Here is a 56,357-nt window from a genome sequence, read left to right on the forward strand (position 1 = left end):
CACCACGAGTCCCAACGGGCGCAAGGCCTCGCTTCCGAAGCCGAGGCGTGGGACGGGGACGCGCAGGAGAGTCCCCGCAGGACGAGCGCGCAACCTGGGCCAGGCATTCGTAGCGGGGGCTCAGTGCGCGAGCCGAGGAGACGCTCCGGAGCGTCCCCGGCCCACATCCAACGCCCAACCCAGCCCCGCCGGCGATTGAGGCGCGGGGCCTGGGGCAGAGCCCCAGCAACGCCGCCGCACCCGGCAAGCACGGCGCAGCCGAGGCCGCACCCACGCACGGCAGGGCCGAGGGCAACGGCCTCGCAGGGGTTAGGTCGGGGTCGCGGTGGCTTTCAGGGCGAGCCAGAGTTCCATGCGGACGTCCGGGTCGTCGAGGGAGCGGCCCAGGATCTCCTCGACCCGCTTCATCCGGTAGCGCAGCGTATGGCGGTGCACGCCGAGGTCGGCCGCGGCCGCGTCCCACTGGCCGTGGCGGGAGAGCCACGCCTGCAAGGAGGCCACCAGGTCGCCGCGCCCCACCGCGTCGTGCTCGCGCAGCGCCCGAAGCGTGCCGTCCGCGAAGGCGCGTACGGCCTCGTCGGCCAGCAGCGGCAGGACCGAGCCCGCCGCCATCTCCTCGTGCTCGACCAGCGGGCGGCCCCGGCGGCGGGCCACGGCGAGGGCCTGGTCGGCCTGTTTCATGGCCGACGCCACACCCCCGGGCCCCGCCGGGGCGGACAGGCCGACCACCAGCTCGTCCGGCTCCGGCCCGGTGGCCTCGCGCCCGCGCCGGGACTCCAGGGCCTCCGCGTGGTCCGCGCAGGCGTGCACGGCCGAGCCCCCGTCGGCGGCCAGCACCACGAGCCGGCCGGGCTCCGGCACCACCAGCAGCGCCTCGCCGGTGCGGGCGGCCGCCGACTCCACCGCGTCGGCCAGCAGCGCCAGCCCCTCGGGCTGGGCCGTGCCGGGCAGTGCCGGTTCGGCCACGATCAGCCGGAACGGCGCCTCCAGCAGGGCCCCGTACAGGTCCCCGGCCACGGCCCGCGCATGGTCGGCCTCCCCGGCCAGGAGCATCCGCAGCACGGCCGCCCCCAGCCGGGACTCGGCGTCGTGCAGGGAGCGCGAGCGTTCGGTGGTGAGGGTGAGCAGCGCCACCGCGGAGTGGACGGCGTACCGCTCGGCCGTGCCCAGCGGGGCCCCCGTACCCACGGCGAGCGCGCCCCGGGCCCGGCGGCCGGTGCCCAGGGACTGGAGCTCGACCCGGTCCTCGGAGCCGCCGACCACCGCGCTGGCGGGCGCGGGCCGCTCCCGCAGCCGCTCCACGTCGGGGGTGAGCCGGGCGGCCCGCCGGGCGGCCCAGTCGGGGGCGGCCGCGACGACCGCGCCGGAGGTGTCGTACAGCGCGGCCCAGCCGTGCACGTGCGCGGCCAGCTTCGCCAGCAGGTCGGCGGGCCCGTCGGCGGACAGCGCGGCCCGGGTCAGTTCCCGCTGCGCCTCGAAACCGGCGGTCACGGCCCGGTACTGGTCCGCGGCGAGGGCCGCGGAGACGGCCTTGCTGATCGCGAGGAAGGGGGTGCGGCGCGGCACCTCCAGCAGGGGCAGGTCCTCGGTCCGCGCGGCCTCGACCAGCGCCTCGGGGATCGCCTCGTAGTTGACGCCGATCGCGAAGCCGATGCCGACGACCCCGGCCGCGGCGAGGCGGCGGACGTAGCGGCGCATCTCCTCGGGGTCCTCGGCGTCCAGCTTCATGGCGGTGATCAGCAGGAGTTCCCCGCCCTCCATGTAGGGGACGGGGTCGGCGAGCTCGCTGACGTGTGCCCAGCGCACGGGGGTGTCCAGGCGGCTCTCCCCCGCCCGGACGCTGAGCTTGAGGGCCGAGTGCTGGACGAGCGAGGCGAGGGTGAGCGGCATCGGTTACCAGGAGCCTTAGCGGGAGGGGACGGCGGAAGTGGTCCGGCCGAAGCGCATCAGAGGGGCCGTACCCGATTTCGCCGTGTCGTATGAACGGCTCCCCTCGATTCTGCCACCCCGTACGGGTCGGGGCCGTGCGGGTCCGGCCCCCGCCGCTTCAGGCCGTCCCGGTGAGCCTGACCAGCAGCGGGGCGGCCCGCTCCCCGCGGACGGAGGTCAGCGAGAGCACGGCGTGCCCGGGCGGTACGGAGTGCGCCAGGTCGGAGGCGGACCAGCGCTCCCGCTCCACCTGCCGCACGGTCACCGCGTCCGTGGTGACCGCCTTGCCCGTGACGAGCTTGCGGAAGGCGTGGATGGCCCGGGTCAGCGGCTGGTCTGCGAAGACGGTCCGGTGGGTGACGTCCCGCGTCTCCACCCATTCGGTGCCCCAGGCCTCCGCGAAGCGCTTGCCGTCCCAGGTGGTGACCCCCGAGAAGGCCATCCGGCAGCCGACCGCCCCGAGGAGCGGCGTCCGCAGCGCCTCCGGTACGTCGTCCAGCGTGCGCAGCGTCAGCAGGACGCCCGCGTTGGCCGAGCGCAGCCGCTGCACGCCCCGCACGGTCTCCGGGGTGAGGGTGTGCGAGGCGTCGTCGATGGCGAGGAAGGCGAAGAGGGAGCGGTCGGTGCGGGCCGCGGCGGCGGCGTTGAACTGGGCGAGCAGCAGCCGGGCCAGCATGCGGGAGGCGTCGGCGTGCCCGCGCTCGGGCAGGTCGACGCGGACCCGGATCGGGTGTTCCAGGGCGCGCAGCGAGAAGGGCCGGCCCTGGCCGGCCTCGAAGTCGTCCCCGTCGCAGGCCCCGACGTTGAAGAAGGCCGCGAAGGCGGGCCGGTCGAGCAGGGCCACCCGGTCGGCGAGGGCCGGTCCCGGGTCGGCGGGGGCCCCGTGCTGCCGCTCCCGCGCGTCGAGCTCGCGCAGCATGGTGAGCTGCCCGGCCTCGTCGAGCCTGCGCCGCAGGCCGGCGAGGGCGGACGGGACCTGGTCGAGGAGCTCGCGCAGCTCGGGTACGGCGGGGAAGCGGCCGTACGCGGCGCGGAACGGCCCGAGCAGCTGGGCGAGGGCCGTCGCGGCGCGGCGTACGTCGATGCCCGGGACGTCTCCGACGAAGGCCTCGGCGAGGAGGGTGGCGGCCTCGTCGGGGTCGGTGGTGCCGCCGTACAGGTCGAGGTCGTAGACGGAGGCGGGGTCGCCGACGCGGACCACGACGTCGTAGGCGGAGTCCGGGCCGAGCCGGGTCCCGGCCGCGCCGACGGCGACGACGGCGGCCTGGCCGGCGAGCGCCTGGAGTGCGAGGGACTCCACGACGGGCCGCACCAGCCGGGCGGTCTTGCCGGTGCCGGAGGGGCCGACGGCCAGCAGGGAGGTGCCGAGGACGTCGGGGTCGAGGGCGAGGCCGGTGCCGCGGCGGGCGTAGGGGTTCTGCGCCCCGTCCACGGCCGCGCCCAGCAGCACTTGTCGGGCCAGCAGGTCGTGCCGGGCGGCCCGCGCGGGCAGGTCCCGGGCGCCGGAGGGGTGGACGCAGGCCCCGGCGCCCTTGTCCCGTACGGCGTCGGCGAAGGCCCGCAGCCGGGAGGGGTCGACGCGTACGGAGTCCCAGGCGCGGCGGATGCGCGCGTAGTCCACGTCGTTCATCCGCCCGGCGGCGATCTCCCCGCCGAGCCGCTCGGCCGCCTCCGCCAGCCCGGCGGCCCGCACCTGCGGCCATCCGGCGGGGTCGTCCGGCTTCCCCGCTTCGACGCGGGCCGGAGGGGCGGGCTGTGCGGCCCGTGCGGCGTCGCCTCCGACCAGTCTGAGACCCAGCTCGGGCCAGCGGCCGAGGCGGCCGAAGCCGAAGATCAGGGCCCCCGCGACGACGGCGTACCAGATGTACGAGGCCACCACGGCGGCGTTGGTGTTGGCCCAGGAGTCGGGCGTGAACATGTAGAGGGGCCAGAGCCAGAATCCGCCGAGGTAGCCGTTCCACAGCAGGGACCACAGGAGCAGCCCGGCCAGCAGGGCGATGAGGGCTCCGCTGATCAGCTGGCGGGTCGGGGTCCTCTCGGGCTCCTCGGCGGGGCGCGGCACGTGCCCGTAGGTCCAGACGCCCGGCCCGTCGGAGGCGCGCGGGACGCGCAGCCAGTCGCCGAGCGACGGCCCCGCCGCCGGTGCGTGGGAGGGCCTGGGCGGAAGGCCGGGGGTGGGCGGGTCGGCCGGGCGGGGGATCCGCCCGGTACCTGGCGGGCGCGTCTCGTGCGTGCCGTCGGTGTCCATGAAACCCCTGCCCCCTACCCGTTCCTGCGCTGCGCCGCTCAATGTAGTGGCCCGGCGCGGGTCGTGGGCCGTACCGCGCGTGGTTTCGCCGGACCCTCCGGGGGAGAGTCCTCGTGTCCTTCCTATGGCCGTCACGGACAAGGACACGCGGGCATCACTCCCGAACGGAGCATGCCGTACCCCCTTCCCCGGGCCTAGCCTGCGGACAAAGACACAAGTGCGTCCGAAAACACCCCCCCAGGAGCCCTCTATGACCGCTGTCCCGCAGGAGCGCCGCATCGTCACCGCGATCCCCGGCCCCAAGTCGCAGGAGCTGCAGGCCCGCCGCCTCGAGACGGTGGCCGGCGGCGTGGGCTCCGTGCTCCCCGTCTTCACGGCCCGCGCGGGCGGCGGCATCATCGAGGACGTCGACGGCAACCGCCTGATCGACTTCGGTTCCGGCATCGCCGTGACCTCGGTCGGCGCCTCCGCCGAGGCCGTCGTGCGCCGCGCCTCCGCGCAGCTCGCGGACTTCACGCACACCTGCTTCATGGTCACGCCGTACGAGGGCTACGTCGAGGTCTGCGAGGCCCTCGCCGAGCTGACCCCGGGCGACCACGCCAAGAAGTCGGCGCTGTTCAACTCCGGCGCCGAGGCCGTCGAGAACGCCGTCAAGATCGCCCGTTCGTACACCAAGCGCCAGGCGGTCGTCGTCTTCGACCACGGCTACCACGGCCGTACCAACCTGACGATGGCGCTGACCTCGAAGAACATGCCGTACAAGCAGGGCTTCGGGCCGTTCGCCCCCGAGGTCTACCGCGTCCCGGTCGCCTACGGCTACCGCTGGCCCACCGGCGCCGAGAACTGCGGCCCCGAGGCCGCCGCCCAGGCGATCGACCAGATCACCAAGCAGATCGGCGCCGACAACGTCGCCGCGATCATCATCGAGCCGGTCCTCGGCGAGGGCGGCTTCATCGAGCCGGCCAAGGGCTTCCTGCCGGCCATCGTGAAGTTCGCCAACGACAACGGCATCGTCTTCGTCGCCGACGAGATCCAGTCCGGCTTCTGCCGTACCGGCCAGTGGTTCGCGTGTGAGGACGAGGGCATCGTCCCCGACCTGATCACCACGGCCAAGGGCATCGCGGGCGGTCTGCCGCTCGCCGCCGTGACCGGCCGCGCCGAGATCATGGACTCCGCCCACGCGGGTGGCCTGGGCGGCACCTACGGCGGCAACCCGGTGGCGTGCGCCGGTGCGCTCGGCTCCATCGAGACCATGAAGGAGCTCGACCTCAACGCCGCGGCGAAGAAGATCGAGTCCCTCATGAAGGCCCGCCTGACGGCCATGCAGGAGAAGTACGACATCATCGGCGACATCCGCGGCCGCGGCGCCATGATCGCGATCGAGCTCGTCAAGGACCCGGTCTCCAAGACCCCGTTCCCGGAGGCGGCCGGCGCGCTCGCCAAGGCCTGCCACGCCGAGGGCCTGCTCGTCCTCACCTGCGGCACCTACGGCAACGTGCTCCGCTTCCTGCCGCCGATCGTCATCGGCGAGGACCTGCTGAACGAGGGCCTGGATATCATCGAGGCCGCGTTCGCGGGCATCTGATCGAACGGCTAGAACGCCCGAACGCAACGCCCGCCCGGTACCGCCGGTAACCGTCGGGCGCTGTGAAGAAGGTGTGGGGGGCCGATGGCGGGAGCGCGATCCCGCTGTCGGTCCCCCTTTCGCTGCCGTACGGTTTCTGCAGATGAGTGAGACACCCCGCTCCCGGGAGACCGGGGGCGACACCAGTACCGGGCTTCCCCAGCGCCGCACTGGGCATGCGTTCGCGCACACTCCTCACCGATCGGACAGTCGTACGCCCCAAACCCCCCGGGGCGCACGGCAACCCGGTCCGGGCGGCCGTCCCGGAACCATCCCCCCTGTTCCGGGACGGCCGGCCACTCTCCGGCGCGCCACTCTCCGACAGGCCGCCCCGCCGGCCGCGTTCTCCCTGCTGGCGCTCTGCCTGATCACCTGGCAGGTTCTCGTCGCGGGCCCCCTGTCGGCCGCCGACGAACGCCTCGGCCGCGCCCTGGTGCGCGCCGCGCCCGACGCGGTCACCGAACGCCTCGCCGACCTCGGCAACATCCCCGTCGCCGTACCCGTCCTCGCCTTGGCCATGGCGTACGCCGCCTGGCGCGGGGACCGGCGCGGCGCCCTGGCGGCGGGGCTGGCCATGGCCCTGGTACCGGTCCTGGTCGTGCCGCTCAAGGAATGGACCGCCCGGCCGGGCCCGCTGGAGCCCTGGGCGGCCGGCTACTACCCCTCGGGCCACACGGCCACCGCGGCCGTCGCCTACCTCGGCGCGGCCCTGCTGGTCTCCCCGTACACCCGCCGGAACTGGCCGGTGGCCGTCGCCCTCGTGCTGGTGGGGGCGACGGCCACCGGGCTGGTGCTGCGCGGCTTCCACTGGCCGCTGGACGTCCTGGCCAGCTGCTTCCTGTGCGTGCCGCTGCTGCTGGCGGTGAGCGGGTTCAGCCGGTCCGGCGGGTTCAGCCGCCGAAGTAGCCGTCGAAGTTCCGGCTGAACTCCCAGCCGCCGAAGCGGTCCCAGTTGATCGACCAGGTCATCAGCCCGCGCAGGGCGGGCCAGGTGCCGTGCGTCTGGTAGCTGCCGCAGGTCGTACCCGACTTCTTCGTCAGGCAGTCCAGGGCCTTGTTCACCTCGGCGGGCGGGGTGTGGCCGTTGCCCGCGTTCGTGGTGGCCGGGAGGCCGATGGCGACCTGCTCGGGGCGCAGCGGCGGGAAGACCCGGTCGGCGTTGCCCGCGACCGGGAAGCCGGTGAGCAGCATGTCGGTCATGGCGATGTGGAAGTCGGCGCCGCCCATGGAGTGGTACTGGTTGTCGAGGCCCATGATCGGGCCCGAGTTGTAGTCCTGGACGTGGAGCAGGGTGAGGTCGTCGCGCAGGGCGTGGATGACCGGGAGGTACGCGCCCGCGCGCGGGTCCTGGCCGCCCCAGGGGCCGGAGCCGTAGAACTGGTAGCCGAGCTGGACGAAGAAGGTCTCCGGGGCCATGGTCAGGACGAAGTCCGGTCCGTACTTGGCCTTCAGGGTCTTCACGGCCGAGATCAGGTTGACGATCACCGGGGTGGTGGGGGCGCGGAAGTCGGTGTCCCCGGTGGCCAGGGAGAGGGAGTGGCCCTCGAAGTCGATGTCCAGGCCGTCGAGCCCGTACTCGTCGATGATCTTGCTGACGGAGGAGACGAAGGTGTCGCGGGCGGCCGTGGTCGCGAGCTGGACCTGGCCGTTCTGGCCGCCGATCGAGATCAGCACCTTCTTGCCCGCCGCCTGCTTGGCCTTGACGGCGGCCTTGAACTCCGCCGGGGACTCGACGTTCGGGCATTCGGCGACCGGGCACAGCTGGAACCGGATGTCGCCCGAGGTCACGGAAGTGGGTTCGCCGAAGGCGAGGTTGATGACGTCCCAGGAGGCGGGCACGTCGGCCATCCGGACGTAGCCCGAGCCGTTGGCGAAGCTCGCGTGCAGGTAGCCGACGAGGGCGTGCGCCGGCAGGCCGCTGCCGGGATCGCCGGGATCGACCGGACCGCTGGCCGTGGTCGCGGAGACGGCCGGGCCCTTCGGGGACTCGCCCGCCGCGTTCACCGCGCTGACCTGGAAGGCGTACGTGGTGGCAGCGGCCAGGCCGGTCACCGTCGCCGAGGTGCCGGTGACGGCCAGGGGCGCGGCGCCGTCGCGGTGGACCTTGTACGAGGTGGCGCCCGGGGCCGCCGTCCAGGAGAGGTGCACGCTGCTCGCGGTGGCGCCGGACGCGGTCAGGCCGGTGGGGGCGGCCGGGGGCTGGGGCTGGCCGGGGCCGCCGGGGTCGGGGCCGACCAGGGTGAGGTCGTCCGTGAGGTGGGCGGGCTGGCCGTACCAGCCGTGGGTGTAGACGGTCACCGAGGTGGTGGCCGGGCCGGTGCGGAAGCTGGTCGTCAGCTGCTTCCACGCACCGGGGGTCTGCGTCCAGGTGGACACGTCGGTGGTGCCCGTCCCGGTCGCGCCGAGGTAGACGTAGGCGCCCTGGACCCAGGCGCCGAGGGTGTAGGCGGAGTCGGGTCTCACCGTGACGGTCTGGGAGCAGCGGGCGTTGTCCTGGCCGGCCGGGGTGGCCCGGAGGGCGGAAGCGCCGCCGTGGACCGGTGTGGTGACGAGGGTTCCGCTGCCTGCCGAGCAGCTCCAGCCGTCGAGGCCGGCCTCGAAGCCGCCGTTGCGTACGAGGTCGGCGTCGGCAGCCGCGGCGGGCGGTCCCGCGGCGAGGAATCCGGCCGCCGCCAGGGCGGCGGCCGTGAGGATGGACCAGGCTCTGCGCACAACTGCCTCCGGGGCATGGGGGGATGGAGGGGGTCAGCGGCGCCCAAGATGGTCCAGACCAATACCCTTGTCAAGACTTCCGGCCCTCCTCCGCCAGCACGCGCCCGGCCGCCTCGTGCATCGCGAGCTCCAGCACGGCCGGGTCGGTGAGCGTGCCCCAGCCGTCCGGGAGCACCATCCAGCGCACGCCGCCGGTCGCCCGGCCGGGATACGGGACCACGATCCAGGTCCCGCGCCCGGCTCCGCGCACACCCGTGCCGACCCAGCGGGACGCCGTGCCCGGGGGCACGAAGAAGCCCAGCCGGGAGTTGCCGAAATCGGCGAGCACCGGGCCGGGCCGGTCGAGGAGCAGGTACAGCACGTCGAGGGTGGCCCGCCCCAGCTCGCCGGGCAGGATCAGCACGTCCCAGCGCCGGCCGGCGGGCAGCAGGGCGACCCCGAGGGGGTTGCGCTCCCACTCCCACCGGCAGGCCTCGGGATCCGGCGCCGCCGATACCAGCCATTCCACTGCCGTCTTGGCCTCCGGGTCGGTCATCGCCCGGCCTCCGTTCGTCTCGTGCTCCGGTGAAGGGTTCTCACCGGGAGAGAGCGGGGCCGTCCGCGGCTATGACGCGGGTTCCGTTGCTCCGTGGTGGTGAATCGGGTCACGCGGTGACCGGCGGAGTGCGCCGGGCGTGCGGACCTCGATCAGCACATGAGCGGATCAGCTGGGTACCGGCGGCGGCTCAGCTGTCGAAGCCGAGGCCGAGGCGGTCCAGCGTCCTGAGCCACAGGTTGCGGTGACCGCCCTTGCGGTCGGCGCGGGCCAGCGACCACTTGGTGAGGGTGATCCCGGTCCAGGCGAAGGGCTCCGGCGGGAAGGGCATCGGCTTGGTGCGGACCATCTCCAGCCGGGTGCGTTCGGTGTCGAGGCCGTCGAGCAGGTCCAGCATCACGTCCGCGCCGAAGCGCGTGGCGCCGACGCCGAGCCCGGTGTAGCCGGCCGCGTAGGCGACCTTCCCGGAGTGCGCCGTGCCGAAGAAGGCCGAGAAGCGCGAGCAGGTGTCGATCGCCCCGCCCCAGGCGTGGCTGAACTTCAGCCCCTCCAGCTGCGGGAAGGCGGTGAAGAAGTGCTCCGCGAGCGTGAGGTAGGTCTCGGGGCGGTGGTCGTACTCGGAGTCGAGCTTCCCCCGGTAGGGGTAGATCGCGTCGTAGCCGCCCCACAGGATCCGGTGGTCCCGGGTGATCCGGAAGTAGTGGAACTGGTTGGCGCTGTCGCCCAGCCCCTGCCGGTTCTTCCAGCCGATCGAGGCCAGCTGGGCCTCGTCCAGCGGCTCGCTCATCAGCGCGTAGTCGTAGACCGGGACAGTGAACGGGCGGATCCGCTTGACCAGCGACGGGAAGATGTTGGTGCCCAGGGCGACCCGGCGCGCCAGGATCGTGCCGTAGGGGGTCTGGACGGTCATGCCGGCGCCGGCCGGGGCCATCTTCAGGCCGCGGGTGTTCTCGTAGATCCGCACCCCGAGGTCCAGGCACGCCTGCTTGAGGCCCCAGGCCAGCTTCGCCGGGTTGAGCATGGCGACGCCGTCCCGGTCCCAGAGGCCCGCGAGGAAGGTCGGGGAGTCGACCTCGGCGCGCAGGGCGTCGCGGTCCAGCCATTCGGAGCCGTCCGCGAGACCCAGGCGCTGTGCCTCCTCGTGCAGTTCGCGCAGCTCCTCGACCTGGTGCGGTTCGGTGGCCACGTCGATCTCGCCGGTCCGCTCGAAGTCGCAGTCGATGCCGTAGCGGGCGACCGCCTCCTCGATGGCGTCGAGGTTGCGCGCGCCCAGCTCCTCCAGCCTCTTCAGCTCGCCGGGCCAGCGGGCCAGCCCGTTGCCGAGGCCGTGGGTGAGGGAGGCGGCGCAGAAGCCGCCGTTGCGGCCGGAGGCGGCCCAGCCCGCCTCCTTGCTCTCGATCACCACGACGTCCCGCCCGGGGTCGCGCTCCTTGGCGAGGAGCGCGGTCCACAGCCCGCTGTAGCCGGCCCCGACGACCAGCAGGTCGCAGCGCTCGTCGGAGGTCAGCGCCGGCTGGGGGGCGGGCTTGCCGGGGTCGTCCAGCCAGTACGAGACCGGCTTCGCTTCCGAAAGGGATTTCGCAACACTACGCATGGCGACTGGGGCCATGGCTTCCAACTCCCTACAGGGTCTACTTCGGTTGTGCCTTCTTGCGGCGGTTGCCGACCATCTGGCCGGCGAGGACCACCAGCACCGCGATGACGAACATCGCCGTGCCGATGACGTTGATCTGCACGGGCGTACCGCGCTGGGCCGATCCCCACACGAACATGGGGAAGGTGACGGTGTTGCCCGAGTTGAAGTTGGTGATGATGAAGTCGTCGAAGGAGAGTGCGAAGGAGAGCAGCGCTCCCGCCGCGATACCGGGCGCCGCGATCGGCAGGGTGACGCGTACGAAGGTCTGCACCGGCCCCGCGTAGAGGTCGCGGGCGGCCTCCTCCAGCCGCGGGTCCATGGACAGGACGCGCGCCTTGACGGCGGCGACGACGAAGCTGAGGCAGAACATGATGTGGGCGATCAGGATCGTCCAGAAGCCCAGCTGGATGCCCATGTTGAGGAAGAGCGCCAGCAGCGAGGCGGCCATCACGATCTCGGGCATCGCCATGGGCAGGAAGATCAGCGAGTTGACCGCCCCGCGCGCCCGGAAGCGGTAGCGCACCAGCGCGAAGGCGATCGCGGTGCCCAGGGCGGTCGCGGCGAGCGTGGACCACAGGGCGATCTGGAGCGAGAGCGAGAGCGAGCCGCACAGGTCGGCGACCCCGCAGGGGTCCTTCCAGGCGTCGAGCGAGAACTCCTGCCAGGCGTAGTTGAACCGCCCGGAGGGGTTGTTGAAGGAGAAGACGGTCACGACGAGGTTCGGCAGGATCATGTACGCGAGCGTGCCGAGGCCCGCGATGACGACCAGATTGCGCCGGAGCCAGGCGAGTGGGTTGCGCATCAGACCAGGTCCTCCGTCCCCGCTCGGCGGATGTAGATGGTGACCATGATCAGCACGATGGCCATGAGGATGAAGGACAGCGCGGCCGCCGTCGGGTAGTCGAGGATCCGGAGGTACTGCGACTGGATGACGTTGCCGATCATCCGGGTGTCCGTGGAGCCGAGCAGCTCGGCGTTGACGTAGTCGCCGCTCGCCGGGATGAAGGTCAGCAGGGTCCCGGAGACCACGCCCGGCATGGACAGCGGGAAGGTCACCTTCCGGAAGACCGTGGCGGGGCGGGCGTACAGGTCCCCGGCGGCCTCGTGGAGGCGGGTGTCGATGCGCTCCAGCGAGGAGTACAGCGGCAGGATCATGAAGGGCAGGAAGTTGTACGTCAGACCGCAGACGACCGCGAGCGGCGTGGCCAGCACCCGGTCCCCCTGGGTCATGCCGAGCCAGCTCGTGACGTCGAGGAAGCCGATGCTGTTCAGCACGGCGACCACCGGGCCGCCGTCGGCCAGGATCGTCTTCCAGGCGAGGGTGCGGATCAGGAAGCTGGTGAAGAACGGGGCGATGACCAGCACCAGCAGCAGGTTGCGCCAGCGGCCCGCCTTGAAGGCGATCAGGTAGGCCAGCGGGTACCCGAGGAGCAGGCACAGTGCGGTGGCGGTGCCCGCGTAGAGCAGGGAGCGCAAGAACTGCGGGTAGTACTCGGTGAAGGCGTCCCAGTAGGTCTGGAAGTGCCAGGTGACCTGGAAGCCCTCTTCGAGGGAGCCGGTCTGCACCGAGGTGGAGGCCTGGTAGACCATCGGCAGCACGAAGAAGACCAGCAGCCACAGGATGCCGGGGAGCAGCAGCCAGTACGGGACCAGCCGCTTGCGTGCGGACGGCTTGTGCACCGGGGGTTCGGCGGGGGCGGGCGCCTGGGGCGGCGCCGCGACGGTGGTCATGCGTTCTCCTCCACCGTCTCGATGCCCGCGTCGATGGCCTGGGCGGCGTCGAGGCCGAAGGTGTGCTCCGGGTTCCAGTGCAGGATCACCTCGGCGCCCGGGACCAGGCGGGCGTCCCGCTCGATGTTCTGGGCGTAGACCTCCAGCTCGGGGCAGACCTGGCTGTCGATGACGTACTGGGTGGACACGCCGATGAAGGAGGAGGCGGCGATCCGGCCGGGGATCTTGTTGCGGCCCGCGGCGACGGTGTGCTCCTCGTCGGCGTGCACCAGGGAGATCTTCTCCGGGCGTACCCCGACCAGCAGTTTCCCGCCCGCGCGGGGGGTGGTCGCGCAGCGGGCCGCCGGGAGCCGGAGCTTCGTACCGGAGGCGGAGACGACCACCTCGGAGCCGGCGGACTCCACCCCGGCCTCGATGAGGTTCGAGGTGCCCAGGAAGTTGGCGACGAAGGTGGTGCCCGGGTTCTCGTACAGCTCGGCGGGCGCGCCGAGCTGCTCGACGCGGCCGCCGTTCATCACGGCGACGGTGTCGGCCATCGTCATGGCCTCTTCCTGGTCGTGCGTGACGTGCACGAAGGTGATGCCCACCTCGGTCTGGATGCGCTTGAGCTCCAGCTGCATCTGGCGGCGCAGCTTGAGGTCGAGGGCGCCGAGGGGCTCGTCGAGGAGGAGCACCTGGGGGTGGTTGATCAGGGCCCGGGCGACGGCTACGCGCTGCTGCTGGCCGCCGGAGAGCTGGTGCGGCTTCTTGCCGGCCTGCTCGCCGAGCTGGACCAGCTCCAGCATGTCGTCGACCTGCTTCTTGACGGACTTTATGCCGCGGCGGCGCAGCCCGAAGGCGACGTTCTCGTAGATGCTCAGGTGCGGGAAGAGGGCGTAGCTCTGGAAGACCGTGTTGACCGGCCGCTTGTACGGCGGCAGGTCGGTGACCTCCCGGTCTCCGAGGTGGACCGTGCCGGTGGACGGCTCCTCCAGGCCGGCGATCATGCGCAGGGTGGTGGTCTTCCCGCAGCCCGAGGCGCCGAGCAGGGCGAAGAAGGAGCCCTGGGGAATGGTCAGGTCCAGCGGGTGCACGGCGGTGAAGGTGCCGTAGTGCTTGCTGATCCCGGTGAGGCGGACATCGCCGCCCGCGGTCTTGTCAGTCATCGGTGGGTCCCGGGGTTGGGTGGGGGAAGGGTCAAGGACTCGGCGGAGCGGGCCGGGGCGCGCCACGCGGCAGGCGGTAGGCGACGCCGGCCGGAGGCGCAGGGCGCTGGGCTGAGCGCTAGGCGCTAGGCGCTAGGCGCTAGGCGCCGATGAGCTTGGCGAACTTCTCTTCGTACGCCGTCTCTTCCTCGCTGCTCAGCGAGCGGAAGGCGTGGGCCTTGGCGGCCATCGCCTTGTCCGGGACGATCAGCGGGTTGTCCGCGAGTGCGGGGTCGATCTTGGCCAGCTCCTCCTTGACGCCCTCGACCGGGCACACGTAGCTGATGAACGCGGCCAGCTGGGCGGCGATCGGCGGCTCGTAGTAGAAGTCGATGAGCTTCTCGGCGTTGGCCTTGTGCCGGGCCTTGACGGGGACCAGCAGGTTGTCGCTGGAGGTGATGTAGCCGGGCGCCGGGATCGCGTACTGGATGTCCGGGTTGCCGGCCTGGAGCTGGATGACGTCGCCCGCCCAGGCGAGGCACGCGGCGAGGTCGCCCTTGTCGAGGTCCGCCGTGTAGTCGTTGCCGGTGAAGCGGCGGATCTGCTTGGTGTCCACGCCCTTCTGGAGCCGGCCGATCGCCCCGTCGAAGTCGGCGGTGGTGAACTTCGCCGGGTCCTTGCCCTGGTCGAGCAGGGTCATGCCGACGCTGTCGCGCATCTCGGTGAGGAAGCCGACGCGGCCCTTGAGGGAGGGGTCGTCGAGCATCTGCGTGACGGAGTCGACCTTCTTCCCGCCGGTGGCCTTGGTGTTGTAGGCGATGACGGTGTCGATGCCGGTCCACGGGTAGCTGTAGGCGCGGCCCGGGTCCCAGTCCGGGGTGCGGAACTGCGGGATCAGGTTGGCGTAGGCGTGCGGCAGGTGGGAGGGGTCGAGCTTCTGCGCCCAGCCGAGGCGGATGATGCGGGCGGCGAGCCAGTCGGTGACGACGATCAGGTCGCGGCCGGTGTCCTGGCCGGCCGCGAGCTGCGGGCGGATCTTGCCGAAGAACTCGACGTTGTCGTTGATGTCCTCGGTGTACTTGACCTTGATGCCGGTCCGCTCGGTGAACTCGTCCAGCGTGGGGCGGGTCTTCTCGTCCTCGCTGGTGTCCATGTACTCGGTCCAGTTGGAGAAGTTGATCTGCTTCTCCTGCTCCGAGTGGTCGTCGGAGGCCACCGCGTCGCCCTCGCGCTTGGCGGGCGGGATGCCGCAGGCGGTGAGGGCGGACAGGCCTGCGACGGTGAGCGCTCCGACTCCGGAGGCGCGCAGCAGCGAGCGGCGGGTGAGTGCGCCGCGTCCACTGGTGAGGCTGCGCCGCATCGCGGCGAGTTGCGCCGCCGAGAGGCGGTCGGGCTCGAACTGCTCCATGCGCGTTGCCCTTTCGGGATGGGTGCTGGCCGCTGGTCCGGCGGCGGGTGGCTATCTGTCCCCGAAGACGGTGCGGTGCCAGTCCTTCGCGGCGACCGCTGTGTTGTCGTACATCACGTGCTTGACCTGCGTGTACTCCTCGAAGGAGTAGCTGCTCATGTCCTTTCCGAAACCGCTCGACTTGTAGCCGCCGTGGGGCATCTCGCTGATGATCGGAATGTGGTCGTTGACCCACACGCAGCCCGCCTTGATCTCGCGGGTGGCGCGGTTCGCCCGGTACAGGTCGCGGCTCCACGCGGAGGCGGCGAGTCCGTACGGGGTGTCGTTGGCCAGCGCGATGCCCTCGTCGTCGGTGTCGAAGGGCAGGACGACGAGGACCGGGCCGAAGATCTCGGACTGGACCACCTCGCTGTCCTGGGCGGCGCCGGCGATGAGGGTGGGCCGGTAGTACGCGCCTTCGGCGAGCTCGCCTCCCGGGATCTCGCCGCCGGTGACCACGGTGGCGTAGCCGCGGGCGCGTTCGACGAAGCCGGCGACGCGGTCCCGCTGGGCGTGGGAGACCAGCGGGCCGAGGTCCGTGGTGGGCGCGAAGGGGTCGCCCAGGCGCACGGTCTCCATCAGCTCGGCGACCCGGGCGACGAAGGCGTCGTGCAGCGGGCGCTGGACGTAGGCGCGGGTCGCCGCGGTGCAGTCCTGGCCGGTGTTGATGAGGGAGGCGGCCACGGCCCCGTGTGCGGCGGCCTCCAGGTCGGCGTCGTCGAAGACGAGGAAGGGGGCCTTGCCGCCGAGTTCGAGGTGGAGCCGCTTGACGGTGGCGGTGGCGATCTCGGCGACCCGCTTGCCGACGGCGGTCGAGCCGGTGAAGGAGGTCATGACCACGTCCGGGTGGCCGACCAGGTGCTCTCCGGCCTCCCGGCCCGCGCCGGTGACGATGTTGATCACCCCGTCGGGCAGGCCCGCGTCCTTGGCGGCCTGCGCGAACATCAGGGAGGTCAGCGGGGTGAGCTCGGCGGGCTTCAGGACGATGGTGTTGCCCGCGGCGATGGCCGGGAGGATCTTCCAGGCGGCCATCTGGAGGGGGTAGTTCCAGGGTGCGATGGACCCGATGACCCCGATGGCCTCGCGGCGTACGTAGGAGGTGTGGTCCCCGGAGTACTCGGCCGCGGCCTGCCCCTGGAGGTGGCGCGCGGCCCCGGCGAAGAAGGCGGTGTTGTCGATGGTCCCCGGCACGTCGAACTCCGTGGACAGCTTGATCGGCTTGCCGCACTGGAGGGACTCGGCGTACGCGAAGTCCGCCGCCTGCTCGGCCAGTACGGCGGCCAGCCGGTGCAGGGCGTCGGAGCGCTCGCCGGGGGTGGCGCCGGACCAGCCCGGGAAGGCCCTGACGGCGGCGGCGACGGCCTCGTCGACGTCCGCGGTGCTCGCGAGTTCGTAGGTGAGGACCTCCTCACCGGTGGCCGGGTCGACCACGGTGTGTGACTGTCCGGAGGTGCCGGACCTCAGTCGCCCGTCGATGTACTGCGCGCCGTCCGCGAAGCGGTCCTTGACCTGGAAGCGATTGCCCATCACGCTCTCACGCTCTCCGTAGCTACAGTTCGAGCTACAGCTCGAATTGAGTGCCGATCCTGGCAGAGGTGGACCCCTCGGCCAAGTGATTCCGTTGTTGCCTTTTGATTACGCGACGGAATCGGTCGACCATGTGTCGAGGCGCGCCCGAAATCCCGTACGAAGTGTCCGTGGCGACTGCCAGACTCGCGTGCATGGAAATGATCGACAAGCTGATCAAGCAGGTCAGCCGCGGTGAGCGGGTGAAGTTCCTGCCGTTCTGGGGCCACCGTCCGCGACCCGACGGGACGCTCGGACCGAGCTGTCTCAGCCAGTGGTGGCCGTCCGCTTTCACTGTGGGTGACGTCCGCTATGCCACGGCGGAGCACTGGATGATGGCCGGAAAGGCCCGCCTGTTCGGGGACCCGGAGGCCGAGCGGGCCGCACTGGAGGCCGGCAGCCCGGCGGCCGCGAAGAGGGCCGGGCGGCTGGTGCGCGGCTTCGACGACGCGATATGGGAGCGGGAGCGGTTCGCCCTGGTGGTGGAGGGCAGCGTGCACAAGTTCGGCTCCGACCCGGCACTGCGCTCCTACCTGCTGTCCACCGGGAACCGGGTACTGGTGGAGGCCAGCCCCATGGACCGGATCTGGGGCATCGGACTGGCGGCCGACGACGAGCGCGCCCTGGACCCGCGGCGCTGGCGCGGGCTGAACCTGCTGGGCTTCGCCCTGATGGAGGCCCGGGAGCGGCTGCGCGAGGAGCTGCGCGAGGGCGGCGCAGGAAAGTAAATGCGTGGCGGCACCCGGGCCCGGCGGCCTAACGTGATCCTTGTCCAGGTGCGCAGGTGAGACCTACTTCCACTCTTAATGGGGCGGTCGCGGGTTCGAGTCCCGCCGCCGGCTTCCGGGCCGGTGTAGCTCAGTTGGCAGAGCACCACGTGGTTTCGCCGACCTCGATCTCTGGACACCTACGTCACGCACCTCCCGGTGCGCGGGCTGCGGCTCCTTCTTCCACGAAACCAGGCCGCCGCCCACCTTGATCTCGGGAGGCACGCGTGGGGGATGCCCGGTGCGCAGGCAGCGGTTACTTCTTCCGGACCCGGAGGTCGTGGGTTCGAATCCCACCCGGCTCGTCACCCGCAAGGGAACGGGCCGGTGGAGCAGCGCGGTAGCTCGCCGGGCATAAAGTCCGCCGCCGACTCCGATCTCGGGCATCCCCCACGTCACGCCTCCCCCGCTTTCCTTGAATTCGGGGGGATTCACATGGCTCGTTTCAACCTGCGCCGCGCGCCCAAGGCGGCGCCCGCCGCGCCCACCTCGCCCGTCCGCTCCACCGGCCGCCGCGCCGCCAACCACCACGGCAGCCGCGGGTACCTCCGCGATCCGCGCTCCGAGCTGTTCCTGCTCGCTGTGGCCAACTTCGTGACGCAGCGCACCGCGTACGAGAGCGGCGAGGCCCGCGACGAGCGGTACGCGGCCCTCGTGCGCACCCTCGCCGTCGAGGACCCGGAGTGGACCGCGGGCCTGCTGGGCTGGCTGCGCGGGGAGGGCAACATGCGCACCGCCTCGCTCGTCGGCGCCGCCGAGTACGTGAAGGCGCGCCTGGACGCGGGTGCCACCGGCGGGCCTTCGAACCGCCAGGTCGTGGACTCCGTACTGCGGCGCGCGGACGAGCCCGGTGAGCTGCTGGCCTACTGGACGGCCAGCTACGGGCGCAACGTGCCCAAGCCCGTCAAGCGCGGCATCGCCGACGCCGTGCGCCGGCTCTACAACGGCAACTCGCTGCTGAAGTACGACACCGCCTCCGACCGGCGCGGTTACCGCTTCGGCGACGTCCTCAACCTCGTACACGCCGCCCCCGACCCGGCCAAGTCCTGGCAGGGCGAGCTGTTCCGGTACGCGCTGGACAGGCGGCACCACCCGCAGAGCGCCGAGCTCCCGGCCGGCAACCGCACCCTGGCGGCCCACCGGGCGCTGATGGAGCTGCCGGTGGAGGAGCGGCGCGCCGTGGTCACCTCCCCGGACGGCGCGGAGCGCTTCGCGGCGGCGGGCATGACCTGGGAGGCGCTGGCCGGATGGCTCCAGGGCCCGCTGGACGCGGCCGCCTGGGAGGCGGTCATCCCGTCGATGGGCCCGATGGCGCTGCTGCGCAACCTGCGCAACTTCGACCAGGCCGGGGTCTCGGACGCGGTCGCGGCGCGGGTCGCGGCGAAGATCTCCGACCCGGAGGTCGTCGCCCGGTCCCGGCAGTTCCCCTTCCGCTACCTGGCCGCCTATCAGCACGCACCCTCGCTGCGCTGGGCCTACCCGCTGGAGCAGGCGCTCGGGCACTCGCTGGGCAACGTCCCGGCGCTGCCGGGGCGGACACTGATCCTGGTCGACCGGTCGGGGTCGATGTGGCACCCGCTGTCGGACCGCTCGCAGCTCAACCGGGCGGACGCGGCCGCGGTCTTCGGCGCGGCGCTGGCGCAGCGGGCCGAGCACGCGGACCTCGTGCAGTTCGGTACGAGCAGCAAGAAGGTCGCGTACGAGCGCGGCGAGTCGGTGCTGAAGATGCTGGAGCGGTTCGAGGACCTCGGCGGCACCAACACCTCCGAGGCCGTCCGGCAGCACTTCAAGGGGCACGACCGGGTCCTGATCGTCACGGACGAGCAGGCCGACTACCGCTCCTACGGCGGTGACCCGACGTCCCTGGTGCCGGACACCGTCCCGGTCTACACCTGGAACCTGGCCGGCTACCGGGTGGGCCACGCGCCCTCGGGCTCGGACAACCGGCACACCTTCGGCGGGCTCACCGATGCGGCCTTCCGCATGGTGTCGCTGATCGAGGGCGGCCGGAACGCCGACTGGCCGTGGGCCGCGTAGGGCCGCGACCTGCCCGCGGGACGACGGGGGCCACGGGGCCTCGGGGCTACGGGGCCTCGGGGGCTGAGAGGCCCCGGGGCTGCGAAGCCTCGGGGCTTCGCCGTCGCGTGTCGTCAGACCCGCTCGTGGACCTGGGAGTTCGAGTAGGAGCTCCCGCCGTCGTGGTCCTCGTAGTCGTTGCCGCCGTCCCAGTCGTCGAACCAGAATCCGGCCAGCAGGGCGGTCGTGACCAGGGCGCCCAGGGCGAGGGCCACCGAGCCCGTGATGAGCCCGGCCAGCGCCATCCCGCCGTTGTCCGCCTCGCCTCGGCTCGCCCGGCCCCTGCCGAGCACGCCGTAGACGATCGCCCCGATGCCGAGCGGGACCGCCAGGAAGGCGGTGATGCACCCGAACACCGCGACCATGGCGAGGATGCCGAGGACGAGGGCGGTGATGCCGAAGCCGTTGCTCAGCTGACGGCCGCCGCTGTACGGGTAGCCGTCGTAGCCGGGGTACCCCGGCTGGCCCGGGTATCCCGGGTACCCGGGGTATCCCGCGTCGCCGGGGTATCCGTACCCCGGCTGGGCGGGCGGCGGTCCGGGGTAGCCGTAGCCGCCGGGGTCCGGCTGGGCCGGGTACCCGTAGGCCGCCGACGCGGGCGCGGGCGCGGGGCCCGGCTGCGCGGCAGGTCCGGCGGACGCCGCGGGATCCTCCCCGGGTATCCCGGCGAGCGTCGGCTGGTCGTGCACGGACGGCGGTCCCGGCACGCCCGGCACGCCCGGCGTGCCCTGCTGCTTGCCCAGGTCCGCCGCGGAACGCTCGGGCGGTGCCCACGGGTCTCGCTGCTCGGGACTGTTCTCGGTCATGCGGCCCCCTCTCGTCCAGCCATGCTAAGCGTTGGCGCCGACAGTGACGGGCCTGCCTACGATGAGTGCGGACCACCCGCACTGCGCCATCCCGGAGGCACCCCCCATGACCGACCTGCACCCCTTCATCGCGGGGCTGCCCAAGGCCGAACTGCACGTCCACCACGTCGGCTCCGCCTCCCCGCGCATCGTCGCCGAACTCGCCGCCCGGCACCCCGACTCGAAGGTGCCCACCGACCCCGAGGCGCTCGCCGACTACTTCACCTTCACAGACTTCGCCCACTTCATCGAGCTCTACCTCTCGGTGGTCGACCTGGTCCGCACCCCCGAGGACGTACGCCACCTCACCTTCGAGGTCGCGCGTGACATGGCCCGGCAGAACATCCGCTACGCCGAGCTGACCGTCACCCCCTACTCCTCCACCCGCCGCGGCATCGACGAGACGGCCTTCATGGAGGCCATCGAGGACGCCCGCAAGGCCGCCGAGAGCGAATTCGGCGTCATCCTGCGCTGGTGCTTCGACATCCCCGGCGAGGCCGGCCTGGAGGCTGCTGCCGAGACCGCCCGCCTCGCCGTCGACCTGCGCCCCGAGGGCCTGGTCTCCTTCGGCCTCGGCGGTCCCGAGATCGGCGTCCCCCGGCCGCAGTTCAAGCCGTACTTCGACCAGGCCCGCGCCGCCGGACTGCACAGCGTGCCGCACGCCGGCGAGACCACCGGCCCGGAGACGGTCTGGGACGCCATCCGCGAGCTGGGCGCCGAGCGCATCGGCCACGGCACCAGCTCCACCCGGGACCCGGAGCTGCTGGCCTACCTCGTCGAGCACCGCATCGCGCTGGAGGTCTGCCCGACCTCCAACATCGCCACCCGCGCGGTGACCGACCTCGACGAGCACCCGGTCAAGGAGATGTTCGAGGCGGGCGTGCTCGTCACCATCAACAGCGACGACCCGCCGATGTTCGGCTCCGACCTCAACAACGAGTACGCGGTGGCCGCCCGGCTCCTCGGCCTCGACGAGCGCGGTCTCGCCCAGCTCGCCAAGAACGCCGTCGAGGCCTCCTTCCTGGACGAGCCCGGCAAGGCGAAGCTCAGCGCGGAGATCGACGCGTACACCGAGCAATGGCTCGCGCGCTGACCTCCCGCTGACCCGCGGGCCGCGAGAATGGGGCCATGCGCACCCTGACTGCCGTCGGCCACCGCGGCGATCCCTACCGTGTCCGTGAGAACACCCTGTCCTCGATCCGCTCCGCGTTCGCCCGAGGGGCGGACGCGGTCGAGATCGACGTGCGGCTGACCCGCGACGGGGTACCGGTCCTGCTCCACGACGAGACGCTCCAGCGGCTCTGGGGCCATGACCTTCGGCTCGACGAGGTCACGGCCCCCCAGCTCAAGGAGCTGACGCAGGGCGGGGTCCCGGCCCTGCGCGAGGCCCTGATGGCCGCCGGCGCGGGCCGGGTGATGATCGACCTGCCCGGCGCGACGACCGAGGCGGTGCGGACCGTCGTCGGCCTGGTCCGCGAGTGCGGGGCGCGCGAGCGGACGTACTACTGCGCCGGACCGAACTCCATGCTGGCGGTGCGCGCCGCCGATCCGGGCGCGGAGATCGCACTGACCTGGACCACGCTCTCGCCGCCGCGCCGGGTGCTGCTCGACGCGGTGGCGCCGCGGTGGCTCAACTACCGCTTCGGGCTGGTGAGCCGGGAGCTGACGGACGCGCTCCACCGCGACGGCCTGCTGGTGTCGGCCTGGACGGCCGACACCCGGCGGACGATGCGCAGGCTCATCAGGGCCGGGGTCGACTCGGTCACGACCAACCGGGTGGACGCGCTGACCGCCGTACGGACCGAGCTCGGGCGGTGATACGGACCCCGGCCGCGCGGCTGGGCCGGTCCGCACGCCTGGGCCGGGCCGGGCCGTGGGCGGTGGACCTGGGCCTGACCCTGCTGGTGCAGCTGGCCGTCACGATGCCCTTCGTGCTGCCGCGGGAGGCGTCGCTGCCGCCCGCGACCTGGGGCTCGTACGCGATGACCACGCTGGCGGTGGTGCCGCTGGTGTGGCGGCGGCGCCGGCCGGTCACCGTGCTGGTGGCGATCCTGCTCGTCGGCGGGGTCTACCGGGTGGCGTTCGAAGGGCCGGGGCAGCCGCTGCCGTACGCCGGGCTGATCTCCTTCTACACGGTCGCCCTGATGTGCCCGGCCCGGGTGCGGGTGGCGGTCGGCGTGCTCTCGGTCCTGACGGTCTCGGCGTCCACGGGTCTGCGGACGGGGACGGCCAGGGAGCTGTCCTTCACCGTGTTCTGTGCGGGGGCCGCCTACGCGCTGGGCCGGCTCCAGTACACGCGGCAGGCCTACACCGCGGCCGTCGAGGACCGCGCGGCGCAGCTGGAGCGGGCCAACCGGATCGAGGCGGAGCAGGCCGTGACGCGCGAACGGGCCAGGATCGCACGGGAGATGCACGACATCCTCTCGCACGCCGTCAGCATCATGATCGTGCAGGCGGAGGCCGGTCCGGTGGCGGTGCGGCGGGCGCCGGAGCGGGCGGAGGCGGCCTTCGAGGCAATCTCGGAGACCGGCCGGGACGCGATGGTGCAGTTGCGGGCGATGCTCGGGCTGCTCCGGGAGGACGGTCCGGCGCCGCGCGAACCGCAGCCGGGGGTGGCCGCACTGCCCCGGCTGCTGGACCGGGTGCGGCAGGGCGGGCCGCGGATCGTGTACGAGGAGACGGGCGAGGTGCGGGCGCTGGCCCCGGCGGTGGACACGGCCGTGTACCGGATCGTGCAGGAGGCCCTGACGAACGTGGTCAAGCACGCCGCGGCGGGCCGGGTGTCGGTGCGGCTGCACCACACGGAACGGGACCTGACGGTCACGGTCGAGGACGACGGGCGGGGTCCCGCGCGGGCCGGCGGCAGTGGCGGGCACGGGCTGATCGGGATCCGGGAGCGGGCGGCCGCGCACGGCGGGACGGCCACGGCCGGTCCCGGCCCGGACGGGCGGGGCTTCCGCCTCAGTGCCGTCCTTGTAACCTCGCGCCAGGAGGTGGGGAGTTGACGATCCGTGTGGTGGTGGCCGACGACCAGGAGCTGGTGCGCAGCGGTTTCGCGATGATCCTCGACGTCCAGGAGGACATCGAGGTCGTGGCGGAGGTGGGGGACGGCGCGGCGGCGGTGGAGGCGGTGGCCCGGCTCGCCCCGGACGTGGCGCTGCTGGACATCCGGATGCCGGTGCTGGACGGGATCGAGGCCTGCCGGACGATCTCGGCGCGGAGCGCGTGCCGGACGGTGATGCTGACGACCTTCGACTCGGACGAGTACGTGTACGAGGCGCTGCACGCGGGGGCGAGCGGGTTCCTGCTCAAGGACGTGCGGCGGGACGACCTGGTGCACGCGGTACGGGTGGTGGCGGCGGGCGAGTCCCTGCTGGCGCCCTCGGTGGCGCGGCGGCTGATCGAGGAGTACACGGCGGCGACGGTGGCGCGGCCCGCTCTGGCGGCGGACCGGCTGGAGGTGCTGACGGCGCGGGAGCGGGAGACGCTGCTGCACCTGGGGCGGGGGCTGTCGAACGCGGAGATCGCGGCGGCGCTGGTGGTCAGCGAGCACACGGTGAAGTCGCACGTGGGGAACGTGCTGGCGAAGCTGGGGCTGCGGGACCGGATCCAGGCGGTGATCTGCGCGTACGAGACAGGTCTGATCGCGGCGGGTACTCCCGCTGGGGAGTGAGGGGACGGCGTGTCGCCTCCCTCGCGCGAGGGAGTTGTCGTACCGGTGAAGACCCCTCCCGCGGGTGATCCTCAACCATCCCTCTGACCAGCAGCATTGAGGTCATCGGGGCAGCACGGCCCCGAGGACTCACAGGGGGAAGACACCATGGACGCCAAGACACGCACACTGATCGCCGCCGCTCTGGTCCTCGGCATCGCGGCGGGGCCGGCCGTCGCCCACGCGGCGCCGGCCGGGAGGACGCCGGCCGCATCCTCGGTGCCGGCGCCTCCGGGGAGCGCATCCATCGTCGCGACGCCGCCGAACGCGAAGGCCCTGGAGAAGGCGATCGCCGGGCTGGGCGCGGAGCACGGGGACGCGACCGCCGCACTGGTCCGGGTGGGCGGTACGAGCGGCAGCTGGCAGGGGAGTTCGGGTGTCGCCGACATCCGCAGCGGACGCGAGGCGATCGAGGAGGGCCGGTTCCGGGCGGGTTCGGTGACCAAGGTCTTCACCGCGGCGGTCGTGCTGCAGCTGGCGGCCGAGGGCCGGGTGGAGCTGGACCGGCCGGTGGAGGACCACCTGCCGGGCCTCTTCCCCGCAAGCTTCGAAAGGCCGGTCACCGTGCGCCAGTTGCTGAACCACACGAGTGGCATCCGGGCGGCGGACGGGCCGGGTGACTCCTTCGAGGCGCAGTGGGAGCACCGCTTCGACGTGACCGATCCCCGGCAGCAGATCGCCAACGCCCTGGCCAAGGGGCCGGAGTTCACCGCGGGCGAGGCCCAGCACTACCTGAACATCAACTACACGATCCTGGGCGTCCTGATCGAGAAGCTGACCGGAACGACGTACGAGCGGGCGGTCTCGGAGCGCGTCCTGAGACCGCTGGGGCTGCGGGACACCTCGTTCCCGGGCCGTTTCCAGACCCGCATACCGGGCCCGCACAACCGTGGTTACCAGGCGCTCACCCGGGCCGACGGCTCGCGGGAGCTGCGCGACGTGACCGTGTGGAACTCCTCTGACCGCTGGGCGGCGGGCGACATGATCTCCACGACGGCCGATCTGGAGCGTTTCACCGTCGCGCTGTTCGACGGGCGGATCGTCCCGAAGGCCCTGCTGAAGGAGACGATGTTCGCCGTGCCGGCGGTGAAGGACTTCAAGAGCGGCAAGCCCGCCCAGCTCACGGCCGGCTTCTCCCGAATCGTCCTGCCCGACGGTACGGAGACCTGGGGCAAGACCGGCGGCCGCCACGGCTACAACACGGCGATAGGCGGAACGCTCGACGGGTCGCGGACCGTGGTCTACTCGGTGAACTCCACCGACGCCAAGGGCGAGGGCATGAACCCGGTCGCCCTCGCCGTAGTCCTGGCGGCCTTCGCCAAGTAGCGGTGCCGGGGGTCAGGCCGCGACCGCGGTCCGGGGCCCGGCGCCGGCCGGGTCCTGCGGCTCGGGCATGGCTTCGAGGCGCTTGATCATGCGGCGCAGGATCAGCAGCGGGATCACTCCGAAGACGCCGAACGACATGTCGATGACGCTCCACCAGACGGGGATGCCGCGGATCGGGCCGCAGATCAGGGCCAGCGGGATGATCCCGGCGCAGGCGATCATGCCCGCCTCGACGATCCAGATGTTGCGGACGGGGTCGCGGTGGACCCCGTAGAAGAAGACGGCGATGCAGAGGTGTGCGAAGGCCAGCCAGTCGGTGCCGTAGAGGAGGAAGGGGTACTCGGCGTCGGCCTGGTCCAGCCCGTCGCCGACCCGGCGCAGCCACGCGTTGTCCACCAGGGCGTTGGCCCAGCGGAGCTCGCTGACGAGGGGGAATGCCGTGAGTCCGCTGAGCACCAGGCAGACGAGGAACAGGACCAGCCAGGCACGGATCCGCCGCTGAAGGGCGCTTCTCTCGCTCATGGGAGACAGCGTACGGCAGTTTCTGAACGCGTTCAGCACAATTCCTGAACACGTTCAGTCCGGTGGCGCCGGGGGGTGGTCAGAGTCCGACGATGGCGTTCCAGCGCCGGGCGAGGGAGCGGCGCTCGGCGGAGGAGATGTCCCTGGCGACGACGAGCCGTCGGCGCATGTCGTCGTCGGGGAAGATCAACGGGTTCTCGGCCAGTTCGGCGGTCTCCTTGTCCTCGGAGGCGGCCAGGACCTCGCGGGCGGCCGGGACCGGGCAGACGTAGTTGACGGAGGCGGCGAGTTCGGCGGCCACCTCCGGGGCGTAGTAGTAGTCGATCAGGGCCTCGGCGTTGGTCTTGTGCCGGGCGAGGTTGGGCACGAGCAGGCTCTCCGCCCAGAGCTCGGCCCCCTCGTCCGGGACCACGAACTCGATGTCCGGGTTGTCGGCCTGGAGCTGGATGGCGTCGCCGGAGTAGGCCTGGCAGGCCAGGACGTCGCCCTTGCTCAGATCGGAGGTGTAGTCGTTGCCGGTGAAGCGGCGGATGTGCTTCTTCCTCACCATGCTCTCGACCTGGTCGCACATCCGGTGGAAGTCGGATTCGGTCCAGCGGGTGACGTCCACGCCGTTGCCCTGCATCAGCAGGGCGAAGGACTCGTCGAGGCCGGAGAAGAGGGTGACCTTGCCCGCGAGGTCCGGCCGCCACAGGTCCTGGACCGACTTGATCTCCCGGCCCAGGGCCTTGCGGTTGTAGGCGATGCCGGTGATCCCGGACTGCCAGGGGACGGTGTGCAGCCGGCCCTCGTCGAAGGCGGGGGACCGCAGTTGCGGGTCCAGGTACGTGGTCACGTTGGGCTGCGCCGAGCGGTCCATCTTCTGGGCCCAGCCCAGGTGGACGAAGCGCGCGGCCATCCAGTCGCTGACCACGACCAGGTCGTGGCCCGTCTCCTGGCGGTTCATCAGGGCCGGGCTGACCTTGCCGAAGAACTCGTCGTTGTCGTTGATCTCCTCGGTGTACCGGACCTCGATGCCCGTCCGCTCCGAGAAGGCCTCCAGCGTCGGACGGCGCTCCTCGTCCTCCTCGTCGGTGTCGATGTACAGAGGCCAGTTGGAGAAGGACACGGCCCGGTCCCGCCCGGACCTGTCGAGCCCTTCCCGCCGGTCCTCGGGGACGTACGCGGCGGGCACTCCGCATCCGCTCAGGGCGGCCAGCAGACCCGTGGCACCGAGGCCGCGCAGTGCGGCGCGGCGGGAGAAGGGGAGTTCAGGCATGCGCACAGCCTCGGGGAACGCGAAGGGGCGGGCAATAGACATGTTGTCTACTGCCCGCCCCGTCGGCGCTGTGCTGTGACCGGTGCGGCCGATCAGCCGTCGAGCGAGGTCATCACGTGCTTGATGCGCGTGTAGTCCTCGAAGCCGTAGGCGGAGAGGTCCTTGCCGTAGCCGGACTTCTTGAAGCCGCCGTGCGGCATCTCGGCGACGAGCGGGATGTGGGTGTTGATCCACACGCAGCCGAAGTCGAGGTTCTTGGACATCCGCATCGCGCGGCCGTGGTCCTTGGTCCACACGGAGGAGGCGAGGGCGAACTCGACGCCGTTCGCGTACTCCACGGCCTGGGCCTCGTCCGTGAAGGACTGGACGGTGATGACGGGGCCGAAGACCTCGTGCTGGATGATCTCGTCGTCCTGCTTGAGGCCCGAGACCACGGTCGGGGCGTAGAAGTAGCCCTTCTCGCCGACCTGGTGGCCGCCCGCCTCGACCTTGGCGTGCGCGGGGAGGCGCTCGATGAAGCCCGCGACCTGCTTGAGCTGGTTGGGGTTGTTAAGCGGGCCGTAGAGCACGTCCTCGTCGTCCGGCTGACCGGTCTTGGTGTCCGCGGCGGCCTTGGCGAGCGCGGACACGAACTCGTCGTGGATCGACTCGTGCACGAGCACACGGCAGGCGGCGGTGCAGTCCTGGCCGGCGTTGAAGTAGCCGGCGACCGCGATGTCCTCGACGGCCTTGGCAATGTCCGCGTCCTGGAAGACGACGGCCGGCGCCTTGCCGCCGAGCTCCAGGTGGACGCGCTTGACGTCCTTCGATGCGCTCTCGGCGACCTGCATGCCCGCGCGCACCGAGCCGGTGATGGAGGCCATCGCCGGGGTGTTGTGCTCGACCATGGCCCGGCCGGTCTCGCGGTCGCCGCACACGACGTTGAAGACGCCCTTGGGCAGGATCGAGTCGATGATCTCCGCCATCAGGACGGTGGAGGCCGGGGTGGTGTCCGAGGGCTTGAGCACCACGGTGTTGCCGGCGGCGATGGCCGGGGCGAACTTCCACACGGCCATCATCATGGGGTAGTTCCACGGGGCGACCTGGGCACAGACGCCGACCGGCTCACGGCGGATGATCGAGGTCATCCCGTCCATGTACTCGCCGGCCGAGCGGCCCTCCAGCAGCCGGGCGGCGCCCGCGAAGAAGCGGATCTGGTCCACCATCGGCGGCAGCTCCTCGCTGGCCGTGAGGCCCAGCGGCTTGCCGGTGTTCTCCGACTCGGCGGCGACGAGCTCATCCGCGCGCGCCTCGAAGGCGTCCGCGATCTTCAGCAGGGCCTTCTGGCGCTCCGAGGGCGTGGTGTCGCGCCAGCCCGGGAAGGCGGCCGCGGCGGCCGCCATGGCGGCGTCGACATCGGCCTGGCCCGACAGCGGGGCCGTGGCGTACGCCTCGCCGGTGGTGGGGTTGACCACCTCGGTGGTCCGCCCGTCGGCGGCCCGCCGATGTAGTTGCGCAGACGACGCAGTTCGGTGGTCACTCCAGCCACACTCCTGATCACATGTCCAACGATTGAGACGACTCCCAAGCCTAGCTCCTCCGCCGACGCTTTCGACAGGGCCGGACGCCACGAACTACGAAATCAGTGAGATCCGAGCTCTCAAACAACGGATTTCATCGATTCCGTCTTGCGGAACAGACGACTCCTCGTGCACAGTGAGGTCGTGGTCAGTCGAAGCGCAGATTCCAGGAACAGACAACCGTCCCCTTCGGTCGATGCTGTGTCCCTGGCGATCATCGAGCAACTGCAGGAGGACGGTCGCCGTCCCTACGCAGCGATCGGCAAGGCTGTCGGCCTGTCGGAAGCGGCTGTGCGCCAGCGCGTGCAGAAGCTCCTCGACCAGGGCGTCATGCAGATCGTCGCCGTCACCGACCCGCTCACCGTGGGCCTGCGACGCCAGGCCATGGTCGGGATCAACGTCGAGGGAGACCTCGACCCGGTGGCGGACGCACTCACCGCGATGGCGGAGTGCGAGTACGTGGTGATGACCGCAGGATCGTTCGACCTGATGGTGGAGATCGTCTGCGAGGACGACGACCACCTGCTCGAGACGATCAACAAGAAGATCCGCACGCTCCCCGGCGTGCGATCAACCGAAAGCTTCGTTTACCTGAAGCTGAAGAAGCAGACCTACATGTGGGGAACTCGATAGCCCGTGAGCCAGGACCTCTCCAAGACCGCGTACGACCACCTGTGGATGCATTTCACCCGCATGTCGTCCTACGAGAACGCCCCCGTCCCCACCATCGTGCGTGGTGAGGGCACCTACATCTTCGACGACAAGGGCAAGCGCTACCTCGACGGTCTCGCCGGACTGTTCGTGGTCAACGCCGGTCACGGCCGCAAGGAACTGGCCGAGGTCGCCTACAAGCAGGCGCAGGAACTCGCGTTCTTCCCCATCTGGTCGTACGCGCACCCCAAGGCTGTCGAGCTCGCCGAGCGCCTCGCCGACTACGCCCCGGGCGACCTGAACAAGGTCTTCTTCACCACCGGCGGCGGCGAGGCCGTCGAGACCGCCTGGAAGCTCGCCAAGCAGTACTTCAAGCTCCAGGGCAAGCACACCAAGTACAAGGTCATCTCGCGTGCGGTCGCCTACCACGGCACCCCGCAGGGCGCCCTGTCCATCACCGGCCTGCCGGCCCTGAAGGCCCCCTTCGAGCCGCTGGTCCCCGGCGCGCACAAGGTGCCGAACACCAACATCTACCGCGCCCCGATCTTCGGCGACGACCCCGAGGCCTTCGGCCGCTGGTGCGCCGACCAGATCGAGCAGGAGATCCTCTTCGAGGGCGCCGACACCGTCGCGGCCGTCTTCCTGGAGCCCGTGCAGAACGCCGGCGGCTGCTTCCCGCCGCCGCCCGGCTACTTCCAGCGCGTCCGCGAGATCTGCGACCAGTACGACGTGCTGCTCGTCTCCGACGAGACGATCTGCGCCTTCGGCCGCCTCGGCACGATGTTCGCCTGCGACAAGTTCGACTACGTGCCGGACATGATCACCTGCGCCAAGGGCATGACCTCGGGCTACTCCCCGATCGGCGCCTGCATCATCTCGGACCGCCTCGCCGAGCCGTTCTACAAGGGCGACAACACCTTCCTGCACGGCTACACCTTCGGCGGCCACCCGGTCTCCTCGGCGGTGGCGCTGGCCAACCTCGACATCTTCGACAAGGAAGGCCTGAACCAGCACGTGCTGGACCAGGAGGGCAACTTCTTCAACACCCTGAAGAAGCTGCACGACCTGCCGATCGTCGGCGACGTCCGCGGCAACGGCTTCTTCTACGGCATCGAGCTCGTCAAGGACAAGGTCACCAAGGAGTCCTTCACGGACGAGGAGACGGAGCGCGTGCTCTACGGCTTCCTCTCCAAGGCGCTCTTCGAAAACGGCCTGTACTGCCGCGCCGACGACCGTGGCGACCCGGTCATCCAGCTCGCGCCGCCGCTGATCGCCGACCAGGGCACCTTCGACGAGATCGAGGGCATCCTGCGCAGCGTGCTCACCGAGGCGTGGACCAAGCTCTGACCGGTCCCTGCGTCGCTGCGTCCCTGAGTCGCTGAGTCGCTGCGCACCGACTGGTCCGACCACACGGCCCGGATCCTCCGTTCGAGTGAGAACGCGGGGGTCCGGGCCGTGTGCTGTCACCATCCAAGACGTTCATCTCTTTACATCTCAGTGCGGCCCAGTGACCGAACGGGTTCCGCTTCGTTCCCCCGGACGGAGGTGTACGCCATGGTGGCTCCCGCGGACAATGCCCCGCCCGACAGCGCCCCACCCCAGGACGATGTGCTCTGGGCGCGGTCCCTGCACTACTCCCACAGCGGCTCGCCCGGCCTCGTCGGGATCTCCGTCGGAGTGCGCCAGGGCGAGATCCTGGCCCTGACCGGCCCGCGCGGCTGCGGGAAGACCACCCTGCTGCGCTGCCTGTCCGGGCAGCTGCTGCCCGAGCAGGGCGAGGTCTGGTTCAACAGCGTTCCCGTGCACACCATGGGCACCGCGGCCCGCGAACGCCTGCGCCGCGACCGGTTCGGCTGGATCGGCCCCGAGCCGCAGCTGCTGCCCGAGCTCCGGGTGTGGGAGAACGCGGCCCTGCCGCTGCTGATGGCCGGCGCCTCGCACCGCAGCGCCCGGCACGCCGCCTGCGCGTGGCTGGACCGCCTCGACATCGGCGGCTTCGCCCGCAAGCGCCCCGCCGCCCTCACCCGCGCCGAGTCCCAGCGGGTCGCCCTCGCCCGGGCCCTGGTCAACGAGCCCGCGGTGGTCTTCGCCGACGAGCCCACGGCCCCGCTGCACCGGGCCGAGCGCGCCCGGCTCCTCCGTACGCTGACCACCGCGGCCCGCTCGCACGGGATCACCGTCCTGCTGGCCACCCACGACGAGGAGACCACGGCCGTCGCCGACCGCCACCTCGCCCTGCTCGACGGCAGGCACGCCGCGACGGCCCTCGCCGCGGGCACCGGGTCCGCCTCCTCCGAGACCCCGGAGGGGCAGGCCGCGTGCTCGCTCTCCGCCTAGCCCGCGGCTCCCGTCCGCTCGTCCAGCTGCGCCGGCTGCTGGTCGCGGCCGCCTCGGCCGGCACCGGGTTCCTGCTGCTGTACGTGCTCGCGGAGGCCTTGGAGCGGCCCGCCGGATCGTTCCCGCGGCTGCTGTGGGCCCTGGTCCCGCTGGCCGCCACCGTCCACTTCGCCGTCGCCGTGGCCCGGGCCGATCCCGCGACGCGGCCCCGGGAGGGGCTGGACATCGCGGGGCTGGGACCCGTACGGCTCACCCTGGTCGCGGCGATCTCCACCGCCGTCGCCTGCACCCTCGGCAGCGCCCTGGCCCTGGCCGCCTTCCTCCACCTGCGCGGGGACCTGGCCGGGCTGCCCTTCGACGGAGCGGGCGGCTCGCTGCTGCACGCCGACCGGCCGCTGCCCGTGGCGGCCGCCCTCACCCTGCTCGCCCTGGTCCCGCTGGCCGCCTCGGCCGCCACCGCCCTCACCCTGCGGCCGGGCGCCCGCCGCCCGCTCGCCCCGCAGACCGCGCTGCCCTGGGGGATCGCCGTCACCGCGTGCGGGCTGGCCGTCGAGGCGTACGCCGGCCGGGGCGGCGCCGGGATGCTGACCGGCTGGTCCCTGACCGCGATCGGGCTCGCCCTCGCCGGGCCGGGTCTCGCCTACGCCTGCGGGACCCTGATCGCCGCCGCCCGCCCCGGCGCGCTGCGGCTGCTCGCCGGACGGGCCCTGCAGGAGGAGGCTCCCCGGCTGGGCCCGCCGCTGGGCGTGCTCTGCGCGATCGCCGCCGGAGCGCTCAGCGCCCTGGCCCTGCGGGACCGGGGCGGCCTGCTCCTGCCGCTGGGTCCGCTGTCGGGGCCGGCCGCCGCGCTGGTCGCGCTGTGCGCCGCCGCGACCCTTCTCACATCCGCGGTGGAGGCCCGCCAGGCCCGTACCGCCGGCCGGGAGGCGCTGCTCGACCTGGGCACTCCGGCCAAGGTCCTGCGTACGGCCGCGAGTTTGCGGGCCACGGCGCTGATCGCCGTGTGCGCGCCGGTCAGCTGGGGTGTGGCGCAGCTGACGTCCCTGGCCCTGACCCACTGACCCGGGCAGCCCTTAGGGTGGGCCGAATGGTCAACGGATACATCGACACCGAGATCGAGACGCTCGCCGAATTCGACCAGGTCGTGGCCCGCGGCTCGCTCAGCGGCTACCGGATCCAGTCGGTCAACCTGCTGGAGCGGACCTTCGCGCTGCTGTCCGCAGACACCTCGGCGGCCGTGTTCCTGGGCTGCGCGATGGAGCCCGACGCCTCGGTGAAGGTCCGCGCCGACGGCGCCCTGGTCTTCCCGCCCGTGCCGGACCTGCCCTTCAACCCGTACCGCGGTCTGCTCTACACGCCCGAGGAACTGTTCGCGGGACTGCCCGCCGGGTACGAGGCCACCCCGGACGCCCAGGCGTACGCCTGGTTCCAGGAGACCCGGTCCGACGCCGACATCTTCTCCTCGATGCTGCGCTCCATCCACGACGACGCCATCTCCGACGCCCTCGACGAGCGCCTCGCGGGCGCCCCGGTGGTGGGTGTGATGGGCGGCCACGCCATGCCCCGCGGCGGTACGGAGTACCGCGGCGCGGCGGAGCTGGGCCGGGCCCTGACCCGGTCCGGGCTGACGGTCGCCACCGGCGGCGGACCGGGCGCGATGGAGGCGGCGAACCTCGGCGCCTACCTGGCCCCGGCCCCCGACGAGGCCCTCCCGGAGGCACTGGAGCTGCTGGCCAAGGCCCCCTCCTTCGAGCCGTCGGTGTCCGACTGGGCCCGCGCGGCCTTCGCCGTACGGGACCGCTGGCCCGGCGGCGGCGACTCCGTGGGCATACCGACCTGGTTCTACGGCCACGAGCCGCCGAACGCCTTCGCCGGCCACATCGCGAAGTACTTCGCGAACGCCATCCGGGAGGACGGGCTGCTGGCCCGGTCCACCGCCGGGGTGGTCTTCCTGCCGGGCGCCGCGGGCACGGTGCAGGAGATCTTCGACAACGCGACGCCGAACTACTACGGATCGCGCGGCCCGGCCGCGCCGATGGTCCTGGTCGGCCGCACCCACTGGACCGAGCACCTCCCGGCGTGGCCCCTGCTCCAGGCACTGGCGCGCGGCCGTGCGATGGAGTCCCGGATAGCGCTCGTCGACTCGGTGGAGGAGGTTCCGGCGGCCCTCGCCGGAATGCGTTGACCCGGCGAGGCAACTTCCCGGCCGATTCCCACGTCTGGCAGAGGTACCGCACAACCTGCCAGACGTGAACGGAGCCCTTGGTGCTCATAGGTTTGTTGACCGCTGTCGCGGCGTCCATCTGCTACGGCACGGGATCCGTCCTGCAAGCCGTGGGATCGCGCCGCGCCGCCCGGATGTCCCCGACCGCCTCCGGGGTGACCGCGCACGGCGGCCCCAACCTGTCGTCCACCGCCAAGGCGGCGATGACCTGGGAATTCATCATCGGGACGATCCTGGACTTCGTGGGCTTCGGCCTGGGCGCGCTCGCCGCCCGGATGCTGCCCCTGTTCCTCTCCCAGACCGTGATCAGCGCCAACCTGGTGATCACGGCCGTGCTCAGCGTGAAGATGCTCGGCATCCGGCTCACCCGCAAGGAATGGGCCTCGATCGGGGTCGTCTGCACGGCGCTGGTGCTGCTGGCGACGGCCGCGGGCCACGAGGGCGGCCACCACGCTCCGATGTCCACGCACTGGTGGCTGCTCGCCGTCACCCTGCTGATCATCGTGGGCGGCACCGTCGCCGTGCGCTTCCTGGGCTCGCGGGCCGCGATCCTGGCGGGTCTGCTGTCGGGGCTGGCCTTCGGCGCGCTGGGCGTCGGCGTCCGGATCCTGAACGGCATCGACCCGTTCGACCTGGGCTCCTTCCTCTCGGACCCGGCCCTCTACGCCATCCTGGTGGCGGGCTTCGGCGGCATGTACCTGCACACGGTCGCCCTCCAGATCGGCTCGGTGAACGGCGCGACGGCGGCCCTGGTCGTCGGCGAGACCGTGCTCCCGGGGGCGATCGGCGTCCTCTGGCTGGGTGACGCCTCCCGCCCGGGCCTGGCCTGGCTGGCCGTGCTCGGCTTCGTGCTGGCCGTGGCGGGCGCCGTGGCCGTCGCCTGGTTCGGCAAGCACGACGGCGCCGAGGAGGAGGCCGAGGCCCCGGTCCCGGCCCCGGCCCCGACCCCGGTCGGCTGACCCTCCGGCCGGCCGGGCTCGATCACCCGGTCGGCCGTCCCCGGTGGTGGCGCGGCGGCGGCTGCCGCTTGCTGGACCGGGGGGAGAGAGCGAGGGGCCCGTGGAGCCCACGACCGATCGGCTGAAGACACCGCGAGCCGCCGGAACGGCCGGAGTCGCCTTCGCCCTGCTGCTCGCGGCGGCGATCGTCCTGATGCGGATCGCCATCCCGTCGGGGGACGCCGCCGAGGCAGTCATCGATCCGGACCGCCGCTGGGCGATCCGGGTGGCCCTGGAGATCGTGCCCTTCGCCGGCATCTTCTTCCTGTGGTTCATGGGCGCCCTGCGCGCCCACACGGGCGAGGCCGAGGACCGGTTCATCGCCACCGTGTTCCTCGGCAGCGGCTTCGTCTTCGTCGCCACCCTCTTCGTCGCCGCCGCGGCGGCGGGCACCGTGCTGGACGAGGACACCCCCTCCGAGTTCGGCCGCCACTACGCCTACGTCCTCCTCTCGACCTACGCGATGCGGATGGCGGCCGTCTTCGTCCTCGCGACCTCGACCATCGGGCGGCTGCTCGGCGTCTTCCCCCGGCCGCTGGCCCTGCTGGGCACCGTCGTCGGCCTGGTCCTGATCGTCGTGGGGTCCGGCCTGCCCTGGTCCGAGCTGCTGTTCCCGGCCTGGGCGCTGATCGTCAGCATCCACATCCTGCGCGCCCGGCGCGGCACTCCTCCCGCGGCCCGCTCCGACCGGGCCTGACCTGGTGTGACCTGGGGATCTCCGGTCCAGCAGGCGGTCTCCGGAACCCGCGCGCATGCTGGGGAAGGGAGGGGACCGGGGGTTCGGGGGTGACGGGGATGATCAGGCCAGCGAAGGGCAGATCCGTCATGAGGCTTGTCGTCGACCTCAACCGCTGCCAGGGATACGCGCAGTGCGCCTTCCTCGCTCCCGACGTGTTCGCCATGCACGGCGACGAGTCGCTGCTGTACAACCCGGAGGCGGCTGCCGAGCAGCGGGAGAACGTCGCCCGCGCCGTGGCGGCCTGCCCGGTCGGCGCCATCCTGGTGGAGTTCACGGACGAGGACCTGGAGGCCGTGACCGCGGCCGGGGCGCACTCCGGAGGCGCGCGGTGACCGGTGCAGGAGCGCACGACGGAGCCCTGGAGCGCCTCAAGCGCGAGGGCCGCATCGTCGTCGTCGGCGCTTCGCTGGCCGGCCTGCGCGCCGCCGAGACCATGCGCGAGAAGGGCTTCGCCGGTTCGCTCACCATGATCGGCGACGAACCGTACGAGCCGTACGACCGGCCCCCGCTGTCCAAGCAGGTCCTGCTGGGCAACGCGGTCGCCGACCACACCGCGCTCCCCCGCCGCCGGGCGATCGACGCCGACTGGCGCCTCGGGGTCCCCGCCACCGGCCTGGACATGGCCGCGCGCCGGGTCCGGCTGGGCAACGGCGACGAGGTCGAGTACGACCGGCTGCTGATCGCGACCGGGGTACGGGCCCGGCCGTGGCCCAACGAGGACGAGGGCGCCCTCGGCGGGGTCTTCGTGCTGCGCACCCGGGACGACGGCGAAGGACTGCAACGGGCCCTCGCCGCCGGTCCCCGCCGGGTGCTCGTCATCGGAGCCGGGTTCACCGGGTCCGAGATCGCCTCCGCCTGCCGGGAGCGCGGTCTGGACGTCACCGTCGCCGAACGGGGCGCCGCGCCGCTGGTCGGCGCGCTCGGCGGGGTCATCGGGCAGGTCGCCGCCGAGATGCACCGCGAGCACGGGGTCGACCTGCGCACCGGGGTCATGGTGACCGCGCTGGAGGGCGACCCCTCGGGGCGGGTCCGCGCCGCCCACCTCTCCGACGGGTCCACCGTCGAGGCCGACGTGGTGGTCGTCTCCCTGGGAGCGCAGCGCAACACCGAGTGGCTCGCGGGTTCCGGACTGGGCGCGGGTCCCCGGGGCATCGCCTGTGACGCGGGCTGCCGGGCCTTCGACATCCGGGGCATCGTCACCGACGACATCTTTGTGGCGGGTGACGTGGCACGCTCCCCGCACGCCCTGTTCGGCTACCAGTTCCTCTCGCTGGAGCACTGGGGCAACGCCGTCGCGCAGGCCGACACGGCCGCGCACAACATGCTCAGCGAGAGCGCGGACCGCCGCCCCCACCTGTGGGTCCCGGCGTTCTGGTCCTCCCAGTTCGGCGTGAACATCAAGTCGGTCGGGGTGCCGCCGATGGGGACGGAGATCCTCGTCACGCAGGGCTCGCTGGCGGAGCGCCGGTTCGCGGCCGTGTACGGGTACCAGGGGCGCGTGATCGCCGCCGTGACCTTCGACAACTGCCGGTGGCTCCAGTTCTACGAGCACCAGATCGAGACCACCGCGCCCTTCCCGCCGCCCTTCTCCACGGTGGACCGCAGGCCGGAGGGGAACAAGCCGGTGCCGGCGGACTTCCCCGACCCCTCGGTGCCGACCCACGGGCCGACCATCACCCTCAGCGGCTACTCGCCGGCCGACCGGAAGATGACCTTCGTCCCCGCGCACCACTGACCCAGGCCGCCCTCCCCACGAGGACCACGAGGACCCGTCATGACACAAGCCATCCTGCGGGAGATCATCGACTACGCGAACCGTGCGAATCCGTACCCGCTGTACGAGGAACTCCGCAAGACCCCGGTGTCCCACGACGGGGACGGCCCGTACGTCGTCAGCACCTACTACGAGATCCAGAACCTCCTCCACGACCCCCGGATCAGCTCCGACGCCCGCAACCTGAAGGCGACCGGGGACGATCCGCTGGGCCAGGCCGAGGAGGAGGGGACGACCCTGCCCCCGTCCTTCCTCAAGCTCGACCCGCCGGACCACGACCGGCTGCGGCGGATGACGAACCGGCCGTTCGGGCCGCCGCACGCCCCCCACCGGGTGCACGACATGCGGGAGGAACTGGGCGGCCTCGTGTCCGCGCTCATCGACGGCATCGTCACCACCGGCAACCTGGACCGGATCGACCTGGTCGACCAGTTCGCGTACCCCTTCCCGGTCTCGGTCATCTGCCGGCTGCTCGGGGTGCCCCGCGAGGACGAGCCGCGCTTCCACGTGTGGGCGGAGACCCTCGCCGCCAGCCTGGACCCCGACCCGGACGCCGACCCCACCCAGCACGGCAAGGGCGCCATGGACGCCCGCATGGAGCTGGGCATGTACCTGGCGGGGCTGATCGAGGAGCGCCGCAAGAACCCCGGCGACGACATGCTGTCCCAGCTGGCGACGGCGGAGGGCCCGGACGGGTCGATGACCACCATGGAGGTGCTCAGCACCTCCGCGCTGCTGCTGATCGCGGGCCACGAGACCACGGTCAACCTGATCACCAACGGCATGTTGACCCTGCTGCGCCACCCGGACGTCCTCGAGCGGCTGCGCGGGGACCCGGAGCTGGCGGTGCCGATCGTCGAGGAACTCCTGCGGTACGAGCCTCCCGTGCAGCTGCTTCCCCAGCGCAGCACCCTCTCCGACATCGAGGTCGCCGGGGTCACCATCCCCAAGGGTGCGTCCCTCTGGCTGATCCTGGCCTCCGGGAACCGGGACCCGCAGCGCTTCGAGCATCCGGACCGCTTCGATCCGGACCGCAAGGACATCCAGCACCTCGGCCTCGGCAGCGGGATCCACAGCTGCTTCGGGGCTCCCCTGGCCCGCCAGGAGGCCCAGCTGGCGCTGAGCGAGCTGGCCCGCCGGCTGGAGAACCCGCAGCTGCTGGAGGACCCGCCCCCGTACCGCCAGAACGCGGTCCTGCGCGGCCCGCGCCACCTGCCGGTGTCCTGCGACGGCATCCGCCCCTAGGGAGTGCTTGCCCTCAGCCGCCGAAGGCGGCGAGGGCCAGGCGCTGGGCCACCGCGGGGGCGCCGTCGGCGGACGACGACGTCCCCATCGCGTAGACCGCGCGCCGGCCCAGGTCCCGCGAGGCGAAGACGCCGCTGCGGTACCCCGGGTCGGAGCCCGTCTTGCCCCACAGGACCGAGCCGTCGGGCAGCGGCACGGACATCAGGCCGACGCTGTAGCAGGCCGTGCCCTTGCCGGGGCCGGTGTTGCAGTTGGAGGCGTTGGCGTACGGCAGCGGCTTGCCGTCGGCGGCCGTCGGCACGGTGAACAGCTCCGCGGCCTGCGCCGGTCGCAGCAGTCGGCCGTCGAACAGACCGGAGATGAAGCGGTCCAGGTCGCCGGTGGTGGAGGTCATGCTCGCGGGCAGCCCGCCCTGCACGTTGACGTCGACCAGCTCGCCGCTGCTCTTCGGCAGGTAGCCGGGCAGGTAGGGCCGGGGCACAGGCGCGCTGCGGTTCGGCACGGCCGTCCTGGTCTCCCGCATCCCCAGCGGCTTCAGGATGCGGGTGGTCACCTCGTACTGGAACGGGTGCCCGGTGATCTCCTCGATGAGCTTGCCCGCGACGCGGTATCCGAAGGAGTTGTACTCCTGCCGGGTCCCCGGGCGGAACCGCGGGCCGGGAGCCGGCCTGCCCTCGGGGCGGAGCGTCAGCTCGATCATCTCGTCGAAGGAGAGGTAGTCGAGGCGGCGCTCGATCTCCTCGTCCGGCGAGGTGTCCGGGGCGCCCTCGAAGTCCTGGGGCAGGCCGCTGGTGTGGTTGAGCAGCTGCCGTACGGTGACCGGCTCCTCGAACCGGCTCTCGGGCAGTAGCCCGGGCAGGTAGTGCTGGACGCTCCGGTCCAGGTCCACGCGGCCCTCGGCGGACAGCTGGAGCAGGATCACCGCCTCCATGGGCTTCGTGATGCTGCCGATGCGGAAGTGCGCGTCGGGGCTGACCCGCTTGCCGGTGACGACGTCCCCGGACGTGCCGCGCCAGGTCAGCCCGTCCTTGTGCACCTCGGCCACGACACTGGCGGCGCCCTCGTCGGGGCGCACGGTGATCGCCTCGCGCAGGGCGGCACGGTCGAGGGCCGGGGCGGGACCGGCGGTGGCGGCGTGCGCGGGAGCGGCGAGACCGAACGCCAAGGCGGCGGTCAGGGGCAGGACTGCAAGACGGCGCATGGGGAGGCTCCACTCGGAACGCGATGATCAAGTCCCTGTGAGTCTGTCCGCCCGGATCCGCCCGGTTCGTCGGGGATCACCCCACCCCCACCCCGAACCGACCCTGACGCTGCATCAGGGAAAACCAGGAGCCGCGGCCCGGCACGTGCACAGCACTAGGGAGTGTCCGGCAGTACGACCACCTCCGCGGGGGCGAAGGAGACCCTGACCCGGTCCCCCGCGGCCGGGGCCCCGGCCAGTGCGCACTCCGCCTCCAGCTCCGGGCCCGACACCGGCCGCAGCAGCAGCGCGACGTGCGTCCCCCGGAAGGTCCGCGACAGCACCTCGCAGGCCAGCCCGTCCTGCCCGAGCAGGACCCCGGCGGGCCGGATCAGCAGTTGCCGCTCCCCCTCCGGGGACCCCGCGGGCACCGGCACCTTGCCCCACGGGGTGTCCGCGGCCCCGCCCGACACCGTCGCCGGGACCACGTTCTCGAAGCCCAGGAACCGCGCCACGAACTCCGAGGCGGGCCGCTGCCACACCTCCAGCGGGGTCCCGGCCTGGGCGATGCGCCCGTCGCGCATCACCACCACCCGGTCGGCCAGCGCGAAGGCCTCGCCCTGGTCGTGGGTGACGGCCAGCACGGTGGTGCCCAGCCGGGAGAACAGCCCGCGCAGCTCCACCACGAGCCGCTCGCGCAGCCCCCGGTCCAGCTGGCCCAGCGGCTCGTCCAGCATCAGCAGCCGGGGCGAGGGCGCCAGGGCCCGGGCCAGGGCGACCCGCTGCTGCTCGCCGCCGGACAGGGAGGCCACCGCCCGGCCCTGGGCGCCGGGCAGGCCGACCAGTTCGAGCAGCTGCGCGACCTGGGCCTCGTACGACGACCGGCGGGCGCCCCGCATCCGCAGCCCGAAGGACACGTTGGCGCCGACGTCCCGGTGCGGGAACAGCTGGTGGTCCTGGAACATCAGGCCCACGCCCCGCCGGTGCACGGGCACGCCCGCCTGGTCCGCCCCGCCCAGCAGGACCCGGCCGGCGGACACCTGCTGGAGCCCGGCGACGACCCTCAGCAGGGTGGACTTGCCGCTCCCGCTCGGGCCCAGCACGCACACGGTCTCGTGCTCGGCCACCGCGAGGTCCACGCGGTCCACCACCGCGCGCGCACCGAAGCGGACCGACACCCCTTCCAGCTGAAGCAGGGTCATCAGAACTCTCCGGAGGTCTTGTCGGGGCGCAGCCGCTCCAGCGCCAGCAGGGACACCGCGCACACCAGCATCAGGATCGTGCTCAGGGCCATCGCCTGCCCGTAGTTCAGCTCGCCGGCCCGCCCCAGCAGCCGCGCCACCGCCACGGGCAGCGTCGGCTGGTCCGGCCGGGCGATGAAGACGGTCGCGCCGAACTCGCCGAGCGAGACGGCGAAGGCGAAGCCGGCGGCGATCAGCAGGGCCCGCCGCACCAGCGGCAGGTCCACCTCCCGCCAGGCCCGCAGCGGGGACGCGCCGAGCACGGCGGCCGCCTCACGCAGCCGTCCGTCCACGGCGCGCAGCACCGGCAGCATGGTCCGTACGACGAACGGCACGCCCACCAGGGCCTGCGCCAGCGGCACCAGGATCCACGAGGTCCGCAGGTCCAGCGGCGGCTCGTCCAGCGTGATCAGGAATCCGAAGCCCACCGTCACGGCGGACACCCCGAGCGGGAGCATCAGCAGCGCGTCGAAGCCGCGCACGAAGCGGCCGCCGCGCCGGGTCAGGGCCGCGGCGGCGAGCCCGCCGATGACCAGGGCGATGCCGGTGGCGGCGAGCGCGTACCGCAGCGAGTTCCAGATGGCCTCCAGCGGCGGCACCAGGAAGGTTCCGCCCCCGGCGGCCACGTCCTGGAGCGCCCGGTAGAAGCCGAACCCGTACCCGCCGGGGGCGTCGAAGGACCGTTCCACCAGGACGGCCAGCGGCGCCACGATCAGCAGCGCCACCGTCAGCAGCACCCCGCCGAGCAGGGCGCGCTGGGCCCAGCCGCGCGGCCGGTGCGTGGTGCGGCCCGGGTCCACCAGCCGAAGCGCCGTCTCCCGCTTGCGCACGGTCCAGGCGTGCACGGCGAGGATCCCGCCGATCGCGGCGAACTGCACCATCGTGAGCACGGCGGCGGTCGGCAGGTCCAGGAGCTGCGCGGTCTGCCGGTAGACCTCCACCTCCAGGGTGGAGTACGAGGGCCCGCCCAGGATCAGTACGACGCCGAAGGAGCTGAAGGTGAACAGGAAGACCATCAGCGAGGCGGCGGCCACCGCCGGGGCCAGCGCGGGCAGCGTCACCCGCCGCCAGGCGGCGAACCGCCCGGCGCCCAGGACCCGGGCGGCCTCCTCCTGGCGCGGGTCCAGCTGCGCCCACAGCCCGCCGACGGTCCGTACGACGACCGCGTAGTTGAAGAAGACGTGGGCGAGCAGGATCGCCCAGACGGTGGTGTCCAGCCGGACGCCCCACAGCTCGTCCAGCAGTCCGCCGCGGCCGACCAGGGCGAGGAAGGCCGTACCGACCACCACGGTCGGCAGGACGAAGGGGATGGTGACCAGGGCCCGCAGGAGCTGCTTGCCGGGGAACTCGAAGCGCGCGAAGACGTACGCGCCGGGGAGCGCGAGCAGCAGCGTGAGCGCGGTGGAGGCGAGCGCCTGCCAGGTGGTGAACCACAGCACGTCGGCGATGTCCGGCCGGGCCAGCACCTCGCCGACGCGGCCGAACTGCCAGCCCTCGTCGGTCTTGAGGCCGCGGCCGACGATCGCGGCGACGGGATAGGCGAAGAACAGCCCGAAGAAGGCGAGGGGCACGGCCATCAGGGCGAGCCGCACCGCGACCGCCCGCCGGCCCTCGCCGGTACCGGAGCCCGGCGCGGCGCCCCCCGGCGCCGTGCCCGACTCCTCGGTACCGCCTACTTCACGACGAGCGAGGTCCATGCCTTGACCCACTGCTCACGGTTCTTGGCGATGGTTTCCGGCGTGACGTTCTCCGGCTTCTCGATCACCACACCGTGCTTCGTGAACAGCTCCGGCAGGGCAGCGTCCTTCGTCACCGGGTTCACGAACATGTTGAGCGGCATGTCCTCCTGGAACTTCTTGCTGATCAGGAAGTCGAGGAGCGCCTTGCCGCCCTCCTCGTTCTTGGCTCCCTTCAGCAGACCCGCGAACTCGATCTGACGGAAGCAGGTGCCGGTGGAGACGCCCGTCGGGGCCTCGGCCGGCTGCGGCTCGCCGTACAGCACCTCGACCGGCGGGCTGGAGGCGTAGGAGACGACCAGCGGGCGGTCGCCCTTGGCCTTCTTGCCGCCCGCGGAGCCGGAGAAGCGCTCGTTGTAGGCCTGCTCCCAGCCGTCGACGACCTCGACGCCATTGGCCTTCAGCTTGCTCCAGTAGTCCTTCCAGCCCTCCTCGCCGTACTTGCCGACGGAGGCGAGCAGGAAACCGAGGCCGGGCGAGGAGGTCGCGGCGTTCTCGGTGACCAGCAGGTTCTTGTACTCGGGCTTGACCAGGTCGTCCAGCGTCTGCGGCGGGGCGATCTTCTTCTCGGCGAAGTACGCCTTGTCGTAGTTGACGCAGATGTCACCGGAGTCGATGGGGGTGACCCGGTGCTCCTTGTCGAGCTGGAACTCCGGCTTCACCTCGCCCAGGCCCTTGGCCTCGTACGGCGTGAAGATGCCGTTGTCGAGGGCGCGCGAGAGCAGGGTGTTGTCCACACCGAAGAAGACGTCGCCGCGCGGGGAGCCCTTGGTGAGGATCTCCTGGTTCAGCGCCGCGCCCGCGTCCCCGGACTTCAGCACCTTGACGGTGTAGCCGCTCTGCTGCTCGAACTCCTTGAGGACCGCTTCGGTCGCGTTGAAGGAGTCGTGGGAGACGAGCGTGACGGTCTTGGACTTCGGGGCGTCGCTCGCGCCCGCGGGCTTGTCCTTGGCGTCGCCGCCTCCGCAGGCGCTGAGCGCGGTGACGCCCAGCGCGGCCGCGAGCGCGGCGCCCGCGATCTTCTTGGTGGTGGTGCTCACTGGTGATTCCTCCTGGGATGACCAGGAGAAGACGCGGCCCTGCCCGGCGCTCTTGAAGGAGCGGACGCCGGGCAGGGCGCAACAGCTTGAGTGATGACCGAACTTCCTACCCCGAATGACCGGGGCGAGGTTCAGAGGGTCTGCGGATTGACGGTCCCGCACTCTCAGCGCTGTGGCGCTCCCCTGTCGGAATATGAAATTGGTTCGGCCACAGGGTACCCCGCGGCCGATTACGGACGGCGCTGGCCGGAATCTAGCGCTCCGAGGCCGCGAGCTGGCCGCACGCGCCGTCGATCTCCTGGCCGCGGGTGTCCCGTACGGTCACGGGCACGCCGTGCCGGGCGATCGCCTCGACGAAGGCCTTCTCGTCCTCGGGCCGCGACGCGGTCCACTTCGAGCCCGGCGTCGGGTTCAGCGGGATGAGGTTGACGTGCACGCGCTTGCCCTTGAGCAGCTTGCCGAGCAGGTCACCGCGCCAGGCGTGGTCGTTGATGTCGCGGATCAGCGCGTACTCGATGGAGATCCGGCGGCCCGACTTCTCGGCGTACTCCCAGGCCGCGTCGAGGACCTCGCGGACGTTCCACCGCGTGTTCACGGGTACGAGGGTGTCGCGCAGCTCGTCGTCGGGCGCGTGCAGCGAGACGGCGAGGCGGCACTTGAAGCCCTCGTCGGCGAAGCGCAGCATGGCCGGCACCAGGCCGACGGTGGAGACGGTGATGCCGCGCTGCGACAGGCCCAGGCCGTCGGGCTCCGGGTCGGTGAGGCGGCGGATGGCGCCGACGACCCGCTTGTAGTTGGCCAGCGGCTCGCCCATGCCCATGAAGACGATGTTCGAGAGCCGGGCCGGACCGCCCGGCACCTCGCCGTCGCGCAGGGCGCGCATGCCGTCGACGATCTGGTGCACGATCTCGGCGGTGGAGAGGTTGCGGTCGAGTCCCGCCTGGCCGGTGGCGCAGAACGGGCAGTTCATCCCGCAGCCGGCCTGGGAGGAGATGCACATGGTGACCCGGTCGGGGTAGCGCATCAGCACGGACTCGACGAGCGTGCCGTCGTGCAGCTTCCACAGGGTCTTGCGGGTGGTGTCGTTGTCGCAGCTGATGTGCCGCACGACGTTCATCAGGTCCGGCAGGAGCTCCTGCTGGAGCTTCTCGCGGGACCCGGCGGGGATGTCGGTCCACTCGGCCGGGTCGTGCGCGTACCGGGCGAAGTAGTGCTGGGAGAGCTGCTTGGCACGGAACGGCTTCTCGCCGATCGCCGCGACCGCCTCGCGGCGCTCCTCGGGAGTGAGGTCGGCGAGGTGCCGGGGCGGCTTCTTGGCTCCGCGCGGGGCGACGAAGGTGAGCTCTCCCGGAACAGGGCGGGCCATGGCAGGTACTCCTCGTAAGACGAAAGGCGCGCCGCAGAAGCAGCGCGCCTTCCAAGAGTAACCGCCCGGCGTGTCACGCCGCCTTTTCGCAGGTCAGCCGGTCTATGGGACGACGGACCGACGGGTCAGCCCGTGCCCACGAACGCCGCCAGCAGCAACCAGACCACCGGGGCGGTCGGCAGCAGGGAGTCCAGCCGGTCCATGATGCCGCCGTGGCCGGGCAGCAGCGTGCCCATGTCCTTGATGCCCAGGTCCCGCTTGATCATCGACTCGCCGAGGTCGCCCAGCGTGGCGCTGACCGCGACCGCGAGCCCCAGCAGGAGGCCCTGCCACCAGGCCCCGCCGTCGATGAGGAACTCCATGCACAGCGCGCCCGCCGCCATAGCGAAGGCCACCGCGCCGAGCAGTCCCTCGCGGGTCTTGCCGGGGCTGATGCGCGGCGCGAGCTTGTGCTTGCCGAAGCGCCAGCCCACCGCGTAGGCCCCGGTGTCGCTGACCACGGTCAGGACCAGGAAGGTGGCCACCCGCTGCGGGCCGTCGTCGGCGGTGAGCAGCATCGTGACGAAGGTCGCGAGGAAGGGGACGTAGAACGCGGCGAAGACACCGGCCGTGACGTCCTTGAGGTAGTCCTCGGGCGGTTCGGTCATCCGCCAGACCAGGACCGCCAGCGCGGTCAGGGCCATGGCCACCCAGGCACCCTCGGCCCCGCGGACGTATCCGGCGATGACCATGGCCGCGCCACCGACCGCGAGCGGTACCAGCGGGGCCTTGATGCCCTTCTTCTCGTGGAGCCTGGAGGTCAGCTCCCACAGGCCCACGACGACCGCGACGACGACGACGCCGACGAAGACCGCCTTGACGATGAACAGCGAGGCGAAGATCACCGCGCCGAGACCGACGCCGACCCCTATGGCGGCACGCAGGTCCCGCCCGGCGCGCTTCTTGGGCGGCGGGGGCGAGGCGTCCTGCGGCTGCGGGGCATGCGGAGGCGGGGGGCTGGGCATGGGCTCCTGCGGCGGCGTATCGGCGCGGAAGAGGGGGCCGCGGTGCGCGGCGGCCCCCCGATCGCGTGCTTCCCGGTCGTCGAAGTCACGGCCGGCGGCATCGGGCACGATGGGCATGGGCCGAGTGTGCGGGCCCACCTGCGCATCGTATGCGGGACCCGCCGGAACCGGCTCCGGCTGCCAGGAAGAGTCGTTCATCAGACTTCGAGGAGCTCGGCTTCCTTGTGCTTGAGCAGCTCGTCCACCTGCGCGACGTACTTCGCGGTGGTGTCGTCGAGCTCCTTCTCGGCGCGGCGCACCTCGTCCTCGCCGGCCTCCTTGTCCTTGACCAGCTTGTCGAGGGCGTCCTTGGCCTTGCGGCGGACGGCGCGGATCGAGACCTTGGAGTCCTCGGCCTTGGTGCGCGCGACCTTGATGTACTCCTTGCGGCGGTCCTGCGTCAGCTCGGGGAAGGTCACCCGGATGATGCTGCCGTCGTTGCTCGGGTTGACACCGAGGTCGGAGTCGCGGATCGCCTGCTCGATGTTGCGCAGGGCGCTCTTGTCGAACGGGGTCACGATCGCCATGCGCGGCTCGGGCACCGAGAAGGAGGCGAGCTGGTTGATGGGCGTGATGGCGCCGTAGTAGTCCGCCACGATCTTGTTGAACATCGCCGGGTGCGCACGGCCGGTGCGAATCGCGGCGAAGTCTTCCTTGGCGACGACGACGGCCTTTTCCATCTTCTCCTCGGCCTCGAGGAGGATCTCTTCGGTCACCACGTGCTCCTGCATGTCTTGAATGGATGGTTCGGGCGGGCGGGACGGGCGGAGCCGGACAGGGCTCGGCCCGGCAGCGGACTGCTCAGGCCCGGGTTCCCTGATCGCTGACGAGCGTGCCGATCTTCTCACCCTTGACGGCGCGGGCGATATTGCCCTCGGCGAGCAGCTCGAAGACGAGGATCGGCAGCTTGTTGTCGCGGCACAGCGTGATGGCGGTGGCGTCCGCGACCTTGAGGTCGCGGGAGAGCACCTCGCCGTACTCCAGCGCGTCGAACTTCACCGCGTCCGGGTTCTTCTTCGGGTCGGAGTCGTAGACCCCGTCGACACCGTTCTTGCCCATGAGCAGGGCTTCGGCGTCGATCTCCAGGGCGCGCTGGGCGGCCGTGGTGTCGGTGGAGAAGTACGGCATGCCCATGCCGGCGCCGAAGATGACGACGCGGCCCTTCTCCAGGTGGCGCACGGCGCGGAGCGGGATGTACGGCTCCGCGACCTGGCCCATGGTGATGGCGGTCTGCACGCGGGAGTCGATGCCCTCCTTCTCCAGGAAGTCCTGGAGGGCGAGGCAGTTCATCACGGTGCCGAGCATGCCCATGTAGTCGGACCGGGCCCGGTCCATGCCGCGCTGCTGGAGTTCGGCGCCGCGGAAGAAGTTGCCGCCGCCGATCACGACGGCGATCTCCGCGCCGTCGCGGACCACCGCGGCGATCTCACGCGCGATGGCGTGGACGACGTCGGGATCGACGCCGAGCCCTCCGCCACCGGAGAAGGCCTCGCCCGACAGCTTCAGCATGAAGCGGCGGCCCTTCTTGTCCTGGTCGCTCTTGTCGTCGGAAGCGGTGTGGGGGTCCACGCCCTGATTCATGGAGATCTCCTCGTGCACATACGAAGAAGGCCATTGCCGGTGGGTCCTCGCGGTTCCCTCTACGGCAATGGCCTCCTCGTCAGATCTGCGGTCGCCTCGCGCAAGCGCGGACGACTGCTTCAGACCCTACCGGGGTCCGGTGTCCGTCGCGTACGGACGGACTCAGATGCCGACCTTGATGCGCGAGAAGCGCTTCAGGGTGACACCGGCCTCGTCCAGAACCTTCTGGACGGACTTCTTGTTGTCCAGCGCGTACGGCTGGCCGAGCAGGGTGGCGTCCTTGAAGAAGCCGTTGATGCGACCCTCGACGATCTTCGGGAGGGCGGCCTCGGGCTTGCCCTCCGCGCGGGTGACCTCTTCGGCGATGCGACGCTCGGACTCGACCTTCTCGGCCGGGACGTCTTCCTTGGAGAGCCACTGCGGGGCGAACGCGGCGATGTGCTGCGCGACGCCGCGGGCGACCTCGGCGTTCTCCTTGTCGAGCTCGACGAGGACACCGATCTGGAACGGCAGGTCGGGCATCGTGCGGTGCATGTACGCAGCCACGTAACCGCCGGTGAACTGCGCGAAGCGGTCCAGGACGATCTTCTCGCCGAGGTTGGCGTTGGCCTCGTCCACGAACGCCTGGACGGTCTTGCCGGGCTCGATCTCGGACGCGAGCAGCGCCTCGATGTCGGCCGGGGAGGTGGCGGCCACGTGGGCGGCCAGCTGGTTGGCGACGGCCAGGAACTTGTCACCCTTGGCGACGAAGTCCGTCTCGCACTTCAGCTCGACGAGGACACCGGAGGTGTTGTCGTCGGCGATGAGGGAGACGACGGCACCGTTCTCGGCAGAACGGCCCTCGCGCTTGGCGACGCCCTTCTGACCCTTGATACGGAGCGCTTCCATGGCCTTGTCGACGTCACCGTCGGAGTCCACGAGCGCGTTCTTGCAGTCCATCATGCCGGCGCCGGTGAGCTCGCGGAGCTTCTTGACGTCAGCGGCGGTGTAGTTCGCCATGAGTCTGTGATTCTCTCTCGAAGTCGTAGATCTACGGGTGAACGGCGGAGGCGCCGCGCTCGTGGCGCGGCTCCCCCGCCGTCATCGTCCGCGCTGCGAGTGCCCGGCGCGTGAACGCCGGGCGCTCTCAGTGGGTCAGGCCTGCTCGGCGTCGGCGGCCGGAGCGTCGGCGGCCGGAGCCTCGACGGTCTCGATGGCCTCGGCGGCCGGGGCCTCGACGGTCTCGGCAGCGGCCTCGGCCGGAGCGGCCTCGGCGTCGTCAGCCTTCTTGTCGCCCTCGAGCAGGTCGCGCTCCCACTCGGCGAGCGGCTCGGCGGCGGCCTTCTCGCCCGGCTTCGAGTCACCGGTCGCAGCGCCGGAGCGGGCGATGAGGCCCTCGGCGACGGCGTCGGCGATCACGCGGGTGAGCAGGGTGACGGAGCGGATCGCGTCGTCGTTGCCCGGGATCTTGTAGTCGACCTCGTCGGGGTCGCAGTTGGTGTCGAGGATCGCGACGACCGGGATGTGGAGCTTGCGCGCCTCACCGACGGCGATGTGCTCCTTCTTGGTGTCGACGATCCAGACGGCGCTGGGGACCTTCGACATCTCGCGGATACCACCGAGGGTCTTCTCCAGCTTGGCCTTCTCGCGGGAGAGGACCAGGAGCTCCTTCTTGGTGAGACCCGAGGCGGCGACGTCCTCGAAGTCGATCGCCTCAAGCTCCTTCAGACGCTGAAGGCGCTTGTAGACGGTGGAGAAGTTGGTGAGCATGCCACCCAGCCAGCGCTGGTTGACGTACGGCATGCCGACGCGCGTCGCCTGCTCGGCGATGGCCTCCTGCGCCTGCTTCTTGGTACCGACGAACATGATGGAGCCACCGTGCGCGACGGTCTCCTTCACGAACTCGTAGGCGCGGTCGATGTACGACAGCGACTGCAGCAGGTCGATGATGTAGATGCCGTTGCGCTCCGTGAAGATGAAGCGCTTCATCTTCGGGTTCCAACGGCGGGTCTGGTGACCGAAGTGGACGCCGCTTTCCAGCAGCTCCCGCATCGTGACGACGGCCATGGCCATCTCCTTGGTTTCTCGGTTTGGTTCCTGACGCCCCGCCGCGCCCTGCCCCCATGAGGGACCGAGAGACGCTTTCACCTGGCCCTTTCGGGCTGGTGCTGGGGCGTGCGAAGTCGACCCGGTGACCCGGATCGCCACAAGAAGTGTACGGGACCCGGTGGTATGCCGGGTGACGCGCTTGTCCACACCCGGCGGGCCGTCCACAGGCCCGGCCGCCGCCGGCCCCGGCCGCGCCACCCTGGGGCCATGACGACACTGCTGCTCAGCCTGCTGCTCCTGGCCCAGGCGGCCCTGCCCGGGGTCCGCCCGCTGCCCGCACCCCTGGCCGTGGCCCGCTGGTGGGACCCGCCCCCGACCCCGTACGCGGCCGGGCACCGCGGGGTGGACCTGTCCGCGCCCGTGGGCACCGAGATCCGCGCCGTCGCGGGCGGCCGGGTGCACCACGCGGGCCCGGTCGCCGGGCGCGGGGTCCTGTCGCTGGCCCACCCGAACGGGCTGCGCACGACCTACGAGCCGGTCCGCCCCCTGGTCGCGGAGGGTGAGCAGGTCACGGCGGGCCAGGTCGTGGCGGTCCTCACGGAGGGCTCCCACTGTCCGGAGCCGTGCCTGCACTGGGGTCTGCTCGCGGGCGAGGCGTACCTCAACCCCCTCACCCTTCTCCCCCGCCCGACACCCCGCCTGCTGCCGATGGCCGGCGCCGCCGGCGATTGAGGCGCGGGATCCCGGGGCCGAGGTCTCCGGGGTCCGGGGACCTCAGCCCCGGACTCCCCGCAGGGCCATGGCGACGGCGGTCTCGGTGACGACCTCGGGGTCCTCGGCCGCGCCGAGCTCGATCCGCCGGACGGCGGCGTCCACGACCCCCTGCAACAGCATCGCGGCCAGCTTCGGCTCCGCCTGCCCCAGCGCGCCCAGCGCTTCGACGATCATCGCCACCAGGCCACCGTGGGCCGCGCGGATCTTCTCCCGCGCGCCCGCGTCCAGCTCACTGGCCGAGATCGCCACCACCGCCCGGTGGCGCCGGTCCCCGACCAGCCCCAGCTGGCTGCGTACGTAGGCCTCGATCTTGGCCTCGGGCGACGGGGCGTCTTCCATGGCCGCCTCGATCTCGGCGGCCCACACGGGGAAGTCCACCGCGCACAGCTCTTCGACCACGGCCGCGCGGGAGCGGAAGTACTCGTACACGGAGGACCGGGCGAGCCCGGTCCGCTCCGCGAGGGCGGGGAAGGTCAGCGCTTCCGTTCCGCCTTCGGACAACAGGGAACGCGCGGCGTCCAAGAGGGCGCCGCGCTGCATCGACCGGTGCTCGGCCACGGAGGCCGCTCGAATCCTGGGCACACATCCACTCTACGGAGGTACCGCAAGCTCACCGTCCGACATCCGCCAGCTTCGCCCGCAGTTGGAGGACCGACTTGGTGTGGATCTGGCTGACCCGGCTCTCGGTGACGCCCAGCACGTTGCCGATCTCGGCCAGCGTGAGGCCCTCGTAGTAGTAGAGGGTCACCACGGTCTTCTCCCGCTCGGGCAGCGTGTTGATCGCCCGCGCCAGCAGGCGCCGCAGCTCACGGTCCTCCGCCACCTCCACGGGGTTGTCGGCGGCCGTGTCCTCCAGGGTGTCCATCAGCGAGAGGCGGTCGCCGCCCTCCCCGCCCACGTGCAGCAGCTCCTCGAGGGCGACCACGTTGGCCAGCGACAACTGACTGAAAACGGCATGCAGGTCCTCCACGCCGATCCCCATCTCGCCGGCGACCTCGCCCTCCGTGGGGGTACGCCTCAGCTGGGCCTCCAGCGTGGCGTAGGCCCGCTCCACGGCACGCGCCTTCTGCCGGACCGAGCGCGGGATCCAGTCCAGCGCCCGCAGCTCGTCGATCATCGCGCCGCGGATCCGGGTGATCGCGTAGGTCTCGAACTTGATGGACCGGTCGATGTCGAACTTCTCGATGGCGTCGATCAGCCCGAAGACCCCGGAGGAGACGAAGTCGGCCTGCTCCACGTTGGGCGGCAGGCCGACGCTGACCCGGCCCGCCACGTACTTCACCAGGGGTGAGTAGTGCAGGATCAGCTGCTCCCGCAGCCGCTCGTCACCCGAGTCCTTGTACGAGCGCCACAGCACCTCCAGGGACGAGGGCGCGGTGGACCGCACGCTGCCGCGGGCAGCGGGGGGCACCGCAGCGCGGTCAGACCCTGAGGTGTGCTGGGGCATGCTTCGCCTTTGCCGGAGCGGGATTCCTTGGGAGCGTAGCGTGACGGAAGTGTCGCGGTGCGCGAAGAGTACGGGATCGCGCGGGGGCGCAGGGGCGTCGCGACTCGCGCGGGCGACCCGGGACCGGCGCCTGGCGCTCGGTCCCGGCGACTGCCACCGGGAAGACCGCGTCTCTCATCGGTTTCACTCTTTCACCGGAACGCCCCAGGTCAACCACCGCCTCGCCGGGCAGCTCCGGTTTGCGTGCCTCCGTCGGGCCTCTGCCTGCTCAACTGCCAGCCGTCGCCCTGCCGTTCGACGAACCCCAGAGAGTGAAGTTCGTACAGTCTGCCGATGACTTCATCGGCGCTGATGCCGGAGGCAAGTGCCACCGCGTCGAGTTGGGCCGGGCGCCCGGCGGGGAGCGCTTCGAGCACGCGGGAGGTGTCCGGCCCGAGCAGGTCCCGGGCGAGCACCGGGCCGCGCCGCTCGGGGGCCAGCTCGCCCATGCCGCCCACCAGCTCGGCCACTTCGGCCGCGTCGGTGACCAGGACGGCCTCGCCGCGCAGCAGCTCGTGCACCCCGGCGGAGAGCGCACTGGTGGCGGGTCCGGGGACGCCCATGGTGAACCGCCCGAGGTCCCGTGCCCGCCGGGCGGTGACCAGGGAGCCGCTGCGGTGGGCCGCCTCGACCACCACCGTGCCCCGGGTGAGGGCGGCGATGACCCGGTTGCGCAGGACGAACCGGCTCGGCGTCGGATGGCTGCCGGGCGGCAGCTCGCCCAGGACGAGGCCCTGGCCCGCGATCCGGCCGAGGAGCCCGGCGTGTCCGCGGGGGTAGGCGACGTCCACCCCGCAGGCGAGCACCGCCACCGTGGCCCCGCCCGAGGCCAGCGCCCCGCGGTGGGCGGCGCCGTCGATCCCGTACGCCGCCCCGGAGACCACGACCCAGCCGCGCTCGGCGAGCCCGGCGGCCAGGCTCTGGGCCATGTGCGCGCCGTACGGGGTGCAGGCCCGGGCCCCGACGATGGCCACCGAACGCAGCGCCCAGTTCCGCAGGTTGGGCAGGCCCCGCAGCCACAGCCCGACCGGGCGGGCGGCGCCGAGGTCGTCGAGCTGGGTCGGCCACTCCGGCGCGCCCGGCACGATGAACCGGACCCCTGCCTCGGCGGCCGCGGCCAGGTCCCGCACGGGGTCGGCCCGCACCGCCCGCCTGCGGTACCCGGCGAGCCGCTCCGGGCCCACCCCTGACGGAATCCCCGACTCCGCCTCGGGGCCGGTCAGCAGCCGCATCAGCTCCACGGCGCCGAACTCCCGCAGCCAGCGCCCGCCGTGCTCGTCCCCGGGCTCCAGCACCCGGGTCAGCGCCACCCGCGCCAGCAGCTCCCCGTCCTCGGCCCGCTCCCGGCCGCCGCTCCCCGGCCAGTCCTCGCCCCGGCCGGACGGCTCCGGCCGCGACTCCCGCAGCGCCTCCCGCCCGGGCTCCGGCGGCGGCTCCCGCCGGGACTCCGGCAGCGGCTCACGCCAGGCATCCGCCAGCGGCTCCAGCCGGGACTCCGGCAGCGGCCCCGGCCCGGGATCGGGCGACCGCTCACGCGAGGGATCCGGCGGCTGCGGCCCGTTGTCCGGCCGGGGATCGGGCGGCGGTTGCAGCCCGGGATCCGGCTGCCCGGTCCCGGTCATGACCCGGCCCGCTCGACCGCCGGCGCCCCGCGGGAGATCCCCGTCCGCAGTTCCAGTGCCACGGCCACGTCCAGCGCCTCGGGCCGGTCCCGCCCCCGCAGGTCCGCCACGGTCCAGGCCACGCGCAGCACCCGGTCCAGCCCACGGGCGGTGAGCAGCCCGCGCTCCAGGTCCCGCTCGGCCTGCGCCATGGCCCCCGGACCTGCGTGCCAGCGGGTGCGCAACTCCTGCCCGGGCACCTCCGAGTTGAGCCGCCAGGGGGTGTCGGCGAGCCGGGCCCCGGCCCGCTCCCTGGCCTCGCGGACCCGGTCGGCGACCACCGCGGTGGATTCGCCCCGGCCGCCCTGCCCCAGCAGATCGGACCGGGTCACGGGCTCCACCACCACCCTCAGGTCCACCCGGTCGAGCAGCGGCCCGGACAGCCTCGCCTGATAGCGGCGGATCACCGCGGGCGGACACTCGCACCCGGCCCCAAGCAGCGTGTGCCGCCCGCACGGGCAGGGGTTGGCTGCGAGGACCATCAGGAACCGGGCCGGCAGCCGGATCACCCCGGCGGCGCGGGCGATGACCACGTGCCCCGATTCGAGCGGCTGCCGCAGCGCGTCCAGCGCCCGGCTGTGGAACTCGGCGGCCTCGTCCAGAAAGAGAATGCCCCGATGAGCCAGGGAGACGGCCCCCGGCCTGGGGACTCCGTTGCCGCCGCCCACCAGGGCCTGCATGGTCGCCGAATGGTGCGGTGCGCAGTAGGGCGGTCGGGTGACCAGCGGTTCGCCGGGCGGGAGGATTCCCGCGACCGAGTGGACGGCGGTGACCTCCACGGAGTCCCGCCGGGTGAGCTCGGGCAGCAGCCACGGCAAACGCTCGGCCAGCATCGTCTTGCCCGCGCCCGGCGGGCCGCTCAGGAAGAGGTGGTGCCCGCCCGCGGCCGCCACCTCCAGGGCCCGGCGCGCACCGTACTGACCGGCCACGTCGGCCAGGTCGGGACGGTCCGCGGCGTCCCCCTGGCCGGACCGGGCGCCGGACAGCCCCGCTCCCAGACCCGCGCCCGGGAGGAGCAGGCCGGCCAGTATCGGGTCCGGGCGGCCGGGCGGGTCGGGCGGATCCTCCTCGGGGACCACCCCGTCCGTCAGGACCGCGATCAGCTGGCGCAGACTGCGGATGCCGAGCACCGAGACGTCGGGCACGAGCATGGCCTCGGCGGCGCACTGCTGCGGCACCACCACCTGCCGGTACCCGGCCTCCGACGCGGCGAGCACCGCCGGCAGGATCCCCCGGACGGGCCGCACCCGGCCGTCGAGCCCCAGCTCCCCCACGAGCACGAGCTCGGCGATCGCGGCCGGGTCGACCACCTCGGCGGCGCCGAGCACGGCCGCCGCCACGGCCAGGTCGAAGCCGGCCCCGGATTTCGGTACGGAGGCCGGGCTGAGGCCGACCGTGAGTTTCTTCTGCGGCCAGGCCGCTCCCGAGTTCACCACGGCGGCGCGCACCCGGTCCCGGCTCTCGACCAGGGTCTTGTCGGGCAGCCCCACCAGCGTGAAGGCCGCGACCCCCGGTTCCAGGTCGGCCTGGACCTCCACGACCACTCCGTCGACGCCCGACAGGGCCACCGAACAGGCACGTGCGAACCCCATCAGGCCACCCCCCTGACGTGTTCCACCACGGGCGCGCCGCGCCGGGGCAGCAGGACGCCGACGAGGTCGATGCGCACCCCGCCCCGGGGTGGTCCGCCGTGGTCGGCGAGCCAGCGCCCGGCGAGTCGGCGCAGCCGCTCGGCCTTGCCCGGCCGCACGGCGGCCATCGGGTGCTCGAACGGTCCCGCCCGCCGGGTCTTGACCTCGCACACGACGAGGGCGTCACCGTCCCGCGCGACGATGTCGATCTCGCCGCTGCGGCAGCGCCAGTTCCGGGCGATCACGGTCATCCCGGCCTCGGTCAGCCGCCGGACCGCGAGCTCCTCGCCGTACCGCCCCAATGCCTGCTGTGCCACGCCCTTCGCGTTCATCCGGCACCACCTCCGGCACCGACGATCGCGCACCCCCGCCCACCCTGTGGATCTTGGTGGACAACCCCGCGGTTGTGGACAACCCCGTCACCCTCACGGGGTCGGACCTCAGCTGCCGGGCAGTTCGAGATCGCTCTTGTTGAGCTCCTCGATGTTCACGTCCTTGAAGGTCAGCACGCGGACCTGCTTCACGAAACGGGCCGGCCGGTACATGTCCCAGACCCAGGCGTCGGCCATCGAGACCTCGAAGAAGACCTCTCCCTGGACCGAGTGCACCTGCATCTCGTAGTCGTTGGTGAGGTAGAAGCGACGTTCGGTCTCGATCACGTACTTGAACAGCCCGACGACGTCGCGGTACTCCCGATAGAGCTTCAGCTCCATCTCGGTCTCGTACTTTTCGAGGTCCTCGGCACTCATGGCATGTTCCCCTTCAGCCGTGCGTCCCCCTATTGTGCGCCAGGCGCCTGCGCCCCTAAACGATTTCCGGGGCCAGGACCACCGGCGTACCCGGAGGGCCGTCGTCGAGCAGCGTCCGCAGCAGCTCGGCGAGTCTGGTCGGGTACACCGTCTCATGGGCCGCGAGAAGTTCCTCGGAGGTCCACCACCTGGCTCCGGTGACGCTGCGCCGCTCCAGCTCGGTGAGGCCGCTCATCTCGGTCGCCGTCTGGTCGGTA

Annotated in this window: 50 protein-coding genes, 1 tRNA gene, 1 pseudogene and 1 riboswitch (1 of these 53 running past the window's edge); of the genes and pseudogenes, 21 read left to right on the top strand and 31 right to left on the bottom strand. The window is 72.0% G+C overall.

Annotated features, from left to right (window positions below):
* Positions 1–309: 309 nt before the first annotated feature.
* Together AB0D94_RS05355 and AB0D94_RS05360 are read right to left on the bottom strand one after the other, a co-directional pair.
* Positions 310–1,890 carry a PucR family transcriptional regulator gene (locus AB0D94_RS05355; RefSeq protein ID WP_362045832.1) on the bottom strand — a complete coding sequence of 527 codons (1,581 nt, stop codon included), beginning with the start codon at positions 1,888–1,890 and terminating at the stop codon, positions 310–312.
* Positions 1,891–2,047: 157 nt separating this feature from the next.
* Positions 2,048–4,177, bottom strand: a complete 2,130-nt coding sequence (locus tag AB0D94_RS05360; RefSeq protein WP_362045835.1) for an ATP-binding protein — start codon at positions 4,175–4,177, stop codon at positions 2,048–2,050.
* A 250-nt stretch (positions 4,178–4,427) separates the two neighbouring features.
* Here AB0D94_RS05360 and gabT point away from each other — a divergent pair, with 250 nt between their 5' ends.
* Positions 4,428–5,762 (top strand): 4-aminobutyrate--2-oxoglutarate transaminase, encoded by a 1,335-nt coding sequence (gabT, locus tag AB0D94_RS05365; protein ID WP_362045838.1) that lies wholly within the window; start codon positions 4,428–4,430, stop codon positions 5,760–5,762.
* Positions 5,763–5,904: 142 nt separating this feature from the next.
* Positions 5,905–6,726, top strand: a complete 822-nt coding sequence (locus tag AB0D94_RS05370; protein ID WP_362045841.1) for a phosphatase PAP2 family protein — start codon at positions 5,905–5,907, stop codon at positions 6,724–6,726.
* On the opposite strand, the gene AB0D94_RS05375 is transcribed toward AB0D94_RS05370, so the two are convergent.
* From AB0D94_RS05375 to AB0D94_RS05410, 8 genes are all read right to left on the bottom strand, one after another.
* On the bottom strand, positions 6,692–8,512 hold the full coding sequence (locus tag AB0D94_RS05375) for a glycoside hydrolase family 18 protein (RefSeq protein WP_362045844.1): 1,821 nt from the start codon (positions 8,510–8,512) through the stop codon (positions 6,692–6,694). The two genes, AB0D94_RS05370 and AB0D94_RS05375, sit on opposite strands and share 35 nt — an antisense overlap.
* Before the next feature lie 70 nt (positions 8,513–8,582).
* Complete coding sequence (locus AB0D94_RS05380) at positions 8,583–9,047, bottom strand: hypothetical protein (protein ID WP_362045847.1); 465 nt, start codon at positions 9,045–9,047, stop codon at positions 8,583–8,585.
* 190 nt (positions 9,048–9,237) lie between these two features.
* Positions 9,238–10,656 (bottom strand): FAD-dependent oxidoreductase, encoded by a 1,419-nt coding sequence (locus tag AB0D94_RS05385; RefSeq protein ID WP_362045850.1) that lies wholly within the window; start codon positions 10,654–10,656, stop codon positions 9,238–9,240.
* A gap of 22 nt (positions 10,657–10,678) precedes the next feature.
* The gene (locus tag AB0D94_RS05390) at positions 10,679–11,485 is read right to left on the bottom strand and encodes an ABC transporter permease (RefSeq protein ID WP_362045853.1); all 807 of its coding nucleotides are present in this window, start codon (positions 11,483–11,485) and stop codon (positions 10,679–10,681) included.
* The gene (locus tag AB0D94_RS05395; protein ID WP_362045857.1) at positions 11,485–12,414 is read right to left on the bottom strand and encodes an ABC transporter permease; all 930 of its coding nucleotides are present in this window, start codon (positions 12,412–12,414) and stop codon (positions 11,485–11,487) included. Before AB0D94_RS05395 ends, AB0D94_RS05390 begins: the two co-directional genes overlap by 1 nt.
* Positions 12,411–13,559 carry an ABC transporter ATP-binding protein gene (locus tag AB0D94_RS05400; protein WP_362045860.1) on the bottom strand — a complete coding sequence of 383 codons (1,149 nt, stop codon included), beginning with the start codon at positions 13,557–13,559 and terminating at the stop codon, positions 12,411–12,413. The genes AB0D94_RS05395 and AB0D94_RS05400 overlap by 4 nt, the downstream gene beginning before the upstream one ends.
* Positions 13,560–13,698: 139 nt before the next feature.
* Entirely contained in the window at positions 13,699–14,946 is a 1,248-nt protein-coding gene (locus AB0D94_RS05405; protein WP_362045864.1) for a spermidine/putrescine ABC transporter substrate-binding protein, read from the bottom strand.
* Positions 14,947–14,997: 51 nt separating this feature from the next.
* Positions 14,998–16,512 carry a gamma-aminobutyraldehyde dehydrogenase gene (locus AB0D94_RS05410; protein ID WP_362046442.1) on the bottom strand — a complete coding sequence of 505 codons (1,515 nt, stop codon included), beginning with the start codon at positions 16,510–16,512 and terminating at the stop codon, positions 14,998–15,000.
* 194 nt (positions 16,513–16,706) lie between these two features.
* Here AB0D94_RS05410 and AB0D94_RS05415 point away from each other — a divergent pair, with 194 nt between their 5' ends.
* From AB0D94_RS05415 to AB0D94_RS05425, 3 genes are all read left to right on the top strand, one after another.
* Positions 16,707–17,279 (top strand): NADAR family protein, encoded by a 573-nt coding sequence (locus tag AB0D94_RS05415; protein ID WP_362045867.1) that lies wholly within the window; start codon positions 16,707–16,709, stop codon positions 17,277–17,279.
* Positions 17,280–17,331: 52 nt separating this feature from the next.
* Positions 17,332–17,393: transfer RNA gene (locus AB0D94_RS05420), tRNA-Ser, on the top strand.
* 360 nt (positions 17,394–17,753) lie between these two features.
* The gene (locus AB0D94_RS05425) at positions 17,754–19,355 is read left to right on the top strand and encodes a TROVE domain-containing protein (RefSeq protein WP_362045870.1); all 1,602 of its coding nucleotides are present in this window, start codon (positions 17,754–17,756) and stop codon (positions 19,353–19,355) included.
* 113 nt (positions 19,356–19,468) lie between these two features.
* Here AB0D94_RS05425 and AB0D94_RS05430 read toward each other — a convergent pair whose 3' ends face one another.
* A complete protein-coding gene (locus AB0D94_RS05430; protein ID WP_362045873.1) occupies positions 19,469–20,200 on the bottom strand; it encodes a DUF4190 domain-containing protein in 732 nt (243 codons plus the stop codon).
* 106 nt (positions 20,201–20,306) lie between these two features.
* Between AB0D94_RS05430 and AB0D94_RS05435 the strand changes: the two genes are divergently transcribed.
* The 5 genes from AB0D94_RS05435 to AB0D94_RS05455 all read left to right on the top strand — a co-directional run bounded on the left by AB0D94_RS05435 (position 20,307) and on the right by AB0D94_RS05455 (position 25,277).
* A complete protein-coding gene (locus tag AB0D94_RS05435) occupies positions 20,307–21,332 on the top strand; it encodes an adenosine deaminase (RefSeq protein WP_362045876.1) in 1,026 nt (341 codons plus the stop codon).
* Between the two features lie 35 nt (positions 21,333–21,367).
* Positions 21,368–22,057, top strand: a complete 690-nt coding sequence (locus AB0D94_RS05440) for a glycerophosphodiester phosphodiesterase (protein WP_362045879.1) — start codon at positions 21,368–21,370, stop codon at positions 22,055–22,057.
* Between the two features lie 104 nt (positions 22,058–22,161).
* Complete coding sequence (locus tag AB0D94_RS05445; RefSeq protein ID WP_362046444.1) at positions 22,162–23,244, top strand: histidine kinase; 1,083 nt, start codon at positions 22,162–22,164, stop codon at positions 23,242–23,244.
* Positions 23,241–23,912: a response regulator transcription factor gene (locus tag AB0D94_RS05450; protein WP_266940807.1), complete on the top strand. Its 672-nt coding sequence runs from the start codon at positions 23,241–23,243 to the stop codon at positions 23,910–23,912. The genes AB0D94_RS05445 and AB0D94_RS05450 overlap by 4 nt, the downstream gene beginning before the upstream one ends.
* A gap of 147 nt (positions 23,913–24,059) precedes the next feature.
* Positions 24,060–25,277, top strand: a complete 1,218-nt coding sequence (locus tag AB0D94_RS05455) for a serine hydrolase domain-containing protein (RefSeq protein ID WP_362045884.1) — start codon at positions 24,060–24,062, stop codon at positions 25,275–25,277.
* 12 nt (positions 25,278–25,289) lie between these two features.
* Here AB0D94_RS05455 and AB0D94_RS05460 read toward each other — a convergent pair whose 3' ends face one another.
* The 3 genes and pseudogenes from AB0D94_RS05460 to AB0D94_RS05470 form a co-directional block, all read right to left on the bottom strand.
* Positions 25,290–25,799 (bottom strand): hypothetical protein, encoded by a 510-nt coding sequence (locus AB0D94_RS05460; RefSeq protein WP_362045887.1) that lies wholly within the window; start codon positions 25,797–25,799, stop codon positions 25,290–25,292.
* Between the two features lie 79 nt (positions 25,800–25,878).
* Entirely contained in the window at positions 25,879–27,057 is a 1,179-nt protein-coding gene (locus tag AB0D94_RS05465) for a spermidine/putrescine ABC transporter substrate-binding protein (RefSeq protein WP_362045890.1), read from the bottom strand.
* Positions 27,058–27,149: 92 nt separating this feature from the next.
* A pseudogene (locus AB0D94_RS05470) lies at positions 27,150–28,576 on the bottom strand (gamma-aminobutyraldehyde dehydrogenase).
* 169 nt (positions 28,577–28,745) lie between these two features.
* Between AB0D94_RS05470 and AB0D94_RS05475 the strand changes: the two are divergent.
* The 10 genes from AB0D94_RS05475 to AB0D94_RS05520 all read left to right on the top strand — a co-directional run bounded on the left by AB0D94_RS05475 (position 28,746) and on the right by AB0D94_RS05520 (position 38,584).
* Positions 28,746–29,249, top strand: a complete 504-nt coding sequence (locus tag AB0D94_RS05475; protein WP_031144106.1) for an Lrp/AsnC family transcriptional regulator — start codon at positions 28,746–28,748, stop codon at positions 29,247–29,249.
* A gap of 3 nt (positions 29,250–29,252) precedes the next feature.
* A complete protein-coding gene (locus AB0D94_RS05480) occupies positions 29,253–30,614 on the top strand; it encodes an aspartate aminotransferase family protein (protein WP_362045894.1) in 1,362 nt (453 codons plus the stop codon).
* 207 nt (positions 30,615–30,821) lie between these two features.
* Entirely contained in the window at positions 30,822–31,604 is a 783-nt protein-coding gene (locus AB0D94_RS05485; protein ID WP_362045896.1) for an ATP-binding cassette domain-containing protein, read from the top strand.
* Positions 31,586–32,665 (top strand): hypothetical protein, encoded by a 1,080-nt coding sequence (locus tag AB0D94_RS05490; RefSeq protein WP_362045898.1) that lies wholly within the window; start codon positions 31,586–31,588, stop codon positions 32,663–32,665. The genes AB0D94_RS05485 and AB0D94_RS05490 overlap by 19 nt, the downstream gene beginning before the upstream one ends.
* A 26-nt stretch (positions 32,666–32,691) precedes the next feature.
* Positions 32,692–33,789, top strand: coding sequence for a Rossmann fold nucleotide-binding protein (locus AB0D94_RS05495; RefSeq protein WP_362045900.1), 1,098 nt, complete (start codon positions 32,692–32,694; stop codon positions 33,787–33,789).
* Positions 33,790–33,869: 80 nt separating this feature from the next.
* Positions 33,870–34,787: a hypothetical protein gene (locus AB0D94_RS05500; protein ID WP_362045903.1), complete on the top strand. Its 918-nt coding sequence runs from the start codon at positions 33,870–33,872 to the stop codon at positions 34,785–34,787.
* 100 nt (positions 34,788–34,887) lie between these two features.
* Positions 34,888–35,523, top strand: a complete 636-nt coding sequence (locus AB0D94_RS05505) for a hypothetical protein (RefSeq protein WP_362045906.1) — start codon at positions 34,888–34,890, stop codon at positions 35,521–35,523.
* A 128-nt stretch (positions 35,524–35,651) separates the two neighbouring features.
* The gene (locus AB0D94_RS05510; protein ID WP_362045909.1) at positions 35,652–35,897 is read left to right on the top strand and encodes a ferredoxin; all 246 of its coding nucleotides are present in this window, start codon (positions 35,652–35,654) and stop codon (positions 35,895–35,897) included.
* Positions 35,894–37,300 carry an FAD-dependent oxidoreductase gene (locus tag AB0D94_RS05515; RefSeq protein WP_362045912.1) on the top strand — a complete coding sequence of 469 codons (1,407 nt, stop codon included), beginning with the start codon at positions 35,894–35,896 and terminating at the stop codon, positions 37,298–37,300. Before AB0D94_RS05510 ends, AB0D94_RS05515 begins: the two co-directional genes overlap by 4 nt.
* A gap of 39 nt (positions 37,301–37,339) precedes the next feature.
* Complete coding sequence (locus AB0D94_RS05520) at positions 37,340–38,584, top strand: cytochrome P450 (protein ID WP_362045915.1); 1,245 nt, start codon at positions 37,340–37,342, stop codon at positions 38,582–38,584.
* Positions 38,585–38,597: 13 nt separating this feature from the next.
* Here AB0D94_RS05520 and AB0D94_RS05525 read toward each other — a convergent pair whose 3' ends face one another.
* The 10 genes from AB0D94_RS05525 to rpsB all read right to left on the bottom strand — a co-directional run bounded on the left by AB0D94_RS05525 (position 38,598) and on the right by rpsB (position 49,817).
* Positions 38,598–39,785: a serine hydrolase domain-containing protein gene (locus tag AB0D94_RS05525; protein ID WP_362045918.1), complete on the bottom strand. Its 1,188-nt coding sequence runs from the start codon at positions 39,783–39,785 to the stop codon at positions 38,598–38,600.
* A gap of 155 nt (positions 39,786–39,940) precedes the next feature.
* Positions 39,941–40,966, bottom strand: a complete 1,026-nt coding sequence (locus tag AB0D94_RS05530; RefSeq protein WP_362045921.1) for an ABC transporter ATP-binding protein — start codon at positions 40,964–40,966, stop codon at positions 39,941–39,943.
* Entirely contained in the window at positions 40,966–42,582 is a 1,617-nt protein-coding gene (locus AB0D94_RS05535; protein ID WP_362046446.1) for an iron ABC transporter permease, read from the bottom strand. Before AB0D94_RS05535 ends, AB0D94_RS05530 begins: the two co-directional genes overlap by 1 nt.
* Before the next feature lie 95 nt (positions 42,583–42,677).
* Positions 42,678–43,781, bottom strand: a complete 1,104-nt coding sequence (locus AB0D94_RS05540) for a thiamine ABC transporter substrate-binding protein (RefSeq protein WP_362045924.1) — start codon at positions 43,779–43,781, stop codon at positions 42,678–42,680.
* An 85-nt stretch (positions 43,782–43,866) separates the two neighbouring features.
* Positions 43,867–43,976, bottom strand: a riboswitch (TPP riboswitch).
* Positions 43,977–44,034: 58 nt separating this feature from the next.
* Complete coding sequence (gene rlmN, locus AB0D94_RS05545; RefSeq protein WP_362045927.1) at positions 44,035–45,147, bottom strand: 23S rRNA (adenine(2503)-C(2))-methyltransferase RlmN; 1,113 nt, start codon at positions 45,145–45,147, stop codon at positions 44,035–44,037.
* 125 nt (positions 45,148–45,272) lie between these two features.
* Positions 45,273–46,349, bottom strand: coding sequence for a phosphatidate cytidylyltransferase (locus tag AB0D94_RS05550; protein WP_362045930.1), 1,077 nt, complete (start codon positions 46,347–46,349; stop codon positions 45,273–45,275).
* A complete protein-coding gene (frr, locus tag AB0D94_RS05555; RefSeq protein WP_031144133.1) occupies positions 46,349–46,906 on the bottom strand; it encodes a ribosome recycling factor in 558 nt (185 codons plus the stop codon). The genes AB0D94_RS05550 and frr overlap by 1 nt, the downstream gene beginning before the upstream one ends.
* A gap of 85 nt (positions 46,907–46,991) precedes the next feature.
* Positions 46,992–47,771: a UMP kinase gene (gene pyrH / locus AB0D94_RS05560; RefSeq protein ID WP_354380102.1), complete on the bottom strand. Its 780-nt coding sequence runs from the start codon at positions 47,769–47,771 to the stop codon at positions 46,992–46,994.
* Between the two features lie 162 nt (positions 47,772–47,933).
* On the bottom strand, positions 47,934–48,770 hold the full coding sequence (gene tsf / locus AB0D94_RS05565) for a translation elongation factor Ts (protein ID WP_362045936.1): 837 nt from the start codon (positions 48,768–48,770) through the stop codon (positions 47,934–47,936).
* 135 nt (positions 48,771–48,905) lie between these two features.
* Complete coding sequence (gene rpsB, locus AB0D94_RS05570; RefSeq protein ID WP_362045939.1) at positions 48,906–49,817, bottom strand: 30S ribosomal protein S2; 912 nt, start codon at positions 49,815–49,817, stop codon at positions 48,906–48,908.
* A 249-nt stretch (positions 49,818–50,066) separates the two neighbouring features.
* Here rpsB and AB0D94_RS05575 point away from each other — a divergent pair, with 249 nt between their 5' ends.
* Positions 50,067–50,531 (top strand): M23 family metallopeptidase, encoded by a 465-nt coding sequence (locus tag AB0D94_RS05575; protein WP_362045942.1) that lies wholly within the window; start codon positions 50,067–50,069, stop codon positions 50,529–50,531.
* A gap of 42 nt (positions 50,532–50,573) precedes the next feature.
* On the opposite strand, the gene AB0D94_RS05580 is transcribed toward AB0D94_RS05575, so the two are convergent.
* From AB0D94_RS05580 to AB0D94_RS05610, 7 genes are all read right to left on the bottom strand, one after another.
* On the bottom strand, positions 50,574–51,131 hold the full coding sequence (locus tag AB0D94_RS05580; protein ID WP_362046448.1) for a TetR/AcrR family transcriptional regulator: 558 nt from the start codon (positions 51,129–51,131) through the stop codon (positions 50,574–50,576).
* A 52-nt stretch (positions 51,132–51,183) separates the two neighbouring features.
* Positions 51,184–52,020, bottom strand: a complete 837-nt coding sequence (whiG, locus tag AB0D94_RS05585) for an RNA polymerase sigma factor WhiG (protein WP_266940850.1) — start codon at positions 52,018–52,020, stop codon at positions 51,184–51,186.
* Between the two features lie 209 nt (positions 52,021–52,229).
* Positions 52,230–53,681: a DNA-processing protein DprA gene (gene dprA / locus AB0D94_RS05590; RefSeq protein WP_362045946.1), complete on the bottom strand. Its 1,452-nt coding sequence runs from the start codon at positions 53,679–53,681 to the stop codon at positions 52,230–52,232.
* Positions 53,678–55,312 carry a YifB family Mg chelatase-like AAA ATPase gene (locus tag AB0D94_RS05595; protein WP_362045949.1) on the bottom strand — a complete coding sequence of 545 codons (1,635 nt, stop codon included), beginning with the start codon at positions 55,310–55,312 and terminating at the stop codon, positions 53,678–53,680. The genes dprA and AB0D94_RS05595 overlap by 4 nt, the downstream gene beginning before the upstream one ends.
* Positions 55,312–55,683 (bottom strand): YraN family protein, encoded by a 372-nt coding sequence (locus AB0D94_RS05600; RefSeq protein WP_362045952.1) that lies wholly within the window; start codon positions 55,681–55,683, stop codon positions 55,312–55,314. The genes AB0D94_RS05595 and AB0D94_RS05600 overlap by 1 nt, the downstream gene beginning before the upstream one ends.
* 108 nt (positions 55,684–55,791) lie before the next feature.
* Positions 55,792–56,100 carry a DUF2469 domain-containing protein gene (locus AB0D94_RS05605; RefSeq protein ID WP_005311352.1) on the bottom strand — a complete coding sequence of 103 codons (309 nt, stop codon included), beginning with the start codon at positions 56,098–56,100 and terminating at the stop codon, positions 55,792–55,794.
* A 55-nt stretch (positions 56,101–56,155) separates the two neighbouring features.
* Positions 56,156–56,357, bottom strand: the 3' portion of a protein-coding gene (locus AB0D94_RS05610) for an NUDIX hydrolase (protein ID WP_362046451.1). It continues 266 nt past the right edge of the window; 202 of the gene's 468 nt are visible here — the last part of the coding sequence; its start codon lies off the right edge, out of view; its stop codon occupies positions 56,156–56,158.

The sequence above is a fragment of the Streptomyces sp. NPDC048255 genome (assembly GCF_040652415.1).
GTDB lineage: Bacteria > Actinomycetota > Actinomycetes > Streptomycetales > Streptomycetaceae > Streptomyces.

Bases quoted from the DNA above. Each gene is read 5' to 3' on its own strand.
- AB0D94_RS05495 (WP_362045900.1), top strand. From the start codon at position 32,692: ATGGTCAACGGATACATCGACACCGAGATCGAGACGCTCGCCGAATTC.
- AB0D94_RS05530 (WP_362045921.1), bottom strand. From the start codon at position 40,966: ATGACCCTGCTTCAGCTGGAAGGGGTGTCGGTCCGCTTCGGTGCGCGC.
- AB0D94_RS05535 (WP_362046446.1), bottom strand. From the start codon at position 42,582: ATGGCCGTGCCCCTCGCCTTCTTCGGGCTGTTCTTCGCCTATCCCGTC.
- AB0D94_RS05455 (WP_362045884.1), top strand. From the start codon at position 24,060: ATGGACGCCAAGACACGCACACTGATCGCCGCCGCTCTGGTCCTCGGC.
- AB0D94_RS05575 (WP_362045942.1), top strand. From the start codon at position 50,067: ATGACGACACTGCTGCTCAGCCTGCTGCTCCTGGCCCAGGCGGCCCTG.
- AB0D94_RS05605 (WP_005311352.1), bottom strand. From the start codon at position 56,100: ATGAGTGCCGAGGACCTCGAAAAGTACGAGACCGAGATGGAGCTGAAG.
- tsf (WP_362045936.1), bottom strand. From the start codon at position 48,770: ATGGCGAACTACACCGCCGCTGACGTCAAGAAGCTCCGCGAGCTCACC.
- rpsB (WP_362045939.1), bottom strand. From the start codon at position 49,817: ATGGCCGTCGTCACGATGCGGGAGCTGCTGGAAAGCGGCGTCCACTTC.
- AB0D94_RS05415 (WP_362045867.1), top strand. From the start codon at position 16,707: ATGGAAATGATCGACAAGCTGATCAAGCAGGTCAGCCGCGGTGAGCGG.
- AB0D94_RS05410 (WP_362046442.1), bottom strand. From the start codon at position 16,512: ATGGGCAATCGCTTCCAGGTCAAGGACCGCTTCGCGGACGGCGCGCAG.
- pyrH (WP_354380102.1), bottom strand. From the start codon at position 47,771: ATGAATCAGGGCGTGGACCCCCACACCGCTTCCGACGACAAGAGCGAC.
- whiG (WP_266940850.1), bottom strand. From the start codon at position 52,020: ATGCCCCAGCACACCTCAGGGTCTGACCGCGCTGCGGTGCCCCCCGCT.
- AB0D94_RS05425 (WP_362045870.1), top strand. From the start codon at position 17,754: ATGGCTCGTTTCAACCTGCGCCGCGCGCCCAAGGCGGCGCCCGCCGCG.
- AB0D94_RS05435 (WP_362045876.1), top strand. From the start codon at position 20,307: ATGACCGACCTGCACCCCTTCATCGCGGGGCTGCCCAAGGCCGAACTG.
- AB0D94_RS05550 (WP_362045930.1), bottom strand. From the start codon at position 46,349: ATGAACGACTCTTCCTGGCAGCCGGAGCCGGTTCCGGCGGGTCCCGCA.
- AB0D94_RS05370 (WP_362045841.1), top strand. From the start codon at position 5,905: ATGAGTGAGACACCCCGCTCCCGGGAGACCGGGGGCGACACCAGTACC.
- AB0D94_RS05400 (WP_362045860.1), bottom strand. From the start codon at position 13,559: ATGACTGACAAGACCGCGGGCGGCGATGTCCGCCTCACCGGGATCAGC.
- gabT (WP_362045838.1), top strand. From the start codon at position 4,428: ATGACCGCTGTCCCGCAGGAGCGCCGCATCGTCACCGCGATCCCCGGC.
- AB0D94_RS05510 (WP_362045909.1), top strand. From the start codon at position 35,652: ATGAGGCTTGTCGTCGACCTCAACCGCTGCCAGGGATACGCGCAGTGC.
- AB0D94_RS05595 (WP_362045949.1), bottom strand. From the start codon at position 55,312: ATGGGGTTCGCACGTGCCTGTTCGGTGGCCCTGTCGGGCGTCGACGGA.
- AB0D94_RS05405 (WP_362045864.1), bottom strand. From the start codon at position 14,946: ATGGAGCAGTTCGAGCCCGACCGCCTCTCGGCGGCGCAACTCGCCGCG.
- AB0D94_RS05390 (WP_362045853.1), bottom strand. From the start codon at position 11,485: ATGCGCAACCCACTCGCCTGGCTCCGGCGCAATCTGGTCGTCATCGCG.
- AB0D94_RS05380 (WP_362045847.1), bottom strand. From the start codon at position 9,047: ATGACCGACCCGGAGGCCAAGACGGCAGTGGAATGGCTGGTATCGGCG.
- AB0D94_RS05430 (WP_362045873.1), bottom strand. From the start codon at position 20,200: ATGACCGAGAACAGTCCCGAGCAGCGAGACCCGTGGGCACCGCCCGAG.
- AB0D94_RS05600 (WP_362045952.1), bottom strand. From the start codon at position 55,683: ATGAACGCGAAGGGCGTGGCACAGCAGGCATTGGGGCGGTACGGCGAG.
- AB0D94_RS05360 (WP_362045835.1), bottom strand. From the start codon at position 4,177: ATGGACACCGACGGCACGCACGAGACGCGCCCGCCAGGTACCGGGCGG.
- AB0D94_RS05485 (WP_362045896.1), top strand. From the start codon at position 30,822: ATGGTGGCTCCCGCGGACAATGCCCCGCCCGACAGCGCCCCACCCCAG.
- AB0D94_RS05460 (WP_362045887.1), bottom strand. From the start codon at position 25,799: ATGAGCGAGAGAAGCGCCCTTCAGCGGCGGATCCGTGCCTGGCTGGTC.
- AB0D94_RS05465 (WP_362045890.1), bottom strand. From the start codon at position 27,057: ATGCCTGAACTCCCCTTCTCCCGCCGCGCCGCACTGCGCGGCCTCGGT.
- AB0D94_RS05520 (WP_362045915.1), top strand. From the start codon at position 37,340: ATGACACAAGCCATCCTGCGGGAGATCATCGACTACGCGAACCGTGCG.
- AB0D94_RS05525 (WP_362045918.1), bottom strand. From the start codon at position 39,785: ATGCGCCGTCTTGCAGTCCTGCCCCTGACCGCCGCCTTGGCGTTCGGT.
- AB0D94_RS05355 (WP_362045832.1), bottom strand. From the start codon at position 1,890: ATGCCGCTCACCCTCGCCTCGCTCGTCCAGCACTCGGCCCTCAAGCTC.
- AB0D94_RS05395 (WP_362045857.1), bottom strand. From the start codon at position 12,414: ATGACCACCGTCGCGGCGCCGCCCCAGGCGCCCGCCCCCGCCGAACCC.
- AB0D94_RS05445 (WP_362046444.1), top strand. From the start codon at position 22,162: ATGCCCTTCGTGCTGCCGCGGGAGGCGTCGCTGCCGCCCGCGACCTGG.
- dprA (WP_362045946.1), bottom strand. From the start codon at position 53,681: ATGACCGGGACCGGGCAGCCGGATCCCGGGCTGCAACCGCCGCCCGAT.
- AB0D94_RS05440 (WP_362045879.1), top strand. From the start codon at position 21,368: ATGCGCACCCTGACTGCCGTCGGCCACCGCGGCGATCCCTACCGTGTC.
- rlmN (WP_362045927.1), bottom strand. From the start codon at position 45,147: ATGGCCCGCCCTGTTCCGGGAGAGCTCACCTTCGTCGCCCCGCGCGGA.
- AB0D94_RS05385 (WP_362045850.1), bottom strand. From the start codon at position 10,656: ATGGCCCCAGTCGCCATGCGTAGTGTTGCGAAATCCCTTTCGGAAGCG.